Genomic DNA, 56357 nt, shown 5'->3' with positions numbered 1-56357 from the left:
TGCGCCGCTACGGCTTCGGGCAAGCCGAACTCGATCGCGCCAGGAAGAACATGCTGCGCAGTTACGAGCGCCTGTACAACGAGCGCGAGAAAACCGATTCGGGTGCCTATGTCGCCGAGTACCTGCGCAACTTCCTGCAGCAGGAGCCGATTCCCGGCATCGCCGCCGAGTACCGCTACGCCACCGAGATGCTGCCGGGGGTGACGCAAGAGGAAATGAATGCCTACGCGCGGCGCACGATTCCGGCCAACTCCGGCAAGCTGGTGGTCTATACCGGCATCGAGCGTGCGGATAGCCCGCCCCCGCAAGGCGAAGCGCTGCTCGCCGCCCTGGCCGCGGCGGAAAAAGCCGAGGTCGCGCCCTACGAAGAAAAAACGCTCGGCACGCAGTTGCTGGCGCAGCCGCCGAAAGGGGGCAGCATCATCCTTGAAACCCAGGACAAGGCGCTGGGCCTGACGCACCTGACGCTCTCGAACGGCGTCAAGGTGATCATGAAGCCGACCGACTTTCGCAACGACCAGGTCGTGATGAGCGCGGCGCGCTTCGGCGGCCAGAGCCTGTACGGCGACGCCGACATCCTCAATGCCCGCTTTGCCAATTCGATCGTCGCCAGCATGGGCCTGAAGGAGTATTCGCCGCTCGACCTGTCGAAAGTCCTGGCGGGTAAAGCGGCCGCCGTGACGATGGGCCTGGCGGGCTACAGCGAGGTGCTGGGCGCCTCCTCGGGCGCGACCGACATCGAGACCATGCTGCAGCTGCTATGGCTGCGCTTCGACGCGGTGCGGCGCGACGAGGACCTGTTCAAGTCCTTCATCGGCAAGCAGGTCGAAGCCGCGCGCAACCGCCTGGCCCAGCCGGGCGCGCGCTTCAGCGACACCGTGGTCGCCGCGCTGTACGGCAACCACCCGCGCGCGCCGCGCCCGCTGCGTCCCGAGGAATTCGACCAGATCAGCCTGGACCGCAGCATCGCCATCTACCGCGAGCGCTTTTCGAGCGCCAAGGACCTCACCTTTGTCATGGTCGGCAGTTTCGATGCGGACAAGGTCAAGCCGCTGCTGGCCACCTATCTCGGCAGCCTGCCGACGCCCGACCTGCCGACCACCTGGCGCGACGTCGGCCTGCGTCCGGCGAAGGGCGTGGTCAAGCGGGCCGTGTACAGCGGCACCGAACAGAAAAGCACGATTTCGCTCACCTTCACCGGCGAAGCGGCGTTCTCGGAGCTCGAGCAGATGCGCCTGCAGGCGCTGGTCGAAGTGCTCAACATCCGCCTCATCGAGGTGCTGCGCGAGCAGCTCTCGCTGATCTATGGCGGCAGCGCCGGCGCTTCGCTCGGCCGCATCCCGTATGGGAACTACACGCTGGCGGTGACGCTGCCGACCGGCCCCGAGAACGTCGACAAGGTGCTGGCCGCGACCTTCGCCGAGTTCGAACGCCTCAAGCGCGAGGGGCCGACGGCGGCCGACCTGGCCAAGGTCAAGCAGAACTGGATCCAGAATCACCGCAAGGCGCTGCGCGAAAACGGCTACTGGCTCGGACGCATCCAGTCGGCGCTGTTGGACGGGACCGACCCGGCGGCCATCCTGACGCATGACGAGCGTGTGAATGCGCTCGCCGCGGTCGACGTGCAGGAGGCGGCGCGGCGCTATCTGAATACGGAGAATTACGTGCAGGTGGTCCTGTATCCGGAGAAGAAGCCGGAAGCTGTCCAGCAAGCGGCGGCGCCCGCCAAACTGGTGCATTAAGCCTGAGTCCGGAGCGCAACAATTTGCATGCAGGAGGCATAATCTTGCTTGCACTTAATAAAATCGATGGCGGATCGTTGACGCAGAGCTAGAGTGGAAGTTCGACCTCAGCAGGAGTTGACAATGATCTACAAGGATAGCGACAACAAGATGCCGGTCGTCGCGATTTTGCAGCGCATGCTGGCGCTGGCAGGTCCCGACAAGCGGCCGCTGATCGAGCGTGAGCTGCGCATGATGCGGGCGGGGATCGCCGCCGAGCGCGAGGCGGCCGGCCTGATCGACGTCTACCTGAAGGATTCCACGCGCACGGCCGTCGTGCACGACCTGCGGCTGGTGTCGAACGATGGCGAGGCGGCGCAGATCGATCACCTGTTGATCCACCGCTCGCGCCGCTTCTACCTGCTGGGCACCAGGCATTTCGCGCATGGCCTGAGGATCACCGAGGACGGCGACTTCCTGCGCTGGAACGAGGCCACCAAAAGCTTCGAGCCCATGCCGTCTCCGCTGGACGAACTGGCGCGCCAGGTCTCGGTGCTGCGCGACGCGCTCGAGCCTTTCGGGCTGGACGATGCGCCGGTCGATACGCTGGTGCTGCTGGCGCCGAACGCGCGCATCGAGCGCCCCCGCCGCTTCGACAGCGGGCGCGTGATGAAGGCCGACCAGTTCATGGAAAAGCTGAACAACGGGGCGGACAATGCGCCGGCTCTGGCGGCGCTGGGAAATTTGAACCGGACAAGGATGTCCGATTCGATCGGCGACATCGCGCACAAGCTCATTGCGCTGCACCGGCCGTCGACGGCGGACACGATGTCCCGCTTCGGCCTGCGGCGCGAGGCGCCGTTGCCGCAGGCATGTGCGGGCGCGGCGGTCGGCAGCGCGCAATAGCGATTATTGAAGTTTTCCGCGGATGACCGTCGCGGCCAGCATCAGGAGTTGCGAGCTCAGTCGCAGGCCGGCTTTTTCGGCAGACTCGAGCGAAATGTCGAAGCGCATCCGTTCGTCTACCACACGAAAATTGACGACACTGCCACGCGCCAGTGCATCGTCCGATTCCGAGACGATCAGGATCGAACGCGCGGCTGCCCCGTCAATCATGGCACCGGCCCGGGCAACATAGCCCTTGCCCAGATACAGGATATGAATGTGCTCGAGTGAATCGCCGTTGCGCAGACGCCGCACCGCCAGCGTACCCTTGACCGGGTCGCGCACGGCCGCCATCTGGGCCAGGCTGTTCGCCACCTCCTCGGCACCCACGATGCCGATCACAGTGCGCCCATTGGCGGGCGGCGCGGCGTGCGCCGGCCAATGGACATAATGACCGAGCTTCGACAGGTAAGCCGCCTTGACGACGTCTTCGGTCGGCGCACCCACTTGCGCATACGCGTTGAGCGCGAACAGGCCTGCCAGCACCATCGCGCATGAACGGAGCATGGTTACAAGCGCCACACCAGGTTCACCCCGATATTGCGTTCATAGACACTGCGATTTGGCCCGCCGCCGTATTCCGGATGCGCCGCGTCCAACAGGTTACTCCCCCTGACCGAGAGGTCGACATCAGGCGTCACGCGCCATGTGTAGTTGATATCGAGCGCTTCATAGCTTGGCACCGCTGGACGGCTCAGCTTTCCCTGGTGGCGGAGCAGCACGTCGAGCGTCTGGCCGCGCGCGATATCGTACGAAGCGCGCAGGGACCAGTAGTTGCTCGGGTCGCTCGTTGCCAGGCCGGTTGCCGCGCTGGCGTCGCGGCTCTCCGGCTCGGGCGTGGTACGGATGCGCTGCGCCACCAGGCCCGCCGACAGCCGCAGCGCCTCGCTCGCTTCCCAGGTCGACCACATCTCGACGCCCTTCGTGCGGCCATTCGCCAGGTTGCTGAACACCGATCCGGATCCGCGCGGGTTCGGCTCGAGCGTGCGCAGGCGGTCGTAGTCGCTGGCGAAAGCGGTGACCGAATACGACAGGCTTGGGGTGGCCTGGATGCGGTAACCCAATTCCAGCACAGCGGCCACTTCCGAGCGGAATTGGGGGCCGCCGGCAAACCCGTAGCGCGGCACGCCGCCCACGATCGGGGGATTCGAGGGGCTATAAAAATCCCGGTCGATGCGCGAAGGCGCCCGTACCGTGCGCGATGCCGATGTCCAGACCAGGCTGGTGCCGGTCGGCTTCCATGCCAGGCGCAGGGTGGGCAGGAATTCCAGGCCGGTGTAATTGTTATGTTCGAGCTTGGCGCCGGCGATCAGGCGCACGGTATCGGTGACGTCGATTTCGTCCTGCACGAATACATTCCCCCAGTGCAGGTTCAGGTCGCCCGGCAGGAATGCAAACCCGGCGCCGTTGTCGAGGCGGTCGAAGGCTTTGCGGTAGCCCGCGCCCCACACGATACGGTGGCGCTCGGCCAGCGTGACCGAACTCTGGAGCTGAAGGTCGATGGTATTGAGGTGCTCGATGAAAGCGCCAGGCTGGTTGCGCTCGGTGAAATCCCAGTAGGCCTGCGCCGTGAGCTCCGAGCCCCCTGGCAGGCGAATCGCCTTACGGCCAAGCAGGTTGGCGCCCGCGATGCGGATGTCGCGCGTGCCTTGCTGGTGCAGGGCGCCGACGTAGGCATCGCCCTGGACGGTCGCCGTGTCGGCGCCCTGCCCCCAGTCGGCCCGGAACCCGGCCTGCGAGCGCTTCCACCCGGTCAGGTTGTCCATGCCGTTTTCGCGTTCGATATCCTCGTGCTCGGACGACTTGAGGTACATCCGGTAGCGGGCGCCGCCGGCAAGCGCGCCGCCATGCCGCACCGAGCCCGTGATCAGGTCGCGGTCGTAGCTCGCGCTCACTTGCGTGCCCTGGGTGGCGCCGGCCGCCTTGGTGATGATGTTGATGACGCCGTTGACGGCGTTGGCGCCCCACATGGTGGCGCCGGGACCGCTGATGACTTCGATGCGCTCGACATCTTCCAGTACGACATCCTGCGCGTCCCAGTAAACGCCGGAAAACAAGGGCGTGTACACGCTGCGGCCATCGATCAGCACCAGCAGCTTGTTTTCGAAAGCGCTGTTGAAGCCGCGTGCAGTGACTGCGTAATTGCGTGCGTCGACACGCGCAACCTGCAAGTTCGGCGCGAGCCGCAGCGCTTCAGGCAGCGTCGACACGCCTGCGCGCTTGATGCTGTCGCCGGAGATGACGAAAATCGACGCGGCTGCGTCGGCCACAGGTTCGGAGCGCCGCGATACCGAGGTGACGCGGATATTCGACAAATCCTCCAGGCTCAGGCTGGCAATATCTTCCGGATCCGTCGCCATGGCGTGGGATGGCAATGCGAGAACACTGGCTGCTATACAGACTGCTCGGTAAAAATTGGCCATGGGGACGTAACGATTCTTTATGATGAGGACACAGATTCCTGATTGTATCATTATGTATAACGAGCTTAACACTAGGGGAAACACCAGACGCAGCCTCGCCCGAAACCCGTTGCGGGAATGCGTATGGAAAGTGGTAATCAGCTATTATTCCGAGCAGGTGCGGAACCTGTCACATCACCGTTATTCAACATATTGATCGGAGCAATTCAATGAGCAAAAGCCAGGACGCGAAGAAGTCGACCAAGAAAGAACCGGCGAAGACCGACAAGGAAAAGAAGGAAGCCAAGAAGGTGAAGAAGGAAGAGAAAAAGCGACAGCAGTAAGCGAATTGACCCTTTCGCACTGCAGGATGTGATCAGGGCCCTCTCGTTCGAGGGCCCTGTCGCATGCGTCTTCAGCTGCGGATGAGATCAGGCGAAACCGACAGCATGCGCTCGACGTAGCGCGCAATCAGGTCGATCTCCAGGTTCACTTTCGACCCCGCGCGCAGGTGCTTGAGCGTGGTGACGTCGATCGTGTGCGGAATCAGGTTGATCGAGAAGCGGCAGAGTTTGACGCCATCGACCGACAGGTCCTCGACACGGTTCACCGTCAGCGACACGCCGTTGACCACGACCGAGCCTTTATAGGCAAGGAACCTGGCCAGTTCCTGGGGCGCATCGACGATCAGCTCGCGCGACTCGCCCACCGGCTCGAAGCTGTGCACCTGGCCCAGTCCATCGACGTGGCCCGACACCAGGTGTCCGCCGAGGCGCTCGGCCAGGGTCAGCGCTTTCTCCAGGTTGACTTCGCCCAGCCCATCGAGACCGGCAGTCTTGCTCAGGCTTTCGCGCGAGACGTCCACCGAGAAGGCAGTATCGGTTTTTTCGACGACCGTCATGCAGGCGCCGTTGATCGCGATCGAGTCGCCCAGCGCGACATCGAGCAGCGGCAAGCCGCCGGCGTCGATCTGCAGACGCACGCCGGCGTCAGGGCCGCCCGCCAGCGGCGAGACCGAATTGATATTGCCGACGGCGGCGACGATTCCAGTAAACATGCTTCTTTTTCCTCAGGTTAGTTCGTATTCAATCTTGCCAGGATGCGCAGGTCGGCGCCGACCTGCCTCACTTCGTGAAAGCGCAGGGCGATCTTGTCGGCCAGGCGATCGAGAGGCGGTAGCGCGAACATGCCCTGCCCCGCGCCGATCAGGCTTGGGGCCAGGTAGACCAGCAGCTCATCGACGCAGCCCTCGCGCACCAATGAGGCGTTCAGCTTCGAGCCGGCCTCGACATGCACTTCGTTGATCTCGCGCCGGCCCAGTTCCAGCATCAGTGCCGGCAGATCGACTTTGCCGGCACTGTTCGCCAGCAGGATGACTTCGTGCCCCGCGGCGCGCAGCAGCGCCGCTTTTTCAGGGTCAGGCACGGCCGCGACGATCCAGCACGGCGCTCCTTGCAGGATGCGGGCGTCAAGCGCGATGTCGAGCCGGCTGTCGACGATCACGCGGCGCGGTTGCCTTGGCGTGGCAATGCCGGGCGTCGCCACGCCGGGCGTCGCTACGCCGCGCACGGTCAGTTGCGGATCGTCCGCCTTCACGGTGCCGATTCCGGTCAGGATCACGCAGGCGCGTGCACGCCATCCGTGGCCGTCCTGGCGTGCCTCGGGCCCGGTGATCCACTGGCTCTCGCCATTTTCCAGGGCCGTCATGCCGTCCAGGCTGGCCGCCGTTTTCAGGCGCACCCAGGGACGGCCACGGCGCATGCGCGAGAAGAAGCCGATGTTCAGTTCATAGGCTTCATCGGCCATCACGCCTGACGCGATCGCAATGCCGGCCGCTTCCAGCTGCGCCATCCCGCGCCCGGCCACGAGCGGATTCGGGTCGCCCATCGCTGCCACCACGCGGCCAAGGCCCGCTTCGATCAGCGCGTTCGAACATGGCGGGGTGCGGCCATAATGGCTGCAGGGCTCGAGCGTGACATACGCGGTCGCGCCGCGCACATCGTTACCGCGCGCGGCGGCGTCGCGCAGGGCCTGGATCTCGGCATGGGCCTGGCCGGCCGGCTGGGTGTGGCCGGCGCCGATGACGCTACCCTCGCGCACGATCACGCAGCCCACGCGCGGGTTCGGGGCAGTGATGGTCATGCCTTTGGCGGCCCACTCCAGGGCCAGCGCCATGGCGTCGATGTCGGTGTCTACCTTGGTCACAATATTCTTCAGGTGGTCTAAGACGGCGCGGCGGCGCCGTCGCAGTTGTCGTCGCGCGCCGGATTGCAGGCGCGTGCCCGGCCCAGCATGTTGATTTTAATACGGCGGGTCGACCCGCCATGAAACAGCGACAGCGTGCCCCAGCGCGCCGCGCCGCTATTCGTGGCGGTGCAGCTGCGCCCGGCGCCATTGTAGGCGATGTAATACGGGGCTGCAGGACTCGTGAAGGCAAAAGCGGCCTGGAAGCCGGCCGGGAGCGCCTCGTGCACGGCGAGGATGGCGTCGCCCGGCCCCGGCACAGCGTCGCCGTCGCGGTCGACGAACACGGTCCAGCCCTGCGTCCAGTCGACCCCGAGCGCGTCGCGCGGCATCACGCTGACGCGCTCGTTGCGCGCAATCGCCTGCGCCCTTGCCAGGCCGATTGCGCCGAACAGGTCGTTCGTCGCCGTGCGCAGTTGCTGGGCGCGCAGCAGCGCAGCCAGGTCCGGCAGCGCGACGCCCAGCAGGATCGCGGCGATGGCTGTGACGACGAGCAGTTCGGGTAGCGAAAAACCCCGCGTTGCGTTCATGGCCAGCAGCGCGCCGACGGTCCGCTGGCACCCTGCTCGCCGGTGCTGCGCAGGGTGAGCGCGCCGCATTCGGCGTCAAGGAAGCGGACGTCGACATGTGCCGTACCGGGACGCGCGCGCAGCTGCACGCAGTCGCGCAGGTCCTGGTCCGGGCAGGCTTGGGCATCGAGTTCGTAGGCGCTGCCGGCGGCCGCATTCCCGGACCACCAGCGCAGGGACTCCACCGGCGCCTCCCGTGAAAAAGCGACATAGGTGTGGGCAATTGCATGGTGCTGTTCCTGCTGCTGCATGGCGGTGATCAGCGCGACCTTGCCTTCCATGCGCCGCGTTTTGGTGATGTAGCCGGCATAGCTGGGCCAGGCCAGGCTGGCCAGTAGCGACATGATGAGCAGCACGACCATCACTTCGACCAGGGTAAAACCGCGCGCGCGCGACATCGTTGTCTCCTCGGATACCTTGAATCAGGATGCAGCCTTGTGCAGTTCAGGCCAGTTGGCGATTTCGCGCCAGCCCATGCGCTTTCCCGGCCCGCTGGCGCTGGCACGTCGATAATGGCTCTGCAGGACGACCATCGTGGCCCGGTCGGCGCCGACGCCGAGCGCCGTGATGCGAAACATGGGCTGGGGGCCCGCCAGCAGTTCGACCAGATAGCGCGGGGCGGCGGCCGGCAGCGTGCCCGCGCCCGTCGGCAGCGAGCGGCTTGTAAAGCGGCCGTATTCGACGCCGGCCTCGCCCGCCAGGTCGGCCGTCTGCCAGGCCGGCGGCGCAGTCCCGGTGCTGGCCTGGCACAAGCCGGTCTTCTCGGCCTGCCCAAGGCAACGTTCGTCGAATGCGCTCGCGTCCATGGCCGCGAAGATGGCCGTGCGCGGCGAAGCTGGACCGGCCGCGCCCTCGATGTCGCGCTCGGCGTCGAGCAGCGCCGCTTCGGCCGCCGCATGAGCCACCTGGCGGTCGCGTTCATGGCGCGCCGATGTCGCATGTGCGAGCGCGGCGCGCGCGGCCGACAGCGACATCATCAGAAGCGCGAGCATCAGGAACAGCATGGTGACGAGCGCCGCGCCGCGCTCGGAGTGACGTGCCCGCATGGCCGCCTCAAGGCTGGGCTGCGCCGACTGCGAACACGGCCGTGAACAGCCTGCGCGACGGCGTCTGGACGCGGCCGTGCAGGTCCGCAGCTGCCAACTGTACGCCCTCGTCGCCCGCCGCCTGGGCCGCACCATAGGCCGCGCCGAACAGCGAATACGCGCCCGGCTGGACCGGCGCGGCCGAGGGACGTTCGCCATGCAGCAGCAAGGCCACCTGCACGCTGGCGACGCGCTTCCACCAGGTCTTCTCGTTCAGCTCGGCCTGCCCACCGCCCGCCAACGGCAGCGCGGCATCGAGCGCGGCCAGCGCGCTGGCGCTCACGTAGCGGTTCGGGACACCATCGGGCGCGGTGTCGGTATCGACCCCATACAGCACCTGGAAGCCGTCGACCCCGGCGACGATTGCGTCCGCGCTCCAGTTGCTCGTGCCGCGGTACTTGCAGCGCAGCTCGGCCAGGCCGTCGCCATTGCGCGCGACATAGAAGATGCTCCAGCCCTCCTTTGCCTCGTGCACCGGGAAGCCCGCGCAGTTGATGACGCTGCCGTCGCCATCGGGCGCAGCACCCGCGCCTGAATAGCGTACGGCCAGCACGTCGCTGCCGTTGACGGCAGTGCTCACCGGATTGTCGATGCCGGCACTCGTCTTGACGAGCGAGCGGCTGTCGAGACCTGCGAGCGGCGCCGGCAGGTCCCTGGCGGGTGCCGCGCCGGCCAGGCGCTCCCAGTCGACAAAGGCGCCCTGCCTCACGGCGCGCCCGATCAGGGCCAGCGCAAAGCGCCCGCCATCGTCGATGCTTGCCGCGTCTTCATGGGCCACATACGACCTGTTCGCGCCGATCATCAAGACGCCGCCGGCCAGCAGCACGCCCAGGCCCAGCGCCAGCGCAACGAGCAGCTCGGCCAGGGTCATGCCACCTTGCCGCGCCAGGGGGCGGGGCGCGTTCATGTCGCGACCACCATCGTGATGAACGGCGTTTCCTGCGACCTTGCCTCCCCTGGCCGCGCCGGCAGGCGCCAGCCCAGCTTGACGACGACCGGTGCATTCGCGCCGCCGGTGCAGGCCCATTCGAAGGCAAGCAGCGCGGCGTTCCAGCCGCCGGCGTCGCGGCAGACCGTGATGCGCCCGCCGGGAAAGGCGGCACGCACGATGCGCGCCGTGTCGTACAGGTCGTGGGCCGCCATCCGGGCCGGGTCGCAATCGGCCGTGCCGAAGCAGTGCATCGGCGGCGGCGCAGGCGCGCCGTCACGCGCGTCGTACGCGAACTGGAGGTATGGATTGGAGGCGTCGGGCAGCGCCATCTGCGCGGCGTTGACCCGCATGCGTGCGCCGAGCGAGGCTGCCAGTTGCACGGCTTCCGATTCGAGCGCGGCCTGCTGGCGCAAGCGCGCGCTTGCCACTTGCGTGGCCGCCGCACCGACGACTCCGAGCGCCAGCACGAACATGGCGACCAGCACTTCGACCAGCGTGAAGCCGTTTAACCGAGACCATTGCAAGGAACACCTCCGCAGTTCAGGCGCGACAATTCGCGCGAGCTGAGAAGTTATCAGTGCAAGCCGGTGCGCCCCTGCGCTGGGTCAACCGTGCGCGGGCTGCCTGAAAAGGCTTGATTTACTTGCGCGAGTGGCCGACTTCCACCAAGGCCTGCTGGAACTCGGCGAGGTCCTTGAAGTCTTTATAGACGGAGGCAAAGCGGATATAGGCGATCTCATCGAGACGCTTGAGTTCCTGCATCACGAGTTCGCCGACATGGCCGGTATCGACTTCACGCCGCCCGCTGATCAGCAGCTTTTCCTCGATCGAGGCGACGGCGGCGTCGATGGCCTCGGCCGACACCGGGCGCTTGCGCAGCGCCAGCATCAGGCTGCCGCGCAGTTTATGGCTGGCGAATTCGGTGCGGCTGCCGTTCTTCTTGACGATGATCGGCATCGACAGTTCGATGCGTTCGTAGGTGGTGAAGCGCTTGTCGCATTGCACGCAGCGGCGCCGGCGCCGGATGGCGTCGCCCTCCTCGGATACGCGCGTATCGAGGACCTGGGTGTCTTCATGCTGGCAGAACGGACATTTCATGGGGCGCTCGATGGTGATGCGCAGGAAGGGCATCCGGGCGGACGCCGTTCCTGGACTCTACTACGTTTGAAGCTCGATGACGATTAGGCCGCGTACACCGGATACTTGTCGGTCAGCAGCTTCACTTGCGCCTTCACACGCTCGATCGTCGCAGCGTCGTGCGGGTTGTCGAGCACGTCGGCGATCAGGTGGCCGACTTTCGTCGCATCTTCTTCCTTGAAGCCGCGCGTCGTGAAGGCCGGGCTGCCCAGGCGAATGCCCGAGGTCACGAACGGCTTTTGCGGGTCGTTCGGGATGCCGTTTTTATTGCAGGTCATGTGCGCCTGGCCGAGGATGGCTTCCGCTTCCTTGCCGGTCAGGCCCTTGGCGCGCAGGTCGACCAGCATCACGTGCGACTCGGTACGGCCCGACACGATGCGCAGGCCGCGTGCGATCAGCGCTTCGGCCAGGGCCTTGGCGTTCTTCACGACTTGCTGCTGGTAGGTCTTGAATTCGGGCGTCAACGCTTCCTTGAAGGCCACCGCCTTGCCGGCGATGACATGCATCAGCGGACCGCCCTGGATGCCGGGGAAGATCGCCGAATTGATCTGCTTTTCGAACTCGGCCTTCATCAGGATGATGCCGCCGCGCGGGCCGCGCAGCGACTTGTGCGTGGTCGAGGTGACGAAGTCGGCGTGCGGCACCGGGTTCGGGTATTCGCCCGCGGCGATCAGGCCGGCGTAGTGGGCCATGTCGACCATGAAATAGGCTCCGACTTCCTTGGCGATTTTCGCAAAGCGCTCGAAGTCGATGCGCAGGGCAAACGCCGAGGCGCCGGCGATGATCATCTTCGGCTTGTGTTCGCGGGCCAAAGCTTCCATGGCGTCGTAGTCGATGTCTTCTTCCGGGGTCAGGCCGTACGACACGACGTTGAACCATTTACCGGACATGTTCAGTGCCATGCCGTGGGTCAGGTGGCCGCCTTCGGCCAGCGACATGCCCATGATGGTGTCGCCAGGCTTGAGCATGGCGAAGAACACGCCCTGGTTCGCCTGCGAACCGGAGTTCGGCTGGACGTTTGCGCTTTCCGCGCCGAACAGTTCCTTGACGCGGTCGATCGCCAGCTGCTCGGCGACGTCGACGTATTCGCAGCCGCCGTAATAGCGCTTGCCCGGATAGCCTTCGGCATATTTATTCGTGAGCTGGGAGCCCTGCGCTTCCATCACGGCCGGCGAGGTGTAGTTCTCGGAAGCGATCAGCTCGATGTGATCTTGCTGACGGGTGTTTTCCTTCTGGATGGCGTCCCACAGTTCCGGGTCAACCTTGGCCAGCGTGTGATCTTTTGCAAACATGAACAAAACTCCAATCGATAAGAGAACCGGACAACGGCGGTGTTGGATCGGCATGAGGCCGGCAAACGACAGGCGCGCTGCAATCAAGATGCGCGCGAACCCATTGTCGGTTGCCCAGGCGAACGGCGGGTGAAATCTCACGCTCCCCGGTGGGTGCCCACCTTGCCGCAACGCCAGGAAGACGTTGTGGATTTCGCCAGTCACGTGAGACATAAATGGACTGAGGATTGTATGTGAACTGCCCGCTTAGGGCAAGGAATGCACTGCCAGCCTGGCAACGATGGCAATGGCCCGGACAAGATGGTCATTTCGGCTACAATCGGGGGACGCCACTGCAACCCGAGGAATTCCATCATGATCGTTTTCATCACCGGCGCGTCCGCCGGATTCGGCGCCGAAATGGCGCGCACCTTCGTTCGCAATGGCCACCAGGTCGTGATGGCGGCGCGCCGCATGGATCGCCTCGACGCGCTGGCGGCGGAATTGGGCGAATCGGCGCTGCCGGTCGAGATGGATGTCACCAGCAAGGCCTCGATCGAGGAAGCGCTGGCCATGCTGCCGCAATCCTGGCGCCAGATCGATGTGCTCATCAACAACGCCGGCCTTGCGCTCGGCACCGCGCCGGCCCACGAGGCGCCGCTGGAAGACTGGGAAACCATGATCGCCACCAATTGCAAGGGCCTGGTGACGATGACGCGCGCCCTGCTGCCGGCGATGGTCGAGCGTGGCAGCGGGCTGGTGATCAACCTCGGTTCGGTCGCCGGTCACTACCCCTACCCCGGGGGCAATGTGTACGGCGCGACCAAGGCGTTTGTGGAACAGTTCACCCTGAACCTGCGCGCGGATCTCGTCGGCACCGGCGTGCGCGCGACCAACCTGGCGCCGGGCCTGTGCGGCGGGACCGAGTTTTCGAACGTGCGTTTCAAGGGCAATGACGAAGCGGCGGCGAAGGTGTATGAAGGTACGACGCCCTTGAGCCCCAAGGATATCGCCGAGACGGCGTACTGGATCGCGACGCTGCCGGCGCATATCAATGTCAACAGCATCGAGATGATGCCGACCTGCCAGGGGTTTTCTCCGTTTACCATCAAGCGCGTGTAATACTCGGCGTTTGCAAGATGCCCATGGGGCGGGCAGGCGTCTCCGGTTCGATAATTGTGAGAAAGTGTTACAGTCATTGTCCTGACAACGCCATCTCGGTCTACTACGCCGCGCCTGACACGTTTTCAGGCACATCCACTGGCCGCACTGCCGCGGCCCGTGTGTTCGCTATCGCACATAGACGCGAATCGCGTAAAATGGCTCCTTTTATTATTTATGGCAGAACAGATGCCTTCGCTTTTCACCTGGACAGTCCGGGTCTACTACGAAGATACGGATGCGGGCGGTATCGTGTTCTACGCGAACTACCTGAAGTTTTTCGAGCGCGCGCGTACCGAATGGCTGCGCGCCGCCGGCGTCGACCAGCAAGGCCTGATCGACCGTGAAGGCGCTGCCTTCGTCGTGAAAAGCGCCAGCATCGATTATCATGCGCCATCCAGGCTCGACGATGAAATCACCCTGACGCTGACCATCGAAAAGCTGGGGCGCGCGTCGATCCAGTTCGCCCAGAAAGCGTACAAAGGCGACCTCCTGCTGGTCGAGGCAATCGTCAAAGTCGGCTGCGTCGATATCGCCACCGTACGCCCGCGCGCCCTACCCGTCGACGTGGCTGATAAAATGCGGACCGCCTGATCCATTCAACACTACTGCATACCCGATGACACCAACCCACGACCTTTCCTTCCTAGCCCTCATCAGCAACGCGCACCTGATCGTGCAGCTCATCATGCTGCTTTTGTTGGTGCTGTCCGTGGTCAGCTGGTTCTACATCTTCCGCAAACTGTTCGCCATCCGCGCCGCCCGCCGCCAGACCGAGCAGTTCGAGCGCAGCTTCTGGGCCGGCGGCAACCTGCATACCCTGCACCAGAGCGCCAGCGCGCAGCGCGACCAGAGCGGTCCGCTGGCACGCATCTTCGAAGCAGGCATGGGTGAATTCATCAAGGGCAAGCAGGCCTCGCGCGACGCGCTCGACATGGGCGCCGTGCTCGACGGTTCGCGCCGCGCCATGCGCGCCGGTTTCCAGCGCGAACTCGACGGCCTGGACCTGCACCTGAACTTCCTGGCCTCCGTCGGTTCCGTGTCGCCCTACATCGGCCTGCTCGGTACCGTGTGGGGCATCATGAACGCCTTCCGCGGCCTGGCCAGCGTGCAGCAAGCCACCCTTGCCGTCGTCGCGCCCGGCATCGCCGAAGCGCTGATCGCCACCGCGATCGGCCTGTTCGCGGCGATTCCGGCGGTCGTTGCCTACAACCGCTTCACGCACGACATCGACCGCCTCGCGACCCGTTTCGAGAGCTTCGTCGAGGAATTCTCGAACATCCTGCAGCGCCAGTCGCGCTGATTCGAGAGGATCCATCATGGCATTTTCCAGCAGCATGCGCGGCGGTCGCCGCAGCAAACTGAAAGCCGAAATCAACGTCGTGCCCTACATCGACGTGATGCTGGTACTGCTCATCATCTTCATGGCGGTGCCGGCCAATGTGACGCCGAACGTGGTCAACCTGCCGAGCGCCGAGAAATCGGCCCTGCCGCCGGACACCTATATCCACGTCACGGTAAAACCGGACGCCACGCTGTCGATCGGCGTCAGTGGCAAGGAAACGGTCGCCGCCGAATCAATGCCCGACCGCGCCGCCTTGCTCGAACGCCTGCGCGAACTACATGAGAGCAACCCGGATTACCCGGTGATGATCTCCGGCGACCGCGAAAGCAAGTATGCCGACGTGATCGAACTGATTTCCGCATCGAAGAAGCTGGGGATTACCCGCGTCGGTCTCGCAACCCAGTAAGCAATGTCGCCAATGAAGCCAGCCACCCACGGCGCCCCCTACACCCTGCCGCCGGAACCGAACAAAGTGCCCGCCATCGTGCTGGCGCTGGCGGTGCACGCCCTGCTGCTGGCTTTCCTGTGGGTTGGCATCAGCTGGCAGAAAGCCGAGCCGCCCGCGGTCGAGGCCGAAGTCTGGGACATGAAGGTCGAGTCGGCCGCCGCGCCGGCATTGCCCCCGCCGCCCATGGAAGTAAGCGCACCCGAGCCGACACCGAAGCCCGCACCGCCACCACCGCCGCCGCGGCCAAAAGTGGCCGAGCCGGAACCGGTGAAGCCGGCCGCACCGGACATCAATCTCGAGCGCGAGAAAAAACTGGCCGAGCAGAAGAAGCAGCGCGAACGCGATGTGCTGGAAAAGAAGGAACGTGAGCGCGAGCTGGCCGAGACAAAGGAACGCGAAGAACTGAAGGCCAAGGAACTGGCTGACAAGAAAGCGGCTGACCAAAAACTCGCCGATAAAAAAGCGGCCGAGAAAAAAGAACACGACAAGAAAGAAGCCGAAAAGAAGCTCGCTGCCGACGCCGAAAAGAAAAAACTCGCCGCCGAAAAGACCGCGAAGGCCAAGGCGGAAGCGGCCGACCAGGCCAGGCTCGACAAGCAGCGCGCCGACGAACTTAAACGCATGATGGGCGCGGCCGGCAGCGGTGGCGAGGCGCAGAAGTCGAGCGCACCGAAGATCGACGCCGGTTACGTGGGTAAAATCACGGCGCTCATCAAGAGCAACACGACGTTCGCCGGCAGTCTCGACGTGCCGGGCAATCCAAAGGCCGTGTTCAAAGTCGAGCAATTACCGACCGGCGAGATCCTGTCGGTTCGCCTGAGCAAGAGCAGCGGCGTGCCGCAATTCGACGACGCAGTGGAGCGCGGCATTAACAAATCGTCACCGCTTCCAAAGAAAAAAGATGGTACGGTGGAGCGCACTATCGTGGTCAATTTCTCCATGAAAGACCTGGACTGATCGCACTGAATAATCTTTGCCGAGAAAAGAACGCATGAAAAAACTTCATTATTTATTATTTTCCGCCACCCTCATGATCGGGTCGGCGGCCAATGCCCAACTGCAGGTGGAAATCGCCGGCGTCGGCAGTAACCAGATTCCGGTGGCCGTCGCCGCCTTCGCCGACGAATCGATCGCGCCCGACCAGGTCTCGGCCATCGTGCGCGCCGACCTCGAGCGCAGCGGCGTGTTCAAGGTCATCAACGCCGGCCAGGTCATCAGCGACAGCGCCAGCATCGATGCCGCCGCGTGGAAGGCCAGGGGCGCCGATGCGCTGGTGGTCGGCAGCGTGCAGAAGCAGCCGGACGGCCGCTTCGCCGTGCGTTATAAACTCTACGACACCGTCAAGGGCAGCCAGCTGTCGCAGCTGGGCGGCGAAGTGCAGCCGAAGTACACGCGCCTGCAGGCGCACCGCATCGCCGACGACGTGTACGAAAAGCTGACCGGCACGCGCGGCATCTTCTCGACCCGCATCGCGTATGTGAAGGAAAACCGGGCCGGGCGCAGCTATGCGCTGGCCGTGGCCGACGCCGACGGCGAGAACGAGATCGTTGCCGTGCGCGGCAAGGAGCCGATCATCTCGCCCGCCTGGTCGCCGGACGGCGGACGCGTTGCCTATGTGTCGTTCGAAGACCGCAAGCCGGTCATCTACATGCAGGACCTGGTCACCGGTAAGCGCCGCGTGATCGCCAACGAAAAAGGCAGCAACTCGGCGCCGTCGTGGTCTCCCGACGGCAGCAAGCTGGCGATCGCCCTGTCGAAATCGGGCAGCTACCAGGCGTATGTCGTCAATGCCGACGGTTCCGGCCTGCGCCGCGTATCGAACAGCAACGGCATCGACACCGAACCGCAATTCTCGGCCGACGGCCAGAGCCTGTATTTCACGAGCGACCGCAGCGGCGGCCCGCAGATCTACAAGATGAGCGTCTCGGGCGGCAACGCCACCCGCGTCACCTTCAACGGCAACTACAACATCAGCCCGCGCGTTTCTCCGGACGGCAAGACCCTGGCCTGGATTTCGCAGCGCGACGGCGGCTATTCCCTGTTCGCGAAGGACCTGGCCAGCGGCCAGGAACTGCGCCTGGCCGATGGCGCCACCGAACCCAGTTTTTCGCCGAACGGCAAATACATCATGTATGCAGCCAAAGGCAACGGGCGTGCCGCGCTGGCCGTCGTATCGACCGATGGCCGGGTCAAGCAGCGCTTGACCACCAACGCGGGAAATATTCGGGAGCCCAGCTGGGGTCCCTTCATGAAGTAAAGAACTTCCTTACTCATCAATTACTAACCAAGACCAGGAGAAAAACCCATGCGCAACGTTAAGAGTGTGTCCTTCATCATCGCCACTGCAGCCCTGCTCGCAGCCTGCAAAACGCCAACGCCAGCCGTCGAGCCGACCGTTGTCGAGCGTACTCCACAAGGACCAGTCGCCAGCGACACCCGCGACATCCGTCCTGTGGAAACCGCCACCGTCGATCCGCTGAATGACCCGAAAGGCGTGCTGGCCAACCGCAGCGTCTACTTCGACTTCGACAGCTATGTCGTGCGTGAAGATGGCAAGCCGGTCGTCTCGAACCACTCGAACTACCTGAACCAGAACAAGAGCCGCAAGGTCCTGATCCAGGGTAACACCGATGATCGCGGCGGCAGCGAGTACAACCTGGCCCTGGGCCAGAAGCGCGCCGAAGCCGTGCGTCGCTCGATGTCGACCCTGGGCGTGGCCGAGAGCCAGATGGAAGCCGTGTCGCTGGGCGAAGAAAAGCCGAAGGCAACCGGTTCGGGCGAAGCCGCCTGGGCTGAAAACCGCCGCGCAGACGTCGTCTATCAGTAATCCTTAAGTTTCGGCGAATTGACAGCGGGGCGGGTGCGGTGCAGACTGCACCCGCCCCGTTTTTCATCGCAACACCCGATAGAAAGAGCTACGACATGAGTAAATGGTCCCCGTCCCGTCTTGCCTGCCTGGTCCTGGCCGCCTGGTTGCCGCTGCAGGCCTCCGCCGGCATCCTGGACGACGATGAAGCGCGCCGCGCCATCCTCGACCTGCGTTCGAAAGTCGACGCCATCACGCGCGACCTGACCACCCGTCTCGACGCCAAATCGGACAAGACCGCAACGCTCGACATCCTGAACCAGCACGAGCAGACCCTGGCCGAGATCGCCAAGCTGCGCGGCCAGATCGAAGTGCTGGCCAACGAAGTCACGAAGGCACAAAACAACCAGCGCACGCTGTACGCCGACCTCGACGCGCGCATCAAGAAGATCGAGCCGCGCGCCGAAACCATCGACGGCGAAACGGCGCAAGTGCTGCCATCCGAAAAGCAGGCCTACGACGGCGCGATGGAAGTCTTCAAGAGCGGCGACTACAAGCGGGCAGCGGCCGCCCTGCAGGACTTCGTGAAGCGCTTCCCGGAATCGCCTTACGCGTCGAACGCCCAGTACTGGCTCGGCAACGCCTACTACGCCCAGCGCGACTACAAGAATGCCATCGCCGCCCAGGAAGTCGTGGCCAGCACCTACGCCAGCAGCGCCAAGGCGCCGGACGCGCTGCTCAACATCGCGACCAGCTACGCCGAGCTGAAGGACAAGGTCAAGGCGAAGAAGACCCTGCAAACCCTGGTCTCGAAGTTCCCGGATTCGCAGGCAGCGCAGTCCGCCAAGGACCGCCTGGCGGCCCTGAAGTAAGGCCGCATAGAAACATTCGGGCGCCGCATGTTCGACTGCGGTTTGACAGCAGGACGCCAGCGCCCTATAATCTTGCTTCTTCGGGTCGTTAGCTCAGCTGGTAGAGCAGCGGACTTTTAATCCGTTGGTCGCAGGTTCGAATCCCGCACGGCCTACCACGAATACCCAAAAAGCCCACGAATTCACGTTCGTGGGCTTTTTGCTTTTCAGGCGCTCTGGAGTCGCTTCGGAACGGTCTGGTGCGAGCATCTACGGATGCTCGTTCGACTGGTCAGCTCTGAACTGGGCCTTGGACGTGAAAAACAGATTCTTTGAGAAACTTAGCAACTGTCTTGAACGAGGTCCGATGCTCTTTACGGTCATCTTCCCAGTCTGCACTGTTCAGTTCCGGCGTACCGTAAACGCGCGTGTTGTTGCATAATGTTCTTAAGCAGATGCGATGAGGCCAGCGTGCCATCGCATCTGCCACGGCTGCCTCACCATACGCCATAGCCTGGTTTCTACCGCCCATGAGGCTGAACGATGCGTCGGACATGACATCACGCGGTCCATCCTCCCTGCCCGCCACGCCGCCACTGCGGCTTGGCCCCTATTCGCTGGCCAGCCTCGGTGCGCTGACCGCGCTCCTGATCCTGGCACTGGTGCTCGGCACCGCCGCAATGCTCAACGTAAGTTACCAGGATACCCTGCGCCAGCAGAAGACAACGCTGCGCAATCTGGCGATTGCGTTTGCCGCGCAGACGGAAATCGTCGCCCGGGCCGTCGACCAGGCGCTGCGCCAGGTCGAGCGCAGCTACAAGCCGGGCCAGGGCGCGGCGCCCGCACGGCTCGACTATTTCGACGAAGGGGGCGCGGCCGAGGAGTACCTGCTGGGCCTGTATGTGTTCGACCTCGACGGGCGCTTGCTGGCGGCCGGCACGCCGGCCGGCGCCGGCCCGGCGCCACGCCTGCCCGCGCCGTCCGCGGGCGCGGTGCTGCGCAACGGGGCGCTGCACATCAGCATCAAGGCTGTGGACCCGCATACCGGGCGCGGCATCATCCATGTCGTGCGTCCCCTGAACGATAGCGCCGGACGGCGCGTCGGCTCGCTGCTGGCACAGGTCGATTCCGAGCGCTTCGAGCGCATCTACAGCCTGGTCGAACTGGACGAAGGCGGTTCGGTGACCCTGTTCCATCGCGACGGGACCATGCTCGTGCGCGGCCCGAATTTCCCGTCCGGGATCGGGCGCTCCTTCCACCAGACCCCGCTGTTCCAGGCGCACCTGCCGGTCAGCGAACGCGGCGCCTTCGAGACCACCAGCCCGATCGATGGCCAGGAGCGGCTGTACGGGTATGACGCCGTCAGCGATTATCCGCTCGTCATCATTACCGGCATGAACAAGTCGGTGGCCTTGGCGTCCTGGTACGGCCGGCTGTGGACGGCCGTGTCGCTGCTGGTCCTGGTCTGCGTGGTCGTCATGTTCATGGGCTGGCGTGTGGCACGCGATACGAGGCGCCAGCGGGCACTGATCGCCCGTCTGGAGACGAGCGAGGCGCGTGCCGGCAGGAGCGCCGATTACCTGGCGGCCATCCTGAACGCGGTGCGCACCCCGATCTGGGTGCACGACAGTGCGCACCGGCTGGTGATGTGCAACGACGCCTTCGCGCGCTTCGTCGGACGCCCCGCGCCAAGCATCGCCGGGCGCGCGGAAGCGCAGCTGCTCGACCCCAGCAGCGCCTTCGAGCGCGAACGGCGTTACGCCCTGGTGCTCGGCAGTGGCCATGCGGAAGAGACACTCGCCATTGTAAAAGACAGCAGCGGCGACGCGCGCACCGTGATCCAGCAGACCTCTCAGCTGCTGGACGCGTCTGGCCAGGTTCAGCTCGTCAGTTTGCTGACCGACGTCACCGAGCGCGAACGGGCCGAAGCGCACTTGGCCTACCTGGCCAATTTCGATGCGCTGACCGGGCTGCCGAACCATGACCACTTCCGCCACCTGCTCGGCGCGGAGCTGGCCGATGCCGCCGCCAAGGGCACGCAGCTCGGCACCCTGGTGGTATCGCTGGCGCGCCTGCACGAAATCAGCGACCTGCTCGGCCACGAAGCGGGCAACGCGGCCCTGCGCGACATCGGCGCCCTGTTCCAGTCGCAGCTGCCGCGCGCCGCCGGGGTGGCGCGGATCAAGGACAACGAGTTCGCCATGGTCGTACACGCCCACCATGGACGGGGCGAGCTGGAGGAATTCGCCATCGCGCTGCACCGGCGGCTCTCGAACGCGCTGATCGTGAATGGCCGCGAGTTTTTCCTCGATGCCATGGTCGGGGTCTCGATCTTCCCTGAAGATGGGCAGGGTGCGGACGACCTGTTCCGGCGTGCCGACAGCGCCCGCAACCGCTTCGCCGGCGGCGACACGATCCATTTCTTTTCGGAGAGCGCGCAGACCGACCTCGACGAGCGCCTCACGGTCGAGGCGCAACTGCGGCGCGCGCTCGAGCGCGGCGAGTTACGCATGGTGTACCAGCCGAAGGTGGCGATCGGGTCGGGACGCATCGTCGGCCTGGAAGCGCTGCTGCGCTGGAACAACGGCAAGCTGGGAGAAGTATCGCCGGTGCGCTTCATTCCGCTGGCCGAACGCACCGGGCTGATCGTTCCGATCGGCGCCTGGGTGTTCGAGGAAACCTGCCGCCAGATGGCGCGCTGGAATGCCATTGGGGTAAAGCTGCATGTATCGGTGAACCTGTCGCCACGCCAGTTCGACCAGAAGGACCTGATTCCGATGGTGGAGCGCTGCCTGCGCGAAACCGGCATCGATCCCGGCTGCCTCGAACTGGAAATCACGGAAACGGCCCTGATGCGCCAGGAGGGCGAAGTCGACGCCCTGATGCACGCGATCCGCGCGCTCGGGGTCGAACTCTCGGTCGACGATTTCGGCACCGGTTACTCGAGCCTGGCAGCCCTGAAACGCTTCCCGGTGCAGCGCCTGAAAATCGACCGCGCCTTCATCCGCGACCTCGGCCGTGACGACGACAGCGCCGCCATCGTGCGCTCGATCGTCAATCTGGCGCGCAACCTGAAGCTGGCGGTGGTGGCCGAAGGCGTCGAGACCGAGGAGCAACTGGCCATCCTGCGCACGCTCGCTTGCGACGATTACCAGGGCTTCCTGTTCAGCCGCCCGCTCGAGGCCGATGCCGTGCCCGCACTGGTGGAGCAGAACCGGGCGGCGTTTGCCTGAACGCCGCCTTCACATCCGTAGCGCGTGTGAAAAAAACTCCAGGGCAAGGCGCATCGTCGAAGACAGTACGCTAGTACGGCGAGACGAATGCAACGCCGCCATGGAGGATTTTTTCACACGCGCTCAGAACTCTTCCCAGCCGTCGCTCGCTGTCGTGGCCGCAGTCTTGTTGTCCGCAACACGCGGCTGAGCGGCACCGGTCTGGACGGCGGGCTTGGCGAGCTGCTTGCGTGGCGGCGTCTTCGGTGCCGGTACCGATGCTTTCGGCGCCGGCGCTGGTGCTGCCGCCTGTACAGCGCCAGCGCCCGCGATACGGAAGGCGCCCACCGTACGCGCCAGCGTCGCCGCTTCGTGCTGCAGCGACTGCGCCGCGGCCGAGGCCTGCTCGACCAGGGCAGCGTTCTGCTGCGTGGTCTGGTCCATCTGGACGATCGCCACGTTGACCTGCTCGATGCCGGCGTTCTGCTCCTGGCTGGCGGCGCTGATCTCGGCCATGATATCGGTGACGCGGCTGACGCTCTCGACGATCTCCTTCATCGTCGCGCCGGCCTGGTCGACCAGCGCCGTGCCGTGCCGCACCTTGCCGACCGAATCGTCGATCAGGCCCTTGATTTCCTTCGCGGCGGCTGCGCTGCGCTGGGCCAGGTTGCGCACTTCGCCCGCCACGACCGCAAAGCCGCGGCCCTGCTCGCCGGCACGCGCCGCTTCCACGGCCGCGTTCAGCGCCAGGATGTTGGTCTGGAAGGCAATGCCGTCGATGACGGCGATGATCTCGACGATCTTGCCGGCCGAAGTATTGATGGCGCCCATCGTCTCGACCACCTGGGCCACCACCGCGCCGCCCTTGCCGGCGATCTGCGAGGCCGAACCTGCCAGCACATTCGCCTGGCGCGCATTGTCGGCATTCTGGCGCACGGTCGAGGTCAGCTCTTCCATCGAGGATGCGGTCTCCTCGAGCGAAGCGGCCTGCTGTTCGGTACGCGAGGACAGGTCGAGGTTGCCGTCGGCGATCTCGCCCGAGGCGGTGGCCATCGTATCGGTACCGGCACGCACCCGGGAAACGATCTCGACCAGCGAAGCGTTCATGTCGCGCAGGGCGCCCATCAGGCGGCCGGTCTCGTCGTTCGAACGCACGTCAATGCGCTGGGTCAGGTCGCCCTGGGCTACGGCGCCGGCGATCTGGATCGCCTCTTCCAGCGGACGCACGATGGCGCGCACCAGCAGCCAGCCCAGTACCGCCGCAAACGCCAGGCCGATCACGAGACCGATGAAGCAGACGATGCGCACGATCTCGACGGTCTCCTGCGAGCGCTTGAAGTCCTTCGCGGCGACATCGGTCTGGATCGCGATCAGGCCGGCGAGTTCCTTGCCCATCGGAACGGCCAGCTTGTGCATCGGCCCGTTCATCCGTGCGCCAGCGCGATCGGTGTCGCCTTCGCGCAGGGCCGCCATGATCGGCTTCATGGCCATCTCATGGAAGCGCGCGCGCGAGGCCGCGAACTGCTCGCTCAGGCGCTTTTCGTCAGCGTCCATCTTGGTCGCCGCATAGGCCTGCCACGCTTTATCGGCCACGGCCGTGTTCGCGGCTACCTGCTCCAGGATGGGCTCGGCAGGGACACCGGTCTGGACCACCTTCCCGACCAGGATCTGGTTCAGCATGACGGCACGCTCGACGTCGGCCAGTTGCGACAGCGCCACCAGGCGGTCGTCGTACATGCTCTTCATGGTGTCGTTGGACTTCTCCAGGTTCAGGATGCCGATGGCAAAACCGGCAATGAGTTCGATCCCGAGAAAGCCGATGACAAAGATCAGACGCGTCTTGATGGTGATGTTCTTGAACATGATTCGTCCGCAAAGCGGTGGTAAATGGAATCGGAGGCGCCGGGCCTTGTGCTTGATTTATTGAAATTTATGAGTCCACAAGGAAATACTATCGAATATTCACGCTTCCCATCCGGTTTTCCTCCTCTTCGTGGCCTCCCAACAACGAAACGATGCCACCGAGGCAAGCCAGCGAATCGTATCGACAAGATTGCTTTTATGCAGCGCAAGCGCTTTCTCTATAAAATGCGCGGACGAACTCCGCCATGCCTTTGTCAACAGAAAACCTACCATGACCCTGCCCCTGATCCTGAACCTGGCCGTCGCCTTGCTCATGTGCGCCCTTCTGTACCGCATGCAGGCCAGCCACGCCTCGTTCACGAAACGCGTCTTCACTGGCCTCGGGCTCGGCGTGCTGCTGGGCGCGGCGCTGCAGGCGATCTACGGCGCGGGCTCGCCCGTCGTCGCAGCCACGAATGCCTGGCTCGACGTGTTGGGGACCGGCTACGTCAAGCTGCTGCAGATGATCGTCATTCCCCTGATCATGGTGTCGATCATCGGTGCCATCCTCAAATTGCGCGACGCCGCCTCGCTGGGCAAGATCAGCGCGCTGACGATCGGCATCCTGATCGCCACCACCGCGGTGGCGGCGATGATCGGCATCCTGATGGCCAAGCTGTTCGGCCTGACAGCCGTCGGCCTCACAGCCTCGGCTGCGGAAGTGGCGCGCGGGGAGTACCTGCAAGGTTCGCTGGCGACGGCCAAGGACATCTCGCTGCCGTCGATGCTGCTCTCCTTTATTCCTGCCAACCCTTTCCTCGACATGACGGGCGCGCGCAAGACCTCGACCATCGCGGTCGTGTTCTTCTCGGTGTTTGTCGGCATCGCCGCGGTCGGCATCGCGCTCAAGAAGCCGAACGAGTTCGCCTCCTTCAGCCATTTCGTGCACGTCGCCCACACCATCGTGATGCGCATGGTGACGCTGGTGCTGCGCCTGACGCCCTACGGCGTGTTCGCTCTGATGGCCAAGGTCGTGGCGGGCTCGAGCCTGCAGGACATCCTGAACCTGCTCGGCTTCGTGCTGGCCTCGTACAGCGCGATCATCCTCATGTTCTGCGTGCACCTGCTGCTGGTCACCCTGGCCGGGTTCAACCCGGCGCGCTACCTGAAGAAAATCTTCCCGGTGCTGGCCTTCGCGTTCACCTCGCGCACCAGCGCCGGCGCGATTCCGATGAGCGTGGCGACCCAGACCACGCGCCTGGGCACGCCCGAAGGCATTGCCAACTTCGCCGCCTCGTTCGGCGCGACCATCGGCCAGAATGGCTGCGCCGGCATCTACCCGGCAATGCTGGCCGTGATGATCGCCCCGACGGTCGGGATCGACCCGTGGACGGCCAGCTTCCTGCTGCCGCTGCTGGCGATCGTCGTGTTCGGCTCGATCGGCGTGGCCGGGGTCGGCGGTGGCGCCACCTTCGCCGCCCTGATCGTGCTCTCCGCGCTCGACCTGCCGGTGGCGCTGGCCGGTTTGCTGATCTCGATCGAACCGCTGATCGACATGGGCCGTACGGCGCTTAACGTGAGCGGCTCGATCACGGCCGGGACCCTGACCGCGCGCGCACTCGGCAGCACCGATATGCGCGTATTTAATAGCGACGCGGAAACCAATCTGGACGGGGAAGAACAAGCCGCCTGACCTGCGAAAAAAGTTAATAGTTTGCGCACGGAATCGTGCGCGGACCCCTTGTCGAATCCGTCTATGATGATGTCATGTCAACATCAACGACGGGCAAGTAATGGATCAAAAGTGGCCACAGGAAATCTGGCTCATCAGGCACGGTCAAAGCGCGGGAAATGTTGCACGTGACATCGCCGAGGCTGCAGCCGGTCACGTGATCGACATCGCCGAGCGCGATGTCGACGTCCCCCTGTCCGAACTGGGCATCCGCCAGTCCGAAGCCCTGGCTTCCTGGTTCGCCAGCCTGCCGCAAAACGAGCGCCCGAACGTCGTCCTGCATTCGCCGTATGTGCGCGCGGCCGAAACCGCGAAGATCCTGATCCGTCGCCTGGAGCGCGATACGCTGCTGGCCATCAATGCCGACGAGCGCCTGCGCGAAAAGGAATTCGGCATCCTCGACCGCCTCACCACGCACGGCATCGCCCATAAATATCCCGACCTGTACGCCCAGCGCCAGCACGTCGGCAAATTCTATTTCCGCCCGCCCGGCGGCGAGAGCTGGGCCGACGTCATCCTGCGCCTGCGCAGCGTACTCGATACCCTCAGCCGCGACTATCGCAACGAACGCGTCGTCATCGTGGCCCACCAGGTGATCGTCAACTGCTTCCGCTACCTGATCGAGCGCCTCGACGAAGCAACCATCCTGGCCTTCGACCGCGCCGGCGACGTGCCGAACTGCTCGGTCACCTCATATGCCTTCGACTCGATTCAAGGCAAGCACGGTCGCCTGGTGGTTCGCCTCGTCAATTTCGTCGCCCCGCTGGAAGACACCGGCGTCCCGGTCACGGTCGGCAAAGACGTGCCGAGCGCACCGAAAGCCTGAGGACGCCGCCCGCCATGAACCCCATTCACGCCATCCACGCCGCGCCTGCGGTGCACGACGTCAGCACGCAACTGCTGCGCGACTGGCCGCTGCCCATGCCGGGGGCAGAAGGCGACAAGGAAACACGCGGCCATGTGCTGGTGCTGGGCGGCTCGCGCGAAATGCCGGGCGCCGTCATCCTTGCCGCCACGGCCGCACTGCGCGCGGGCGCCGGCAAGCTCACGATCGCGACCGGTGCCAGTGTCGCACAGCTGGTCGCGCTGGCCATGCCCGAGGCGCGCGTGATCGGCCTGGCCGAGACCGAGGCCGGCGGCTTCCTGCCCGACGCGATCGCCGTCCTCGACCCGCTGGCCGACCGCGTCAATGCCGTGCTCATCGGACCGGGCATGCAGGACGAAGCGGCCGCCGCCGAACTGGTGCATGGACTGCTCGAACGCCTGCACGGCAGCGACACGGCCGTCGTGCTCGACGCCTGCGCGATGGGCACGCTGCTGCACGCGCCAAAGGGCGGCGCGCCGGGCCTAGCCTTCCGTTTCCAGCAACCGGTCATCCTCACGCCGCATTGCGGCGAAATGGCGCACCTCACCGGCAACGACAAAACCGATATCGTCGCCGGACCCGATGCGCTCGCCCGCGCCTCGGCGGCGGCATGGAATGCCATCGTCGCGCTGAAGGGCGCGCGCACCGTGATCGCCTCGCCCCAGGGAACAATGTGGCAGCACGAGGGCGGCAATGTCGGGCTGGCCATTTCCGGCTCGGGCGACACGCTGGCCGGCATCATCGCCGGTCTGGCGGCGCGCGGCGCGACGCTCGAACAGGCCGCCTGCTGGGGTGTGGCACTGCATGCGCGCGCCGGCGAACGCCTGGCCGAGCGCATGGGCGTACTGGGCTATCTGGCGCGCGAGATCCCGAACGAGATCCCGGCGCTACTCGAATTCATTGCCGGCGGCGAAGCCGGCAAGCAAAAGGAGCCTGGACAGACCGCGTTCCTGTAACGACCATCCGGCACACGCCGGGGGACTGGTTGAAATGCAAGCCGTTTGACCGGTATCAAACTCCGCAATCAGCATCGCGGAACAAAGCAAGAAGTGCACGATTTGACGAACTGACGGACATCACGGCAGTCTAATTTTCACAGTCGAATTCGTGCACTGAATGGGGCCGCGTGTTGCGTCGGTTCCCTAAGGGTTTTTTCTAATGAACACAGGGGGCCTTGCTCCTGACAAGAGGTTCATAGGAAAACCGACATGGCGCTGTTATTCTCCACCGCCTCACCTGGAGAGAACGGCACAAGATAGACGTGAACGAGGAGTGAACACAATGAACGCAATGACCAAAGCACCAAAAATCCTGCTGACCGCAGCCCTGCTGGCAACCATGCTCGGCGCATGCAAGAAGGACGATACGGCTGGCACCATGGGCACCGCTGGCGACACCTCGGCCACTTCGCCGAGCTCGACTTCCGGCACAAGCGGCACCACCGGCACCACCGGCACCACGGGTGATACCGGCGCAGGCGCGACCGGCACCGGTACCACCGGCACCGGCGCAATGGGCACCACCGGCGACACCACCGGCACCACCGGCACCACCGGCACCACCGGCGCCGCCGGTACTGGCGCCATGGGCACGACCGGCACCATGGGCGAATCGAGCGGCACCGGTGCTTCGGGCACTGGCGCTACGGGCACCACCGGTACCAGCGGCATGTCGGGCACCACCGGCACCACCGGCCCTGGCGGCACCACCGGCAATACCGACTCGACCGGCACCGGCAGCGCCGGCACCGGGACCACGGGTACCGGCACCACGGGCACTGGCCGCTAATCGGCTTTTGTCTGCGCACAGCGCGGAGCCCCACAACGCGGGCTCCGCGCTTGCATCTGGCCGGCAGCTTCACGCCGGCGTTTGCCGCAGCTAGTTGCCCCGTTGCGCCCACTGCCCCGTTCGACCTGCCATCCCCCATCTGCCCGTCCTTGCGCTTGTCCGTCCCGCCGCCGTCCGCAGGTTCTCCCCCCCTGATCGATCCGCCGCCTCCTGCAGAGGAGCTTCCTTTCCGCTCGTTGTTTCGCTTTGTCAAACAGCGCACAGTGGCCTCCAGCGGTCCATGCCACAATGCACGTCATCGAATAAGGAGTTCCACCATGAACACAATGAAAAAAGCACCGAAAATCGTCCTGACCGCCGCCCTCCTCGCCGCCATGCTCGGCGCCTGCACCAAGAAGGATTCCGGTGTCGGCGGCGCCGGCGACGCCGCCGAGGTGACCAGCAGGACCGAAGGCTCGGGCGCCGGTGCGGCCGCCGGCGTCAGCGGCGCGACCGGCAACGCAGGCAACGCGGGCCTGTCCGCGACCGAGTACAACACCAACAATACGCCACGCACCGTGGGCGACAGCGAAAGCACGAAGAAAGACAGCCTGGGCGCCTCGGGCGGCGCCAGCGGGTTCGACGGCGTCAAGCCGGTCGACAGCAGCGGCGCCACCACCGGCGGTCCCAACCCCGCCGGCGCGCCGATGCAGGCCGCCCCGGCATCGGGCACCCAGACCACTGGCCACACCGGCAACACCAGCGGCACCGGTCCGGCGTCGACCAAGCCAGGCGCCGGCGGCGCGGGCAGCATCCATTAAATCGGCAAGACCACGAACGAAAAAAACCCGCTTGCGCGGGTTTTTTTACATCGTTTTCCTGATCACACCCCTTCGCTGACCTTGGCCACCGGCGCCTTGGCCAGCGGCACCGTCTTCACAGGGGCGCGGCCGGTCGCGAAACGGAAACCACGCACGATCAGGCGATATACCAAACGCACGAAGGTCAGCGTCAGGATCGCTTCCACGAAGGTGACCAGGAAGGCCAGCAGCGCGGGATAGCGCTCGGCGCGGCGACCGAACTTGGCCACCATGCGGTCACGGGCGATCTCGATGCTGTCGTAGAAGGTCGGCACGACCAGCAGCGTCAGGAAGGTCGAGGTGATCGTGCCGCCAATGATGGCGACGGCCAGCGGCTGGTAGAACTTGCCGTCCGGACCAAGGGCCAGGGCGACGGGTAACATGCCGGCGATCAACGCGAAGGTCGTCATCAGGATCGGGCGCAGGCGCATGCGGCCGGCCTTCATCAGCGCGTCTTCGCGCCCGTAACCTTCCGCTTCCAGGCCACGCGCCGCGTCCAGCAGGAGGATCGCGTTCTTTGCCACCAGACCCATCAGCATGATGATGCCGATAAAGCTCATCAGGTTCAGCGTCCCGCCCGTCAGGAGCAGCGCCACCACCACGCCGATCAGCGACAGCGGCAGCGACAACATCACGCCCAGCGGTGCCGTGAAGGAACCGAACTGCATCACCAGGATCAGGTACATCAGGCCGATGCCGGAAAACAGTGCAATCGTCATTTCCCGGAACAGGTCGGCCTGGTCCTTGCCGGCGCCGCCCAGCGCCAGGCCATAACCCGGCGGGAAGTCGAAGGTCTTGGCCAGCTTCATCGCATCGTCGGTCACTTCGCCGCTCGAGCGGCCCTGGGCGTTGGCCGAGACCGTGATCACGCGCTTGCCATCCTTGTGCTTGATTTCCGACGGGCCTTTGCCCATGCTGATGCGAGCAATCTGCTCGAGCGGCACCAGCATGTTGGTCCCGGCGATCGCGATCGGCAGGCGCTCGATGTTTTCGATGTTGACGCGGTCCTCGGGATGCAGGCGCACCGCGACGTCGCGCGTCTCCCCGGTTGGATCGACCCAATCGCCCACTTCGATGCCGGCAAAGGCCACGCGCAGCGCGGTCGCCGCGTCGCCGACGGACACGCCCATCGAATTCGCCAGACCCCGGTCGAGCTCGATCTGCAGCTCGTTCTTCGGGTCCTGCTGCGACAGCGTGACGTCGACTGCACCTGGTACCTGGCGCAGTTTATCCATGTAGGCCGAGGTCAACTCCATGAGTTTGCGCGAATCGGCGCCGGTGAACTCGATCTGTACCGGCTTGCCGTTGCCGTTCAGGTCGTCGAGTACCGTGTATTCGGCCCCGACCAGGCTGGCCACCTTGGTACGCAGTTCGGTGGCGATGTCGGCGGCGCTGCGATCGCGCGTATTGCGCTTGCCGATCTCGACATACACCTGCCCGCCATTCGGGCGCACCACGCTGTCGGTGGAACGCGTCTCGGCGAGCGAGCGCGCCATCGTTGCAGCCTGCTCCATCTTGATGCGCGCATACTGCAGGCTCGACGATGCCGGGGTGCGCACCTCGATCATGATCTTGTTGCCGTCGCCCTTGGGCAAGAAGGCGGTGCCGCCGAAGGTCGACTGCAGCGCGATGGCGCCGATGAAGCTGGCCAGCGCAATGAAGCCCATCCAGCGGCGGTGGTGCAGCGCCCAGGCAATCACATTGCCGTAGCGGCCAGCCTGATGGTCGAACCAGTCATTGAAGCGGGCCAGTACCTTCGAGATACCCTTTTTCGGTGCGTGGTGATGGCCTGGAGGGTCGCCCCAGTAGGCAGACAACATCGGGTCGAGCGTAAAGGAAATGAACAGCGACACCAGCACCGAGCAGGTCACGGTCAGCGCGAAGGGACCGAACCATTCGCCCGACACGCCCGGCATGAAGGCCACCGGGATGAACACGGCCATGATCGAGAAGGTCGTCGACGCGACCGCCATCCCGATCTCGGACGTGCCGACCAGCGCGGCGGTACGGCGGTCTGCTCCGTTTTCCATGTGGCGCACGATATTTTCGCGCACCACGATGGCGTCGTCGATCAGCACGCCGATCGCCAGCGACAGGCCGAGCAGGGTCATGAAATTGAGCGTGAAGCCGCACAGCCAGACCGCGATGAAGGCCGCCAGTACCGAGGTCGGCAGCGACAGCGCCGTGATCAGGGTCGAGCGCCACGAATTGAGGAAGGCATAGACCACGAACACGGTCAGCACGGCGCCGAATACCAGCGATTCGATCACGTTGTTCAGGCTGCTTTGAGCTTCCGCGCCGCCGTCGCGCGTAATCGTCAGTTCGGTGCCCTTCGCCAGCTCCTTGTTGATCGCGGCCACTTCTTCGCGCACCTTTTTGGCGATCGACACGGTCGAGGCCTCGCGCGAGCGGATGATCGAAATGCCGACGTTCGGGTTGCCGCTGTGGAGCGAGGCGCTGTCGATGTCGGCAAAGCCGTCGGCGATCTCGGCGACCTGGTTCAGGCGCACGATGGTCTCGCCGCTGCGCTTGACGACGATCTGTGAAAAGTCTTCCGGACGCTCGATGCGGCCGATCAGGCGGATGCCCTTCTCGTCCATCTCGCCGCGTACCTTGCCTACCGGGGCATTCGTGTTCTGGTTGCGCAAGGCATTCGCCACTTCGCTCACCGAGACATTGTATTCACGCAGCTTTTCGGCACGCAGCAGCACCGACAGTTCGCGCCGCAGCGCGCCGTTGACGTTCACCGTGGCGACGCCGTCGATCGCGCGGAAGCGGTCGGCCAGCTCGTCCTCGGCCATGCGCGACAGTTCCGAATGGGTCTGCGCTTTTGACGACAGCGCCAGGCTCATGATCGGCTGCGCGGACGGGTCGACGCGGCGCAGGATCGGCTCGCGCATTTCGATCGGCAGCTTGTAGCGCACCGCCGAGATGGCGTTGCGCACGTCGTCGGACGCCTCGATCAGGTTGCGGTCGAAGTCGAACTGCAACACCAGCGTGGCGCTGCCTTCGTTCGCATAGGACTCGACCTCGGTCACACCCTGCACGCTTTGCAGCTGCTTTTCCAGGCGGTCGACGATCTCGCGCTCGCTCGTTTCGGGCGACGCCCCAGGGTAGGGAATGTTCACCACGATCACCGGGATATCGATGTCCGGGTTCTGGTTGACGCGCAGCTTCGACAGGGCCAGCAGGCCCATGCACATCATGCCGAGGATCAGCACGATCGTCGCGATCGGCTTCTTGACAGCGAAGTTGGAAAGGAACATGGCTTAGTTTCCTTTGGCGGGCGCGGTGGCGCTGGCGACACGGGCAGGCGCGCCGGTCGCGGGAGCGACGCCCGTCAATTCAACTTTTTGGCCATCCTTCAAGTTCGAGCTCGGGTTGCGCAGCACGGTGTCGCCGGCGGCCAGGCCCGACTTGATCTCGATATTGCCGGTGCGCTGGTCGCGCATGCCGGTCTGCAGGTCGACCTTCGACAACAGGGCGCCCTTGACGCGCCAGGTATAGGTCTTGTCGCCGGCTTTCACCATGGCGCTCTCGGGCAGCATCAGTGCGCTCGAGGTCTCGGCATCGATCCGCCCTTCCGCGTACAGGCCGGCCACGCGCGGCTGCTCGCCGGTCAGGCCGACGAGCACCTCGACCTGGCGCGTGATGTCGTTGGCCGAGGCGTCGATGCGTTTCACGACGCCCGTGAACTGCTGGGTGCCGTAGCCGTTGATGTGGTACTTGACCAGCTGGCCGACCTTGATCGTGCCGATCTTGTCGGTCGAGACGCGCCCTTCGAAGCGCATGCTGGTCGGATCGATGACTTTCACCAGTTCCTTGCCGATGGTGGCGGTGTCGCCGCTGGAGACCTTGCGCTCGCTGACGATACCGTCGAACGGCGCGCGCACCAGCGTGCGGGCGATCTGCTGGCGCGCCAGTGCGGCGCGGCTCTTGGCAGACGACAATTCGCTCTGCGCACTGTTGCGCCGCACTTCGGCTTCGTCCTGGGCCGCGGCCGAGGTCATGCCCGAGGCGCGCAGGGTTTTCAGGCGTTCGAGCTGGCGGTTGGCCTGGTCGAGTGCCTGGCCCGCCGCGCGTACGCCGGCGTCGGCCGAGACCAGGGTGTCGCGGATCGCGGTTTCATCGAGTTTTACCAGCAGGTCGCCGCGCTTGACCGTTTCGCCATTTTCCTTGAGTACCTGGAGTACCACGCTGGACACCTCGGCGCGCAGGTCGGCGCGGCGTTCAGGCTGGATCGAGCCGGTGATCACAGGACCGGAGGCAAGCGAATCATTTGATACCGTCAGCAAGTCCTGCGGGGCGACCAGCAGCTGGCTCGGCCTGGTGTCCTTCAGGTCGGCCGAGGCTGAAGCTTTGCCTTCGGCCTTGGCAGGGTCCTTGGCCTCCTTGTTGCAGGCGCCCAGGGCGGACGCGATGGCAAGGACAAGTAAAGTGTTGCGCAGCATTGGAGAATCTCCCGGTTGGACGTTGACGCGTATTTATTTAAATTAGATGGAACCTGTCAGCGCGCAGTATCTAGGAGGCGGCCCGACCCGTCAATTGACGATCCCGCCCGTTGTTATTTTGGAGGGATGAACTGCGAAATGCTGCGATGAACTGCATACGACGATGACGCGATGCGGCGCGAAGGCCGCACGGATGGGGAGCCCGGGGCATTGCCCCGGGAAAAATATGATCAGCCCTCGAACAGGTAATACACCACGAACCCCATTCCGATACCGGTGACGATGCCGCCACAGATTTCAACGAGGGTGTGTCCCATGCGCTCGCGCAGCGTGATGTGGTCACTATTCTTGCCGGCCAGGCGGTTGATCGCCGCCGCCTGGCGTCCCACGTGCTGGCGCAGGCTGTTGGCGTCGATCATGACGATGAAGGCGAGCGTGACGGCCACGCCGAAGGCCGGGTGATCGATCCCCTCGCGCAGGGCGATCAGGGTCGCCATGCTCGTGACGACCGAGCTATGGTTGCTGGGAAAGCCGCCATTCCCGACGAGGTTGAAGGTCCAGCGCCGCTGGCGCGCACTGCTGATCAGGAATTTGATCGGTCCGACGATTGCCCAAGTCAGGAAGGGCGTGATGAGGTAAGCGAAGTCCATGGAATCCTTGTCCGGGTAGATGCATATGCCGGGCAGAATTATCGCAGAAGCAATGCTCCACGGCGACCTGCGCTGCGCCGCCCTGCCCCGTCACCGGTTAAGATTCCGGAAACTGTGGCATTTCAACCAAGATGGGACCGAGGTCCCGGCGATGAGGAGTCGACATGCGGCACTTCAGGATATCCATTGCTGTTACTGTCGTGCTGATGATGTTGGCCGGCTGGTGGGGGTACGAGCGCGGCGGCATGGCCGGCCTGGCCAGCGCCCTGTGGATTACCGCGGTGCTCGGGGTGCTCGAAGTCTCGCTCTCGTTCGACAATGCAGTCGTCAACGCATCGGTGCTGCGCCACTGGAACGAATTCTGGCGCAAGCTGTTTCTCACCGTCGGTATCCTGGTGGCGGTGTTCGGCATGCGCCTGCTGTTTCCGCTGGTGATCGTCTCGGTTGCCACCGGCCTCGGCCTGACGGATGTGTGGAGCATGGCCATCGAGACCCCTGACGAATATTCGCGCCACCTGACCGAGCATCACGCCGAAGTGTCGGCCTTTGGCGGCGCCTTCCTGATGCTGGTATTCCTGAATTTCCTGTTCGATGACCAGAAGGAGTTGCACTGGCTCGGCTGGATCGAAGAGAAGGTCGGCAAGTATGGTTCCGAAGGCCTGGCCACCCTGTTAACCTTGCTGGCCGTGTTCTTTGCAATGCGCCTGATGCCTGAGACGCGCAAGCTTCCCGTGCTCATTGCGGGCCTGGTCGGTGTGCTGGTGTATATCGGCGTCAACTGGATCAGCGGCCTGCTGGAAGAAGAGGAAGAGGACCCGACCATTGGCAAGATGATATCCCAGGGTAGCATCGGCGGATTCCTGTACCTCGAAGTGCTCGATGCGTCCTTCTCTTTCGATGGCGTGATCGGTGCTTTTGCCATCACCAACGACGTCGTCATCATCATGCTGGGCCTGGCGATCGGTGCCATGTTCGTGCGGTCGATGACGGTGTTCCTGGTCTACAAGGGTACGCTGCAGGAATTCGTCTATCTCGAGCATGGCGCCCACTATGCAATCGGCATCCTGGCGCTGATCATGTTTGCCAATGTCCACTACCACATCCCCGAGTGGTTCACGGGCCTGTCAGGACTGGCATTCATTGTCGTGTCGCTGTGGTCCTCGATTCGCCACCGCAAGCGCAGCGAGCTGGAAAACACGCGCGACAAGGCCGAGATCGCTTGACCCCCGTGACGGCATTCGCCCTGCCGTTTTGACAATCGGGCGGCGCGTGGCAGAATGAGGCCCACCGCGCCGCCGAGCGCCCTTTTCTACTCTACTACTGACTGCACCGACCAATCATGCCGAAAGCACTGCCGCAACGCGCCCCCGCCATCCTGCTGTCCCTCGTCGCCGCTCTGGTGGTCATCCTTGGCATCTACACCTGGTTCACGCTGACCTGGTCCTACTCTGAAGGAACCCGTGCCGGCTACTTGCAGAAGTTCTCGAAAAAGGGCTGGCTGTGCAAGACCTGGGAAGGCGAAATCCTGCTGTCGAGCATGCCAGGCGCCATTCCCGAGCGCTTCACCTTTACCGTGCGCGACGACAGCCTGGTGCAAAAGCTGCAGTCGACCATGGGCCAGCGCGTCGAGATCAGCTATGAACAGCACAAGGGCGTGCCGACCAGCTGCTTCGGCGAGACCGAGTATTTCGTCAGCAGCGTGAATACCGGGCCGGTGTCGCCGCTGTCGCCAAGCGAGGCGCCGAAAGTAGCGCAGTGATAGGAAAGGCGAATCACCGATATCGGGTGATTCGTCCGACGTATTAACTACTCGCTTCCCGAGCGCCGCTGGTTCATGATCACCTCCGCCAGCCTTGCCGCCGCCTGCTGCGCCGACGGCTGCTTCTTCAAGCGCCCCAGCACTTCGCGGGTGATGTTTTCCGAGGCGGCGCGCTGATTGGCTTCGGCCTTGCGTTCGTCGATGGCGTCCTCGGTCGCCGACAGCTCGGCCGCCTGCTCCTCCAGGCGCTTCGTTTCCAGTGCCAGCAGCTCGCGCCGGGCGTCGGCCATCTGATACGTGGTCGCGGCCGTGCGGCGCTGCATCTCGGCATGGGCCTGGGCGTGCGCGAGCAGCGCGCGCTGGGCGTCGCGTTTGTCGAGCGCCGCCTGGGCGGCGGCGCTGTCGGCCAGTTCCTGTTCACGCGCCAGGCGCGCCGTTTCTTCTTCGGCGTCCAGGCGTACGCGCGCGGCCAGTGCCGCTTCCTGTTCGGATGCCAGGCGCGCCGCTGCCGCGGCATTCGCCCGGGTGTCGAAGTCGAGCTGCTGCTGTTGCGCCACCAGTTGCTGCTCGGCCAGCGCCAGCGCTTCGCGCCCTGCCTCGACGGCCTGGCGTTCAGCCGCCAAGGCCGCTCCCGTGGCAAGCAGGCGCGCCTGCTCGACAGCAGCATGTTCGGCCTGCACACGCGCCAGTTCGTCCGCCGCCTCGGCCTGGGCTCCCGCCGCCGCCGCCGCTGCCTCTTCCTGCGCCGCCGCTTCGATCAGCTGCGCCGCTGCCAGCTGCTGGGCCTCGATCGCCCCCTGGCGGGCGTCGGCCATGCGCCGTTCAGCGTCAAGCTGCTCGCGCAGGGAGGCGGCTTGGGCCGCGTCGGCCTCGGCGCGCGCGGCGGCAGCCCCGGTCAAGGCATGTTCGGCCTGCAGGCGTTCCTGCAGCTCGGCCAGCGCGGCGCTTTCCGCCTCATGCCGGGCGCGCTCGGCGCTGGCCAGGGCGTCGGCCTCGCGCGCGCGCAGCTCGGCCATCTGCGCCGCCTGCTGTCCCTGTTCGAGTGCTTCGGCGGCCAGGGCCAGTTCGGATTCCTGCGCTGCGTTGGTGCGGGCACGGGCGTCGGCTGCCGCCTCGGCTTGCAACGCGCGTTCCTGGGCCAAGGCACGCTCGCGCTCCTGTTCACGCGCGTCGACTTCGGCCGCCAGTGCAGCCAGGCGATCGGCCTCGGCGCGCGCTCTTGCGTGTTCGAACGCAGCCGCTTCGGCCTGCAGGCGCACTTCCACCTGCTGGCCGGCTTCGTGTTCGGCTTCGGCGCGCGCCAGGGCGATCTCGCGCAGCCTGCGGTCGGCGTCGATGCGCGCTTCGGTGGCAACGGCAATCCTCGCCTCGGCTTCGCGCCGGGCTTCGGCGGTAGCGGCGGCGGTTTGTTCGAGGCGCTCGCGGTGCAGTGCGGCGTCGCGCAATTCCTTTTCCAGCTGCAGGCGCGTGCGCAAGGTGTCGGCCGCGTTTTTTGACGAGTCGGCCTCGGATTGGGCGATCGATTCGCGCTCGTGTTCGACGTGGGCCAGCGCGCGCGCCTCTTCCAGCGCGCGCGCTTCGGCAATCGCCCGGGCAAAGGCCGCGCTGAGCGCAACCTGGTCGGCGCGCTCGCGCTGCACGGCCAGGTCGAGCGCTTCGGATTCGACCTGGGCCAGCTTTTCAGCGGTCTGGCGCGCGGCCTTTTCGGCCCGCTCGCGCTCGCGCGCCAGCACGGTGACGCGCGCATCGGCGCTGGCGCTATGCAGCACCTCTTCCCGGGCTGCCTGCACGGCGGCGACGCGTTCGGCGGCCTGGCGCCGCGCTTCCTCGGTCTGCACCAGCAACTCGTCGGCGGCGCGCGCTGCGACCAGGGCCATCGCCGCTTCGGCTTCCATCTGTTCGGCCGCGCGGCGGCGGGCTTCGTCGGCCGCGCGTGAACGCGCTTCGACCGCGAAGCGCCCTTCGGTGTCGGCCTGGACGCGGGCGCGCAGCTCGGCGGTCTCGATGCGCATCGCTTCCAGGCGCTCGCTCGAGGCATGGGCCGCGGCGCGCAGGGTTTCCAGGCGGTCGCGGTTGAGCTCGATGACTTCTTCCGACGCCTGGGCGTTGGCCAGGGCTGCGGCGGAGGCGGCCGCATCCAGGGCTGCACGCTCATCGGCGAGCGATCGGGCGCGTGCCTCGGCGTGGGCGCGTGTTTCGGCGGCCACATTGGCTTTGGCCTCGGCTTCCACGCGCGCGATGGCTTCCATGATCGCGGCCTTCTCGAGCGGGCCGCGCTCGAGCGCGGGCGCTGGGACGTGCTGGGCCTTCGAGGCCGGCATGTCGATCGTAAAGTCGGTATCGTCGTGTGGAGCTTGTTCCATGATTATTCTCGTTGTGATATCTCGATCAACCTGCTGCGCGTCGCGCAATTGCGCAAATTCATTATCAACCAAACCCGACAATCATGGCACCCGGAACTGCGTGCTGAAATCCCCGCAATTCAAGGCTTCAAACGGGCCACAGCGGCGGTTCGTCCATCAGCGCGACCTGTTCGCGCAGCTCGAGAATCCGGTCTTGCCAGTAGCGCTGGGTGTTAAACCAGGGAAACGCCGCCGGGAAGGCCGGATCGTCCCAGCGCATCGCCAGCCAGCCGGCGTAATGGATCAGGCGCAGGGTGCGCAGGGCTTCGACGAGATACAGCTGGCGCGGATCGAAATCGCAGAAATCCTCGTAGCCGGCCAGCACGTCGGCCATCTGGCGCACCATGTCATGGCGCTCGCCCGAGAGCATCATCCACAGGTCCTGCACCGCCAGGCCCATGCGGCTGTCGTCGAAGTCCACGAAATGCGGGCCGTCACCAGTCCACAGCACGTTGCCGCCATGGCAGTCGCCGTGCAGGCGCAGGAGCGGCAGGCTGCCGGCGCGCTCGTAGCAGCGGGTAACCCCGGCAAGCGCCTGTTCGACCACGCTGGCGTAGGTCGTGCGCAGTTCGATCGGAATGAAGTCGTGCTTGACAAGAAAGTCGAACGGCTCGCGCCCGAAGGTCTGGGGATTGAGTTCGGGACGCAGCAGATAAGGTTTGACCGCGCCCACGGCATGGATGCGGCCGATGAAGCGCCCCATCCATTCCAGCGTGTCGGGGTCGCCCAGTTCCGGGGCCCGTCCGCCGCGGCGCGCGAAGACGGCAAACCGAAAGCCCTCGAATTCGTGCAGCGTACGCCCGTCGATGGTCATCGCCGGCACCACCGGGATTTCGTGCTCGACCAGCTCGGCCACGAAGGCGTGCTCTTCGAGGATGGCCGCATCGCTCCAGCGGTTCGGCCGGTAAAACTTGACCACCACCGGCTCGCCCTCGTCGCGCCCCACCTGGTAGACCCGGTTTTCATAACTGTTCAGGGCCAGCAGGCGGCCATCGCCATGCAGGCCGACGCTGTCGACCGCATCGAGCACGCGCGCCGGATCGAGACTGGAAAACGGGTGCGCCGGGGATTGCCCTGCTGAAGTAGACTCTTTATCCATGCTGTCATTGTACGGCGCGGCGCGCTATTTCGTACGCATGGCGGCCTGCACGCGTTAAACTGGCATATTCACCGCACCAAGAGCCCAAAAAAATGCAACTCGAACAGCCCCTGACCGAAAAAGAATTCGACGAACTCGACCAGTTCCTCCTCTCCGAGCGCAGCCCGGAAGACGCGATGACGATGGACACCCTGCATGGCTACCTGACCGCGATCGCGATCGGCCCGGACACCATCATGCCCGCCGAGTGGCTGCCGCGCGTCTGGGGCCAGGAAGACAGCGCCGTCCCGAAGTGGAAGAACGCCAAGGAAGAAGAACGCATCCTGAACCTGATCATGCGCTTCATGAACGAAGTCTTGATCACCTTCGAAGTGGCCCCGAAAGAGTTCGAGCCGCTGTACTGCGAGCACGAGCATAACGGCCAGACCCTGATCGACGCCGAAGCCTGGTGCTGGGGCTTCTGGGAAGGCATGGAACTGCGCCCGGGTTCGTGGGAGCCGATCTGGACATCCGAGATCGCCGAACTGATGCGCCCGCTCTACCTGCTCGGCGCGGACGAGATCGAGGAAGCCGAATTGTCGCTGGTTGAAGACCCGGTCAAGGCGCACGGTCTCGCGCTCGAGATCGAAGCGAACCTGCCGGCGATCTACCGCTACTGGCTGCCGCTGCGCAAGGCTGCAGTGGAAACCGTGCGCCACGACACGCCGAAACCCGGCCGCAACGACGACTGCCCTTGCGGAAGCGGCAAGAAGTTCAAGAAGTGCTGCGGCGCCGAATCGGCGTAAGGACTTTAGGCTTCAAGGCACACCACAAAACCGGGCACAGCCCGGTTTTATTTTGCCCTGCATCTTTTCTTATCCATCCATCTCGTTTTCCTTACCATCGCGTCTCCATTTCTGCCCGTCGCCGCGCGCACGCGGGCTGAACGCGTATCATCCCTGCACCTTTCCTTACGACCGAACACAGCCCGATGAACGCGCCCTACCCTGCCCGCACCGAACGCGAAGGCGAACGCCTTGCGGCGCTGGATGCCTACGGCATCCTCGATACGCCGCCGGAGCGCGCCTTCGACGACATCGTCGCACTGGTCGGCCAGTTGCTGGACGCGCCGATCGTCGCGGTCAACCTGCTGGCCGAGGGGCGCCAGTGGTTCAAGTCCGAAATCGGTCTCGGCACGCGCGAAATGCCGCTCGACGATTCGATCTGCAAATATGCCCTGCTCCAGCAGGATCGGATGGTAGTGCCCGACACCACCCTCGATGCGCGTTTCGATTGCAATCCGCTGGTCACGGGTGCGCCGGGCCTGCGCTTCTACGCCGGCGAACTCTTGACGACGCCAGGCGGCATGGTGCTGGGCACCCTGTGCGTGCTCGACCTCGCACCGCGGCCGCAGGGATTGACCCAGCAGCAGGCGACCGTGCTCGCCACCATGGCGCGCCAAGTGATGAGCCTGATCGAACTGCACAAGGCATTCAGGGACCAGCAGCTCATCCAGGAAGCATTGCGGCGCGAGCGCGACCATTGCCAGCGCCTGTTCGAAGGCATGGGCGAAGGCTACATCCTGCTCGACGAGCATTTTTACGTCCGCCAGATCAACACCGGCGCGCTGCACTTCGAGCTGCGCGGGGCCGACGAGATCCTGGGACGCTGCCAGTGGGAAGTCTGGCCCGGTTCCGAAGAGCTGGAGGTCGGGCGCCAGTACAAGCGTGCCATGCGCGAGCGCATCGAGGTCAACTTCGAGCAGCGCTACGTTTTCCCGGACGGCCGGCGCTACTGGATCGAGATCCGCGTCATCCCTCCGGCCGACGGGGGTCTCGCCGTGTTTTACCGCGACATCACCGAACGCAAGGAAGCGGACGGAGCCTTGCGCGAGAGCCAGCGCCACGCGCTCGAGGTCGCCGGCCAGGCCGAGAGCGAACGGCGCCGCCTCGACGCCCTGCTCGAAGCGGTGCCGGTCGGGATCATCGTCGCCGACGCCGGCGGTGCGCTGGTGCATGTGAATGCCGAGAACCGCAAGATCTGGGGCCAGCATCCCATGTCGTCCGCTGTGGATGAATACGTCGAATGGAAAGGCTGGTGGGCCGACGGCAGCAAACGACACGGCCAGCCGCTCGGTAAAGGAGACTGGGCGATGGCGCAGGCGTTGGCGGGGGCGCCCGCGCCGCGCCAGGTGATCGAGGTCGAATCCTTCGACCGCCCGGGCGAGCGCCGCATCGTGCTGAACTCGGGCGCATCGATCCGTAACGAGGCCGGCGACATTACCGGCGCGGTGGTGGCGCAGATGGACATCACCGACCGGGTCAAGGCCGAGGAAGCGCTGCGCCAGGCCGACCAGAAGAAGGATGAATTCCTCGCCATGCTGGCGCACGAATTGCGCAACCCGCTCGCGCCGATCACCGCGGCGGCGGCCATCCTCTCGCACCCTGGGCTCGACGCGGCGACGGTAGGCCGCACCAGCGCCATCATCGCGCGCCAGGCGAAACACATGACCGGCCTGATCGACGACCTGCTCGACGTGTCGCGCGTGACGCGCGGCCGGGTCGACCTGGCAGCGAGCGAACTCGATATGAAGGAGATCATCGCGGATGCCGTCGAACAGGTGCGCCCGCTGGTCGAGAAGCACCAGCACCGGCTGCTGGTGCAGTTGGCGCCGCTGCCGGCGATCGTGCAGGGCGACCGCAAGCGCCTGGTGCAGGTGATGACGAACCTGCTCAGCAACGCCGCGAAATACACGCCGAACGGCGGCGCGATCGAGGTACTGCTCGAAGCCGATGGCGATGAGCACGTCATTACGGTGTGTGACAACGGCATCGGCATGACGCCCGAGCTGATGGCCGACGCGTTCGAGCTGTTCTCGCAAGGAAAACGCGGGCTCGACCGCAGCCAGGGCGGCCTCGGCATCGGTTTGGCCCTGGTCAAAAGCCTGTTGCAGCTGCATGGCGGCACAGTCAGCGTGCACAGCGACGGGCTCGATCTGGGGACCCGTTTCACCGTGCGCCTGCCGGCGGCGGCGCGCGGCGCGGCCGACACGGCCGGCGCCCTGCCTGCCGGGAACGACACGGCGCCGGCGCGGCTGCGCATCGGCATTGTCGACGACAACGAGGACGCGGCGGCGATGCTGTCGATGTTCCTGCAATCCTTCGGGCATGAGGTGAGCATCGCCCATTCGGCCAGGGATGCCATGCGCGCCTTGCCATCGTTCGGCCCGGATGTCTGCCTGCTCGATATCGGCCTGCCCGGCATGGACGGTTTCGAGCTGGCGCGGGCCTTGCGCGCGGCGCCGGCAACGGGTGCGGCGGTGCTGATCGCCATTACCGGCTACGCCCAGGAAAAGGACCGCCAGGACGCCCGCGACGCCGGTTTCGACGACCTGTTTGCCAAGCCGGTCGACCTGGCCGCGCTGAACACCCTGCTGGCGCAGGTGGCGCAGGGCCGGCTGTGCGATGCAAGCCGGGCAGTTGTGAAGTAAGCCTGCGATCCAGGCCCTATGCTGCTGTCTCGAGCCGCTCTTCGCACAGCGCCGCCAGCAAATCCGACTGGCTGACCAGCCCGACCATCGCGCCGCCCTTGCCGGTGATCGCCACCTGGTGGTAGCCGCCGTCCTGCAGCAGCGGCACCAGCTGCGCCAGCGGTGCGCCGGCGTCGAGGGTGACCACGCGTTGCCGCATCGCGTCCTGCACGCGCAGCGCGGCGCCCGGCACCAGCTGGCGCAGGCGCGCGCTCCAGCCGAACTGGCGCAGCACATCTTCCTGGGCCAGCACGCCGCGCAGTTGGCGCGCTTTGTCCAGCACCGGCAGCGACTGCAGGCCGTAGCGCAGCAGCAGTTCCCGGGCATGCGCGAGCGTGTCGCGCGGGGACAAGAAGACGATCCTGGTCGACATCAGTTCGCCGCAGGTACGCTCCGTGAAATGGCGGTGCAGCGCCAGCTGGCGCGCGTCGTCGACGATCGCCAGCAAGTCGTCCCGGCTGACGTCGAGCACTTCGCCATAGCGGCCAAGCGCCGCTTCCAGGTCTTCCTCGGTAATGCCCAGACGTGCGCCTGGCGCCGGGTCGCCGGTGCCAAGCACGTTCCTGTCGGCCGCGTGATGGGCGTGCGGATAGCGGCGCCCGGTCAGGTTGTTGTAGAGGATGGCGGCGAGGACGATCAGGAGCGAATTGACGGCCACCGGAGTGAACGCAAACGTCCAGCCCGCGTCCAGCACCGCATGCCCGCCAAGTACGGTCGTGAGCGCCACCGCGCCGCCCGGCGGATGCAGGCAGCGCAGCGCGAACATGGTGCCGATCGCCAGGCAGCCGGCCAGCGGCGCGGCCAGCAGCGCGTCGGGCACGAAGGCGGCACAGGCCACGCCCACCAAAGCCGACACGGTATTGCCGCCCACGACAGACCAGGGCTGGGCGAGCGGGCTGGCCGGCACGCAGAACAGCAACACGGCCGAGGCGCCCATCGGCGCGATCAGCCAGGACGCCAGATCCGGCGCCAGCATGTGGGTGAGGAGCGCGGTCACGAACAGGCCGACACCGGCGCCGATGGCCGCGCGTACGCGTTCGACCTTGCTGGTGGAAAGCGGCTCCGGCAGGAAGCCATGCAGCCATTGGGTGAATATTGCGCGCATAAACCTAAACGAAACAAAGAGCGCAATTACACCACAAACAGCCCCGTGTCCGCAGCCGCTGCCTGACTCGTCAAATTCGTCAAATGCGCGTTCGCGCACTGACGCACGAGCAGGCTTCTGTGACGCTGTCGGTGTGATCACGGGCGGCGCCCCGCGCTGCGTGATGCCAAATTCAATATAAAGGAGTCATCCCATGAAGAAAGCAATTCCATTGACGCTGCTCGCCGGCGCTGCCCTGCTGGCCACCAGCGCCTGGGCCCAATCCTCCTCCAAACCACCAAAAGCCGAACCGCACATGCAGAAGGTGCTCGACGCCCATGCGGCGCTGGGTCCGAAGCCGCTCGAAACCCTGACCCCGGCAGAAGCGCGCAAACAGCCGACCCCGGCCGACGCCGTCAAGAAGGTATTGACCGACATGGGCAAATCGACCGCGCCTGAAGCCGGCGTGACCGTCAAGACGATGACCATCGGCAGCGGCGACGCCAGCTTCCCGGTCCACATCTATACCCCCGAGGGCAAGGGCCCGTTCCCGGTGATGGTGTACTACCACGGCGGCGGCTTCGTGATCGCCGATACGCAGGTGTACGACGCCAGCCCGCGCGCATTGGCGAAGATGGCGAACGCGATCATGGTGGCGGTCGACTACCGCCAGGCGCCGGAGCACCCCTTCCCGGCTGCGCCGAACGACGCATTTACCGCTTACCAGTGGACGATCGACCATGCACGCGAATTCAATGGCGATCCGATGCGCGTTGCGGTCGGCGGCGAAAGCGCCGGCGGCAACCTGGCGACCGTGGTGTCGATGATGGCACGCGACAAGAAGGTGGCCCTGCCGGTGCACCAGCTGCTGGTGTATCCGGTGGTGAACGACGACATGAATACGCCTTCGTACAAGCGCAATGCGAACGCCAAGCCGCTCAACAAGGCGATGATGGCCTGGTTCTTCAAGCATTACGGCGGCGACCCGAAGAACCCGTATGCGTTGCCGATGAAGGCTGCCAGCTTGCGCGGCCTGCCGCCGGCGACCATCATCGCGGCCGAGATCGACCCGCTGCTGTCCGAAGGGAAGGCGTACGCGGACCGTTTGCAGAAGGATGGCGTCGCGGTCAGCTACCAGGAATACAAGGGCGTGACGCACGAATTCTTCGGCATGGGCGCGGTGGTGCCGAAGGCGAAGGAAGCGCAGCAGTTCGCGGCCGATGCGTTGAAGAAGGCGTTTGCGGCGAAGTGATGGTGCAAGCCCCGGGGAGCTGGGACTCCACGGGGCCTGGTTTAATGTACGATATGTCACCCTGTCTTTTCGACCATCACATCACCCCCGGAGTCCACATGAAATACATCGCCCTGCACCTCATGGCCGCCGCCTGCGCCGCCGCTTTCATCGCCGCGCCTTCCTTCGCCGCCGCGCCGATGGCGAAAACCCCGGCCCCCGGCTATTTCCGCGTCATGCTGGGCGACTTCGAAATCACGCCGCTGTCAGACGGCACCGTCGACCTGCCGGTCGACAAGCTGCTCTCGCAAAAGGCCGACAAGACCAATGCCACGCTGGCGAAGGCGCAACTGAAAGCGCCGCTGGAAACCTCGGACAATGCCTTCCTGATCAACACCGGAAGCAAACTGATCCTCATCGACACCGGCGCCGGCGTCCTGTTCGGGCCGACCCTGGGCAAAATTCAGGCGAGCATGAAGGCGGCCGGCTACAGCCCGGAACAAGTCGACGAGGTCTACCTGACCCACATGCACAGCGACCACCTGGGCGGCCTGACGACGCAGTCGACAGCGGCCTTCCCGAATGCGCTCGTGCGGGCGTCGAAAGCGGAAGCCGAGCACTGGCTGAATCAAGCGAACATGGATAAGGCCCCTGCCGATGGCAAGGGCAACTTCAAGAATGCGATGGCCGCGCTCGACCCGTATGTGAAAGCCGGCAAATTCAAGACCTTCGAGGGCGATATCGAGGTCTCTCCCGGCATTCGCGCCCAGGGCGGGCACGGCCACACGCCGGGACACACGACCTACGTGATTGAGAGCGGCGGCAAGAAGATGGTCGCGATTGGCGACCTGATCCACGTGGCGGCGGTGCAGTTCGATAACCCGGCGGTGACTGTCGGCTTCGACGGCGACCAGAAGGCTGCGGCCGCTGCCCGCAAGAAGCTGTTCGACGCGGCGGCGAAGGACGGTTCATTGATCGGCGGCGCCCACCTGCAATTCCCGGGATTGGGTTACCTGCGCACCGAAGGCAAGGGTTACCGCTGGATTCCGGTGAACTACACGCAGATGCGTTAAAGCGGCAGGCGACTCAGGCGTCGACCCGCGGGCGCAGGGTCGCCAGCAAGCCCAATATCCGGTCGATATCGACAGGTTTCACCAGGTGATGCGCAAACCCCGCCGCGAGGGCGGTGTTGCGGTCGCGCTCCTGGCCCTAGCCCGACAGGGCGACCAGCACGCTGTGCGCGGTTTCCGGCTGCGCGCCCAGGCGCCGCGCCAATTCGTTGCTGTCGATATCAGGCAGGCCGATGTCGAGCAGGCAGACGTCGGGCCGGGCGCTGCGGGCGAGCTCCAGCGCGGGTAGTGATCGGCACCAGCTTGGTCCAGAGCTCGGCCCAGGCGTGTTCGAAAGGCTGGCCCAGCGCTTGCGGGTGCTTGGCGCCCATCTTGAGCGCGTAGGCGTCGTTGTAGAAGCATCATCAAGCAGTGGTTACAGTGCCGGCTACAACTTAAGCCTTATAACTGAATAAAATGCTCGCGGTAATACTTCAGCTCTTCGACCGATTCGATGATGTCGGCCAGCGCGGTGTGCTTCTGGTGTTTCTTGAAACCCGACGCCAGTTCCGGCTTCCAGCGGCGGCACAGTTCCTTCAGCGTCGACACGTCGAGGTTACGGTAGTGGAAGAAGGCTTCCAGCTTCGGCATGCCGCGCGCCATGAAGCGGCGGTCCTGGCAGATGGTGTTGCCGCACATTGGCGATTTGTTCGCCGGTACGAAATTTTTCAGGAAGGCGATCAGCGCCGCCTCGGCATCGGCTTCGGTGACGGTCGAGGCTTTCACGCGCTCGATCAGGCCCGACTTGCCGTGGGTGCCCTTGTTCCAGTTGTCCATCTTGCCGAGTGTTTCATCCGACTGGTGGATGGCGAACACCGGGCCTTCGGCCAGCACGTTCAGGTGCATGTCGGTGACGACGACGGCGACCTCGATGATGCGGTCATTGTCCGGATCGAGGCCGGTCATTTCCATGTCGACCCAGACCAGGTTCATGTCGTTGGGCCGCTGGGCCGTGACGGCAGGGGTTGCAGGTGCGGCGGAATGGGTGGGGTGTGACATAATTCTCTCTTTGCCAAATCAATCCTGCATTTTCTCACAGGCACGGAATGTCTTCACTCGCGTTTTCGGTTTTGTTCGTCGTTTTCTTCGTGCTCACGCTCGCCCTGCGCTTCTGGCTGGCCAATCGCCAGATCCGCCATGTGCTGCGTCACCGCGGCCAGGTGCCGACCGAGTTCGCGCCCAAAGTCTCGCTGGAAACTCACCAGAAGGCGGCCGACTACACGGTGGCGAAAACCCGCTTCGGGATCGCGGCGCTGCTGTGGGGCGGACTGGTGCTGGTCGGTTTTACCTTGCTCGGCGGCCTGCAGGCGGTATCGGCGGCGCTGCTGCAGGTGAGCGGTCCGGGAATGGGGCATCAACTCCTGTTGATCGCCGCGTTCGCCGCACTCTCCGGCGTACTCGATCTGCCATTCGAATATTACCGCCAGTTCGTGCTCGAGGAGCGCTTCGGATTCAACAAGATGAACGTCAAGCTGTGGCTCTTCGATGGGGTCAAGGGCACGCTGCTGGGCGCCCTCATCGGCCTGCCGCTGTTATGGGTTGTGCTCACACTGATGGCATCGACCGGCTCCCTGTGGTGGTTCTGGACCTGGCTGGTATGGAGCGGTTTTCAATTGCTGATGATGGTGCTCTACCCGAGCGTGATCGCGCCGCTGTTCAACAAGTTCACGCCGCTTGCCGACGAGAGTTTGAAAAGCCGCATCGAAGGCCTGATGGCGCGCGTCGGCTTCGCCTCCAAAGGCTTGTTCGTGATGGATGGCAGCCGCCGCAGCGCGCATGGCAACGCGTATTTTTCGGGCTTCGGCGCGGCCAAGCGCATTGTCTTTTTCGATACCCTCATCGCGCGCCTGGCGCCGCACGAGATCGAAGCAGTGCTGGCGCACGAACTGGGCCACTTCAAGTTGCGCCACATCGTCAAGCGCCTCGTTGTCATGTTCGCCCTCTCGCTGGCCTTCCTCGCGCTGCTCGGCTACCTGAAGGAACAAAGCTGGTTTTATACGGGTCTGGGCGTGACGCCGATGCTGGGTGCCCCGAACGACGCCATGGCCCTGCTGCTGTTCGCGCTGGTGCTGCCGATCTTCACCTTCGTGTTCGGCCCCTTAAGCGCCATCACTTCACGCAAGCACGAGTTCGAAGCCGATGCCTTTGCGGCGCAGCACAGCGATGCCAGCCACCTGGTCTCGGCGCTGGTCAAAATGTACGAGGACAATGCGTCGACGCTGACGCCCGATCCGCTGTACTCGGCCTTTTATGACTCGCATCCGCCGGCCTCGGTGCGCATCGCTCATCTCAACGGGGCGCCAGCATGAGCCTGCGCGAACGGCATTGCACGCACGGCGCACCGGCCTTGGGCGCCACGGAACTGAGGGCGCTGCTGGCGCAGATGCCGCAGTGGCGACTGGAAGGGGAGCACATCCTGCGTTCGTATGAATTCAGGGATTACCGCGAGACGATCGCTTTTGTGAACGCGCTGGCGGACATGGTGCATATCGAGAACCACCATCCCGACCTGACTGTGCGCTATCGCCACTGCATCGTCGCCTACACTACCCACTCGGCGGGCCATGCGGTCTCGCTGAACGACATCATCTGCGCTGCGAAAGCCGACGCAATTTACACAGAACGGACAGGCGCGTGAGCACAAAGTCAAACAGCAACGCCAGCATGAGCGGCACCATCATTGCGGCGCACGGGCGCCATTACCTGGCCGATGTGAACTGCGAAAAATTCCAGTGCGTCACGCGCGGCAAGAAGACGAATGTCGCCGTCGGGGACGTGGTGCACCTGGTGCAAACCTCGGAAAACCAGGCCGTGATCGAAAAGATCGCCGAGCGCACCACCCTGCTGTACCGCTCGGACCAGTACAAGTCGAAGCTGCTGGCGGCGAACCTCTCGCGCCTGTTCATCGTGGTCGCCACCGAACCGGGTTTTGCCGACGACCTGGTCTCGCGCTCGCTGGTGGCGGCCGAAGCGGCCGGCATCGAGGCCCACCTGATCCTGAATAAGACCGACGTCGCGGACCTGCTGCCGCGCGCACGCGAACGGGCCGGCGTGTATGGCGCGCTCGGCTATCCGGTGCACGAGGTGTCGGCCACGGCGAACCCGGAGCACGCGCTCGCTGTGCTGCAGCCACTGCTCGCCGGCCAGTCGTCGATCTTCATCGGCCAGTCCGGCATGGGCAAGTCATCGCTGATCAATCTGCTGGTGCCGGACGCCGACATCGCCGTGCGCGAAATCTCGGCCGCGCTCGACACCGGCAAGCACACCACCACCTTTACGCGACTCTACTGGCTGCCTGACGGCGCCTCGATCATCGATTCGCCGGGCTTTCAGGAGTTCGGCCTGTATCACCTCTCCGAAGGCATGCTCGAGCGCGCCTTCGTGGAGTTCAAGCCGTATCTCGGCGGCTGCAAATACTACAACTGCCGCCACCTGGCCGAGCCGCAATGCGCGGTCCTGACGGCGCTCGCGGAGGGCAAGATCGCGCGCCATCGCCATGAGCTGTACGGCCAGCTGCTGCACGAATCGGCGCAGACGCTGTACTAACCGTCACCGCTGACCCCAGCCGTGAAAACCCCTTATAATCAGAGGGATAACATGGACCCCGAGACCGATATGCCAGGCACCGAACCGATCAAGCACTTCCTGCAGTTCTCCGACTTCTCGCTCGATGAATTCGAATACGTGATCGAGCGCGCGAAGGTCATCAAGCGCAAGTTCAAGGCCTACGAGGTGTACCACCCGCTGGTCGACCGCACGCTGGTGATGGTGTTCGAGAAGAGCTCCACCCGCACGCGCCTCAGTTTTGAAGCCGGCATGCACCAGCTGGGCGGCGCCGCGATCTACCTGAATACGCGCGACAGCCAGCTTGGACGCGGCGAGCCGGTCGAGGACGCGGGCCAGGTGATGAGCCGCATGTGCGACATCATCATGGTGCGCACCTTCGGCCAGGACATCATCGAGCGCTTCGCGGCGCACTCGCGCGTCCCGGTGATCAACGGCCTGACCAACGAACACCACCCTTGCCAGGTGCTGGCCGATATCTTTACCTTCTACGAGCACCGCGGCCCGATCGCCGGCAAGACGGTGGCCTGGATCGGCGACGCCAACAACATGCTGTACTCGTGGCTGCAGGCGGCCGAAGTGTTCGGCTTCCACCTGAACATCTCGACGCCGCCAGGTTACGACCTCGACCCGGCGCTGGTGTCGACCACGCGCTTTACCCGTTTCGACAACCCGCTTGATGCCTGCGAAGGCGCACACCTGGTCAGCACCGATGTTTGGACCAGCATGGGCTATGAGAAGGAAAACGCGCAGCGCCTGCAGGACTTCGACGGCTTCATCGTCGACGCCGCCAAGATGGCGCGCGCCACGCCCGACGCGATCTTCATGCACTGCCTGCCCGCGCACCGCGGCGAGGAAGTCTCGGCCGAGGTCATCGACGGCCCGCAGTCGGTGGTCTGGGACGAGGCCGAGAACCGCCTGCATGTGCAGAAAGCGCTCATCGAATACCTGCTGCTCGGGCGCATCGAAGCCGATTAACGATTTTTTTGTACCACCCTTTGTTTGATCGTCGGCCCCTCCGGGCCGGCTGACCATCCCCACCCCACCTCCTCCTCCACACTGGAACCTCCATGAGCGACATCAAAAAAGTAGTTCTCGCCTACTCCGGCGGCCTCGACACCTCCGTCATCCTGAAATGGCTGCAAGACAATTACGGCTGCGAGATCGTCACCTTCACCGCCGACCTCGGCCAGGGCGAAGAACTCGAGCCGGCCCGCGCGAAAGCCATCAAATTCGGCATCAAACCGGAAAACATCTATATCGACGACGTCCGCGAGGAATTCACGCGCGACTTCGTGTTCCCGATGTTCCGCGCGAATACGGTGTATGAAGGCGAATACCTGCTCGGCACCTCGATCGCGCGTCCCCTGATCGCCAAGCGCCTGATCGAAATCGCCAACGAAACCGGCGCCGATGCCGTCTCGCACGGCGCGACCGGCAAGGGCAACGACCAGGTGCGCTTCGAGCTGGGCGCGTATGCGCTCAAACCCGACGTGAAAATCATCGCGCCATGGCGCGAGTGGGACCTGCTGTCGCGCGAGAAGCTGCTCGCCTATGCGGAAGAAGCCGGCATCGCGGTCGACATGAAGCACAAGAACGGCGGCGCACCCTACTCGATGGACGCCAACCTGCTGCACATCAGTTTCGAGGGCCGGCATCTGGAAAACCCGAGCGCCGAAGCCGAGGAATCGATGTGGCGCTGGACCGTCAGCCCGGAAGCGGCACCGGACGAAGCCGAATACCTCGACATCGAATACGAGCGCGGCGACATCGTCGCTCTGAACGGCAAGCGCATGTCGCCCGCCGAAGTGCTGACGGAACTGAACCGTTTAGGGGGCAAGCACGGCATCGGCCGGCTCGACCTGGTGGAAAACCGCTACGTCGGCATGAAGTCGCGCGGCTGCTACGAGACCCCGGGCGGCACCATCATGCTGCGCGCGCACCGCGCGATCGAATCGATCACGCTCGACCGCGAAGTGGCGCACCTGAAGGACGACCTGATGCCGCGTTACGCGTCGCTGATCTATAACGGCTACTGGTGGGCGCCGGAACGCGTCGCGCTGCAGACGCTGATCGACCACACCCAGGCCACCGTGAACGGCTGGGTCCGCATCAAGCTGTACAAGGGCAATGTGATCGTGGTCTCGCGCGACTCGAAGACCGACTCGCTGTTCGACATGAACATTGCGACGTTCGACGAAGACGGCGGCGCCTACAACCAGGCCGACGCCGGCGGCTTCATCAAGCTCAACGCGCTGCGCATGCGCATTGCGGCCAAGGCACGGGCCAAGCGCGGGCAGTAAAACCGCTGCTGGCCACGCAAAGCCGCCTTCGGGCGGCTTTTTTGTTACGTGCGGGGGTTACACCGCAGCTGACCCAACAATGCCAACTTGACTTTTGAGTTCAACAGGTTAGCGCAACTCGCGGATGCAATTTTAGAAAAATTACGCTTCTTTCGTTTGCAGCCGAGATTGCGTATCGGAGCCACGAACCGTGATTTGCAATAGAGAAACGTACACTCTATATCCAGCATTGGCAACGAAGCGTCATAGGCGATCGTTGTCAGCGGATGCGAATCGTTGACTGTAGAGCGCACGCAGAGGCAGGATTCTGAACAACTCCTGCCAGAAGACGCTTGCAACGTAATGGACGCGCGCTGTTTTTTCTGGAATCAGATAGGACTATTGCTTTGGGGCGATGTCAATTCATTTGGTGACGCCTAACTACGATGGAAGCCGGCCGGCCCGTTTTCGCCGGTTGCACTCGCTCGAAGCCCAAGCGGGCAAGGTCTAGCTCTTCGACAAATACATCGACTACACGAACCGGGTTATCTTCGGCAACGTAATCATCCAGAAGCTCAGGCAGTAGCGTGCCCTGTCCGCGGTCCTCGCCCTCGATAAAGCGCTTCATTTGGCACCTGTATTGATGAGATACTGGCTTAACGTTTACCGGACTGGCTTCGTTTACACGGCCCTACGTTTTTACACAGCCTGGGCCCAAAGCAGACCTCCGACCTGAACAAAATGAAGGATCACTGCTCATCTTTAACCAGCGTCGGAACGTCTGTACCGGGAGCAAACCTAACGAGTCGAACGCTGTCGTCAACCCCGCATCGTGATAGTTCCTGTTCAAAAATCGGTCGACCGTTCTTCCATATGCTCGCTTTTGCGGTAACGGCCGCGCCACACATCCACATAGCGTTCATTGCGCCGGGAAGTCCGTCGAGGCGAACTCGATAACGGTCACTCCCAAGGACGCAACCCCGCTCTACATGACGAATACTGGTCACCATGTACGTTTTCGCGTCGTAAGAGACCAGATCAGATGTCTTCCAGAGATCCATCCGCTTTGTTGGAGGATTTCCAGCATAAAAGATACCAATCTCCAGCGACTGGCTTTTGTGGTTGCACTCCATCCCGACCAGAATCACGCCATCTCTTACGGGCTGTCTAAAGTCATAGAGAGGCACATCAGCAAGGCTAGCATTGGAGGCCAAGATGCAAACCGCAGTCAAAACTGCGCGGATATGTTGAGATGGCGATTTCATACTGGCTTTTGCCCGTTGGTGGCGATAGAACCCATTGTGAGGTCAGGTGTCCGCTCATGGCGGATTGCAGACGTTCGTACAGCGGTCAGTGTACCGGATTAGTTGTCTGAAAGAAAATTTTTCGTGATTACGCTGCATGTGTTGAACGTCCGCTACCGACTCGAAGCAGACAGCAGTTATGTCACTGTGGTTTCCAGTCGTACTGAACAGGAACCCAAGCGTCGACGAGCTTTCCGTTAGCCACCGGAGGGTTAAAACTACATTTCGAGATCGCAACCAGAGCTGCATCGTCGAGAGCTGGATATCCCGAGGATTTCATTACCTTCGATTCCTTTACGTTGCCATCTGACCCTACCAGAAAGCGCAGCGTTACCTTACCTTGATGATTTTGTTTCGCTTCCTGCTCCGGGTAGACCGGACGGGCGCAGGTGTCGAACCTGATCATGCCGGGAGCATCAGCCGCTAGCTCGACCGGTACCAGCTTGTCAGTCCCAGCGGCGCTCGCCCATACTGGTGCACCCAAAACAACCACAGTAGCGACGGATAAGCACGCCTCCCGAAGACTGGATTGCACTGCAAAGGTATCGAATTTCTTGATATCTAACACGCGATCTCCTGTTTGCTGAGCGACACCGTCGCCGAGTTTTTATAAGTATGTGATGTCCGCTTCTGGCCGATTGCGGACCTATTGTAGCGTCCGCTTACGACCCGTAGCGGCCGTTCAATCCTTCGATGATTTTTCAACATACCATCGAATTTCGCTTGGCCCGGCGTAAGTGGAAAAGTGGTTCCTGGCGGCTTCAAACGAAGGAAAGTGAGGACTAGTTGTTCGACTGCCTCGCGCCCTAAATTCCCAGAAGAACACGTCCCCAGTGTCTGAAATCGAATAGTCGATGTAATCATCATTAATAGTGCCAGCAACCGCGATCTCGATAGCCTCGATGTCAGCGGAACTATAGTCCCATGTTCGTTTCAATAGTCGAACGCTGTGGTGGTCTACGCCTTGGTACGACCATGTTCCCTCGGCTAACACGCGCTCTGCGAGAACTGTCGGTTCCCAATCCGTGCTAAACCTGCGCTGAAAGTTCATGTTCACGCCTCAATATGATCGGTGGAAACAAGATCAAGACATCCTGAGAATAGTTCTCCACTATGTCTGCTTTTGGCCGTTTCCGGCCGTTCAGTGTACGGCAGCTTCCGACCCCAAGCGGACCTTCCTGGCGAACAATGGTAGCCCGGTTAGTGACGCCAGACAGGAAAGGCCATCGCAAAACCGAGTTCCTGAAGCATGTCCATCATAGTATTGACCGCGTGACGATCGACCGCTGCAGGAACGTCGATTGCATGATGTTTAAATTCCGGAAAAACTTCGATAGTGAGTCCTAGACGAATGAGCTCATCTTTGTATGGCTTCAGATCGAGCCCGTCTTGCTCCAAAATCCAGACCAATGAATGTCCTGATGTTTCCACAATAGTATATTCAAAAATGGACCCATTGACCGCATCAGGAACAGCAGAGAATTTATCGTCGAGCGCGAGACCCTTAATGAAGAAAGGAGCATTTCTTAGTTGGTAAATCCCGTCGGTCCGATCACACCAAACGTGTTCGACTCCCACGGGTGGCCATCCGTCATTGACATTTAGCGCAAAAGCTACCTCTTCCATTCAATCTCCTGATTGCCATATGCCGACCGTTGACGAAGGTCTGCCCTTGGCCGGAAGCAGTCTACCAGCGAAGGACCGCAACCGACCCGTTGCGGACATTGCTAACAGCTGGATGGGTCAACTATCCCAGAGCGCTGTAGGGCGTCTCAAATCTCGGTAAAAAGTATCCCTAGCTAATCCGTATCAGTGGAAACAAGCACCGTAACGATCTGAAGACGTTTGTCTATCAGTACCGTCGTGCCGTCCCAAGCAACGTCACAAAACCACGATGACCACGGCTTCCTGCATCGAAATACTAAAACATCGTCGAATCGATCGCCGAACAAGGATTCAGCGACGCATTCACCTAATGCTTTCGCTTCCCTAGGCGTACCCTCAAATTTTTCATATGCACCGCCCACAACTAGGGTGCGAGCGAGTTCTCCATCAAGGGTAAGTGAGCTACTCCATTCAAACTCTGCAAGCTCAGCGGTTTTCACATCGGTAGCCACCTCGGGAAGTGCGCTCGCAAATGCTGGGTGAGACAAAAGCCTGGAAAAGAATTCGATTTCGTCCCAACGATTACGTGTCGCAAACCAATTGAAATCTTCGTTGCCATTGACATGAAACCTTGCAATGAATGCGCCGCCATTTGTTTTGATACGACGAAGCTCGGCTAGATACTGGTCTAATGCCGGAAAAGTCTTTGGTTCCACTGTTATATTTACGGCACCCCATAACCGCTCAATTAACTTATTGCTCGGTTTGTTCTGCTCCCAATTGATATCAATCCAGTTCAATTTTTGTTCCTCATGCGATGAAAATTCCTGATCAGCGGCACCGTTAACTTGGTAATTTGGCCGCGGCACATGCGTCTGCTGGAATCGATGGCCGGCGTCAATTTACACCATATCGAAAGCGTCTTGTATGGTAATCGTCGTAGTATAAGGTCGCTTCTGGCCGGTCGCGGACGATTGGAGAAGTCCGCTTACGACCCGGAGCGGACAATCGCGGCTTCGCAGACGGTTGCCGTTAGATGCGTTTCTGCTTGCGCAGTTAGTTTAGAGTGTTGCGCTCACCGGTTGAATTCGCAGTCGTAAGCGGACGTCCCGGTA

Annotated in this window: 51 protein-coding genes, 1 tRNA gene, 1 pseudogene and 1 riboswitch (1 of these 54 running past the window's edge); of the genes and pseudogenes, 28 read left to right on the top strand and 25 right to left on the bottom strand. The window is 63.8% G+C overall.

Translation table 11 applies throughout. The features are described from left to right. Both ACHAC9_RS12850 and ACHAC9_RS12845 read left to right on the top strand, forming a co-directional pair. Positions 1-1742, top strand: partial view of a M16 family metallopeptidase gene (locus tag ACHAC9_RS12850; protein WP_435760393.1) — the 3' portion only. Its footprint begins 1123 nt before the window's first position; the window shows 1742 of its 2865 coding nt (coding positions 1124-2865); its start codon lies off the left edge, out of view; it ends in the stop codon at positions 1740-1742. A gap of 123 nt (positions 1743-1865) precedes the next feature. Further along, complete coding sequence (locus ACHAC9_RS12845) at positions 1866-2627, top strand: nuclease-related domain-containing protein (protein WP_435760392.1); 762 nt, start codon at positions 1866-1868, stop codon at positions 2625-2627. A gap of 3 nt (positions 2628-2630) precedes the next feature. Here the strand turns inward: ACHAC9_RS12845 and ACHAC9_RS12840 are convergent, their stop codons facing one another. The 11 genes from ACHAC9_RS12840 to glyA all read right to left on the bottom strand — a co-directional run bounded on the left by ACHAC9_RS12840 (position 2631) and on the right by glyA (position 12326). After that, on the bottom strand, positions 2631-3173 hold the full coding sequence (locus ACHAC9_RS12840) for a YfiR family protein (RefSeq protein ID WP_435760391.1): 543 nt from the start codon (positions 3171-3173) through the stop codon (positions 2631-2633). A gap of 2 nt (positions 3174-3175) precedes the next feature. Next, positions 3176-5026 (bottom strand): TonB-dependent receptor plug domain-containing protein, encoded by a 1851-nt coding sequence (locus ACHAC9_RS12835; protein WP_435760390.1) that lies wholly within the window; start codon positions 5024-5026, stop codon positions 3176-3178. Between the two features lie 457 nt (positions 5027-5483). After that, positions 5484-6125: a riboflavin synthase gene (locus ACHAC9_RS12830; RefSeq protein ID WP_435760389.1), complete on the bottom strand. Its 642-nt coding sequence runs from the start codon at positions 6123-6125 to the stop codon at positions 5484-5486. 17 nt (positions 6126-6142) lie between these two features. Further along, positions 6143-7243, bottom strand: a complete 1101-nt coding sequence (ribD, locus tag ACHAC9_RS12825) for a bifunctional diaminohydroxyphosphoribosylaminopyrimidine deaminase/5-amino-6-(5-phosphoribosylamino)uracil reductase RibD (protein ID WP_435760613.1) — start codon at positions 7241-7243, stop codon at positions 6143-6145. Between the two features lie 47 nt (positions 7244-7290). Beyond that, entirely contained in the window at positions 7291-7842 is a 552-nt protein-coding gene (locus ACHAC9_RS12820; protein WP_435760388.1) for a GspH/FimT family pseudopilin, read from the bottom strand. Further along, on the bottom strand, positions 7839-8279 hold the full coding sequence (locus ACHAC9_RS12815; protein WP_435760387.1) for a type IV pilin protein: 441 nt from the start codon (positions 8277-8279) through the stop codon (positions 7839-7841). The genes ACHAC9_RS12820 and ACHAC9_RS12815 overlap by 4 nt, the downstream gene beginning before the upstream one ends. A gap of 24 nt (positions 8280-8303) precedes the next feature. Further along, a complete protein-coding gene (locus ACHAC9_RS12810; protein WP_435760386.1) occupies positions 8304-8927 on the bottom strand; it encodes a pilus assembly protein in 624 nt (207 codons plus the stop codon). Between the two features lie 7 nt (positions 8928-8934). Further along, on the bottom strand, positions 8935-9873 hold the full coding sequence (locus tag ACHAC9_RS12805) for a PilW family protein (RefSeq protein WP_435760385.1): 939 nt from the start codon (positions 9871-9873) through the stop codon (positions 8935-8937). After that, positions 9870-10421: a type IV pilus modification protein PilV gene (pilV, locus tag ACHAC9_RS12800; protein ID WP_435760384.1), complete on the bottom strand. Its 552-nt coding sequence runs from the start codon at positions 10419-10421 to the stop codon at positions 9870-9872. Before pilV ends, ACHAC9_RS12805 begins: the two co-directional genes overlap by 4 nt. 115 nt (positions 10422-10536) lie before the next feature. Next, complete coding sequence (gene nrdR, locus ACHAC9_RS12795) at positions 10537-10995, bottom strand: transcriptional regulator NrdR (RefSeq protein WP_435760383.1); 459 nt, start codon at positions 10993-10995, stop codon at positions 10537-10539. A gap of 83 nt (positions 10996-11078) precedes the next feature. Further along, positions 11079-12326 (bottom strand): serine hydroxymethyltransferase, encoded by a 1248-nt coding sequence (gene glyA / locus ACHAC9_RS12790; RefSeq protein WP_435760382.1) that lies wholly within the window; start codon positions 12324-12326, stop codon positions 11079-11081. A gap of 105 nt (positions 12327-12431) precedes the next feature. Next, positions 12432-12540, bottom strand: a riboswitch (ZMP/ZTP riboswitch). A gap of 140 nt (positions 12541-12680) precedes the next feature. Here glyA and ACHAC9_RS12785 point away from each other — a divergent pair. The 9 genes from ACHAC9_RS12785 to ACHAC9_RS12745 all read left to right on the top strand — a co-directional run bounded on the left by ACHAC9_RS12785 (position 12681) and on the right by ACHAC9_RS12745 (position 19095). Next, positions 12681-13427 (top strand): SDR family oxidoreductase, encoded by a 747-nt coding sequence (locus ACHAC9_RS12785; protein WP_435760381.1) that lies wholly within the window; start codon positions 12681-12683, stop codon positions 13425-13427. Between the two features lie 228 nt (positions 13428-13655). Then, positions 13656-14060 carry a tol-pal system-associated acyl-CoA thioesterase gene (gene ybgC / locus ACHAC9_RS12780; protein ID WP_435760380.1) on the top strand — a complete coding sequence of 135 codons (405 nt, stop codon included), beginning with the start codon at positions 13656-13658 and terminating at the stop codon, positions 14058-14060. A gap of 25 nt (positions 14061-14085) precedes the next feature. After that, positions 14086-14769, top strand: coding sequence for a protein TolQ (gene tolQ / locus ACHAC9_RS12775; RefSeq protein WP_435760379.1), 684 nt, complete (start codon positions 14086-14088; stop codon positions 14767-14769). Between the two features lie 16 nt (positions 14770-14785). Continuing rightward, positions 14786-15217 carry a biopolymer transporter ExbD gene (locus ACHAC9_RS12770; RefSeq protein ID WP_435760378.1) on the top strand — a complete coding sequence of 144 codons (432 nt, stop codon included), beginning with the start codon at positions 14786-14788 and terminating at the stop codon, positions 15215-15217. Between the two features lie 12 nt (positions 15218-15229). Beyond that, on the top strand, positions 15230-16216 hold the full coding sequence (gene tolA, locus ACHAC9_RS12765) for a cell envelope integrity protein TolA (RefSeq protein ID WP_435760377.1): 987 nt from the start codon (positions 15230-15232) through the stop codon (positions 16214-16216). A 34-nt stretch (positions 16217-16250) separates the two neighbouring features. Beyond that, positions 16251-17516, top strand: coding sequence for a Tol-Pal system beta propeller repeat protein TolB (tolB, locus tag ACHAC9_RS12760; protein WP_435760376.1), 1266 nt, complete (start codon positions 16251-16253; stop codon positions 17514-17516). A 48-nt stretch (positions 17517-17564) separates the two neighbouring features. Beyond that, a complete protein-coding gene (gene pal, locus ACHAC9_RS12755) occupies positions 17565-18086 on the top strand; it encodes a peptidoglycan-associated lipoprotein Pal (protein WP_435760375.1) in 522 nt (173 codons plus the stop codon). 95 nt (positions 18087-18181) lie between these two features. Continuing rightward, the gene (gene ybgF, locus ACHAC9_RS12750) at positions 18182-18937 is read left to right on the top strand and encodes a tol-pal system protein YbgF (RefSeq protein ID WP_435760374.1); all 756 of its coding nucleotides are present in this window, start codon (positions 18182-18184) and stop codon (positions 18935-18937) included. Positions 18938-19019: 82 nt separating this feature from the next. Next, positions 19020-19095 (top strand) — tRNA-Lys (locus ACHAC9_RS12745). 113 nt (positions 19096-19208) lie between these two features. On the opposite strand, the gene ACHAC9_RS12740 is transcribed toward ACHAC9_RS12745, so the two are convergent. Next, positions 19209-19472, bottom strand: a complete 264-nt coding sequence (locus tag ACHAC9_RS12740) for a hypothetical protein (RefSeq protein ID WP_435760373.1) — start codon at positions 19470-19472, stop codon at positions 19209-19211. Here ACHAC9_RS12740 and ACHAC9_RS12735 point away from each other — a divergent pair. After that, positions 19471-22149 (top strand): bifunctional diguanylate cyclase/phosphodiesterase, encoded by a 2679-nt coding sequence (locus ACHAC9_RS12735; protein WP_435760372.1) that lies wholly within the window; start codon positions 19471-19473, stop codon positions 22147-22149. The two genes, ACHAC9_RS12740 and ACHAC9_RS12735, sit on opposite strands and share 2 nt — an antisense overlap. A gap of 123 nt (positions 22150-22272) precedes the next feature. Here the strand turns inward: ACHAC9_RS12735 and ACHAC9_RS12730 are convergent, their stop codons facing one another. Beyond that, positions 22273-23991, bottom strand: coding sequence for a methyl-accepting chemotaxis protein (locus ACHAC9_RS12730; protein ID WP_435760371.1), 1719 nt, complete (start codon positions 23989-23991; stop codon positions 22273-22275). 271 nt (positions 23992-24262) lie between these two features. On the opposite strand from ACHAC9_RS12730, the gene ACHAC9_RS12725 reads away from it, so the two are divergent. The 5 genes from ACHAC9_RS12725 to ACHAC9_RS12705 all read left to right on the top strand — a co-directional run bounded on the left by ACHAC9_RS12725 (position 24263) and on the right by ACHAC9_RS12705 (position 29155). After that, positions 24263-25663 (top strand): L-cystine transporter, encoded by a 1401-nt coding sequence (locus ACHAC9_RS12725; protein WP_435760370.1) that lies wholly within the window; start codon positions 24263-24265, stop codon positions 25661-25663. Between the two features lie 100 nt (positions 25664-25763). Continuing rightward, positions 25764-26528, top strand: coding sequence for a histidine phosphatase family protein (locus tag ACHAC9_RS12720; RefSeq protein ID WP_435760369.1), 765 nt, complete (start codon positions 25764-25766; stop codon positions 26526-26528). Between the two features lie 14 nt (positions 26529-26542). Then, complete coding sequence (locus tag ACHAC9_RS12715) at positions 26543-27523, top strand: NAD(P)H-hydrate dehydratase (RefSeq protein WP_435760368.1); 981 nt, start codon at positions 26543-26545, stop codon at positions 27521-27523. Between the two features lie 325 nt (positions 27524-27848). Beyond that, entirely contained in the window at positions 27849-28355 is a 507-nt protein-coding gene (locus tag ACHAC9_RS12710; RefSeq protein WP_435760367.1) for a hypothetical protein, read from the top strand. Positions 28356-28672: 317 nt separating this feature from the next. Then, the gene (locus ACHAC9_RS12705; RefSeq protein WP_435760366.1) at positions 28673-29155 is read left to right on the top strand and encodes a hypothetical protein; all 483 of its coding nucleotides are present in this window, start codon (positions 28673-28675) and stop codon (positions 29153-29155) included. Between the two features lie 62 nt (positions 29156-29217). Here ACHAC9_RS12705 and ACHAC9_RS12700 read toward each other — a convergent pair whose 3' ends face one another. From ACHAC9_RS12700 to ACHAC9_RS12690, 3 genes are all read right to left on the bottom strand, one after another. Continuing rightward, a complete protein-coding gene (locus ACHAC9_RS12700; RefSeq protein WP_435760365.1) occupies positions 29218-32460 on the bottom strand; it encodes an efflux RND transporter permease subunit in 3243 nt (1080 codons plus the stop codon). Positions 32461-32463: 3 nt separating this feature from the next. Then, positions 32464-33645: an efflux RND transporter periplasmic adaptor subunit gene (locus ACHAC9_RS12695; RefSeq protein WP_435760364.1), complete on the bottom strand. Its 1182-nt coding sequence runs from the start codon at positions 33643-33645 to the stop codon at positions 32464-32466. Positions 33646-33875: 230 nt separating this feature from the next. Next, on the bottom strand, positions 33876-34295 hold the full coding sequence (locus ACHAC9_RS12690; protein WP_435760363.1) for a divergent PAP2 family protein: 420 nt from the start codon (positions 34293-34295) through the stop codon (positions 33876-33878). A 164-nt stretch (positions 34296-34459) separates the two neighbouring features. On the opposite strand from ACHAC9_RS12690, the gene ACHAC9_RS12685 reads away from it, so the two are divergent. Further along, positions 34460-35518, top strand: a complete 1059-nt coding sequence (locus ACHAC9_RS12685) for a DUF475 domain-containing protein (RefSeq protein WP_435760362.1) — start codon at positions 34460-34462, stop codon at positions 35516-35518. A 116-nt stretch (positions 35519-35634) separates the two neighbouring features. After that, positions 35635-36054, top strand: a complete 420-nt coding sequence (locus ACHAC9_RS12680) for a hypothetical protein (RefSeq protein ID WP_435760361.1) — start codon at positions 35635-35637, stop codon at positions 36052-36054. A gap of 47 nt (positions 36055-36101) precedes the next feature. Here ACHAC9_RS12680 and ACHAC9_RS12675 read toward each other — a convergent pair whose 3' ends face one another. Further along, on the bottom strand, positions 36102-38417 hold the full coding sequence (locus tag ACHAC9_RS12675; protein ID WP_435760360.1) for a hypothetical protein: 2316 nt from the start codon (positions 38415-38417) through the stop codon (positions 36102-36104). Positions 38418-38544: 127 nt separating this feature from the next. Next, positions 38545-39555, bottom strand: coding sequence for a serine/threonine protein kinase (locus tag ACHAC9_RS12670; RefSeq protein WP_435760359.1), 1011 nt, complete (start codon positions 39553-39555; stop codon positions 38545-38547). A gap of 92 nt (positions 39556-39647) precedes the next feature. Between ACHAC9_RS12670 and ACHAC9_RS12665 the strand changes: the two genes are divergently transcribed. Both ACHAC9_RS12665 and ACHAC9_RS12660 read left to right on the top strand, forming a co-directional pair. Next, positions 39648-40340, top strand: coding sequence for a UPF0149 family protein (locus ACHAC9_RS12665; RefSeq protein ID WP_435760358.1), 693 nt, complete (start codon positions 39648-39650; stop codon positions 40338-40340). Between the two features lie 185 nt (positions 40341-40525). Beyond that, complete coding sequence (locus tag ACHAC9_RS12660) at positions 40526-43024, top strand: ATP-binding protein (protein ID WP_435760357.1); 2499 nt, start codon at positions 40526-40528, stop codon at positions 43022-43024. Positions 43025-43040: 16 nt separating this feature from the next. Here the strand turns inward: ACHAC9_RS12660 and ACHAC9_RS12655 are convergent, their stop codons facing one another. Then, on the bottom strand, positions 43041-44168 hold the full coding sequence (locus tag ACHAC9_RS12655) for an HPP family protein (RefSeq protein ID WP_435760356.1): 1128 nt from the start codon (positions 44166-44168) through the stop codon (positions 43041-43043). A 193-nt stretch (positions 44169-44361) separates the two neighbouring features. Here ACHAC9_RS12655 and ACHAC9_RS12650 point away from each other — a divergent pair, with 193 nt between their 5' ends. Next, positions 44362-45399, top strand: a complete 1038-nt coding sequence (locus tag ACHAC9_RS12650) for an alpha/beta hydrolase (protein WP_435760355.1) — start codon at positions 44362-44364, stop codon at positions 45397-45399. Positions 45400-45497: 98 nt separating this feature from the next. After that, on the top strand, positions 45498-46451 hold the full coding sequence (locus ACHAC9_RS12645; RefSeq protein ID WP_435760354.1) for an MBL fold metallo-hydrolase: 954 nt from the start codon (positions 45498-45500) through the stop codon (positions 46449-46451). A 438-nt stretch (positions 46452-46889) separates the two neighbouring features. On the opposite strand, the gene orn is transcribed toward ACHAC9_RS12645, so the two are convergent. Then, positions 46890-47420 carry an oligoribonuclease gene (orn, locus tag ACHAC9_RS12640; RefSeq protein WP_435760612.1) on the bottom strand — a complete coding sequence of 177 codons (531 nt, stop codon included), beginning with the start codon at positions 47418-47420 and terminating at the stop codon, positions 46890-46892. A 113-nt stretch (positions 47421-47533) separates the two neighbouring features. Between orn and ACHAC9_RS12635 the strand changes: the two genes are divergently transcribed. From ACHAC9_RS12635 to ACHAC9_RS12615, 5 genes are all read left to right on the top strand, one after another. Further along, positions 47534-48796, top strand: coding sequence for a M48 family metallopeptidase (locus ACHAC9_RS12635; protein ID WP_435760353.1), 1263 nt, complete (start codon positions 47534-47536; stop codon positions 48794-48796). Continuing rightward, positions 48793-49125 carry a 4a-hydroxytetrahydrobiopterin dehydratase gene (locus tag ACHAC9_RS12630; RefSeq protein ID WP_435760352.1) on the top strand — a complete coding sequence of 111 codons (333 nt, stop codon included), beginning with the start codon at positions 48793-48795 and terminating at the stop codon, positions 49123-49125. Before ACHAC9_RS12635 ends, ACHAC9_RS12630 begins: the two co-directional genes overlap by 4 nt. Positions 49126-49151: 26 nt before the next feature. Next, positions 49152-50033, top strand: coding sequence for a ribosome small subunit-dependent GTPase A (gene rsgA, locus ACHAC9_RS12625; protein ID WP_435760611.1), 882 nt, complete (start codon positions 49152-49154; stop codon positions 50031-50033). A gap of 69 nt (positions 50034-50102) precedes the next feature. Further along, a complete protein-coding gene (argF, locus tag ACHAC9_RS12620) occupies positions 50103-51029 on the top strand; it encodes an ornithine carbamoyltransferase (protein WP_435760610.1) in 927 nt (308 codons plus the stop codon). A 92-nt stretch (positions 51030-51121) separates the two neighbouring features. After that, positions 51122-52354 carry an argininosuccinate synthase gene (locus ACHAC9_RS12615; RefSeq protein WP_435760351.1) on the top strand — a complete coding sequence of 411 codons (1233 nt, stop codon included), beginning with the start codon at positions 51122-51124 and terminating at the stop codon, positions 52352-52354. A 430-nt stretch (positions 52355-52784) separates the two neighbouring features. On the opposite strand, the pseudogene ACHAC9_RS12610 reads toward ACHAC9_RS12615, so the two are convergent. The 5 genes and pseudogenes from ACHAC9_RS12610 to ACHAC9_RS12590 form a co-directional block, all read right to left on the bottom strand. Then, a pseudogene (locus ACHAC9_RS12610) lies at positions 52785-52961 on the bottom strand (IS5/IS1182 family transposase); the annotation flags it as partial. A 121-nt stretch (positions 52962-53082) separates the two neighbouring features. Further along, positions 53083-53598, bottom strand: a complete 516-nt coding sequence (locus ACHAC9_RS12605) for a hypothetical protein (RefSeq protein WP_435760350.1) — start codon at positions 53596-53598, stop codon at positions 53083-53085. A 181-nt stretch (positions 53599-53779) separates the two neighbouring features. Then, positions 53780-54205, bottom strand: coding sequence for an energy transducer TonB (locus ACHAC9_RS12600; RefSeq protein ID WP_435760349.1), 426 nt, complete (start codon positions 54203-54205; stop codon positions 53780-53782). Positions 54206-54837: 632 nt separating this feature from the next. Next, positions 54838-55263: a DUF4265 domain-containing protein gene (locus tag ACHAC9_RS12595; RefSeq protein WP_435760348.1), complete on the bottom strand. Its 426-nt coding sequence runs from the start codon at positions 55261-55263 to the stop codon at positions 54838-54840. Between the two features lie 173 nt (positions 55264-55436). Then, complete coding sequence (locus tag ACHAC9_RS12590; RefSeq protein ID WP_435760347.1) at positions 55437-56042, bottom strand: hypothetical protein; 606 nt, start codon at positions 56040-56042, stop codon at positions 55437-55439. Positions 56043-56357: the final 315 nt, after the last annotated feature.

It is taken from the genome of Massilia sp. CMS3.1 (genome assembly GCF_051262535.1).
Taxonomy (GTDB): Bacteria; Pseudomonadota; Gammaproteobacteria; order Burkholderiales; family Burkholderiaceae_D; genus Telluria.
The sequence above is the reverse complement of the archived record's forward strand: the minus strand, read 5'-3'. Positions and strand labels throughout refer to the sequence as shown.

What these genes read in the sequence shown, in the direction of transcription:
- ACHAC9_RS12845 (WP_435760392.1), top strand. Translation starts at nt 1,866, where the DNA reads ATGATCTACAAGGATAGCGACAACAAGATGCCGGTCGTCGCGATTTTG.
- ACHAC9_RS12840 (WP_435760391.1), bottom strand. Translation starts at nt 3,173, where the DNA reads ATGCTCCGTTCATGCGCGATGGTGCTGGCAGGCCTGTTCGCGCTCAAC.
- ACHAC9_RS12835 (WP_435760390.1), bottom strand. Translation starts at nt 5,026, where the DNA reads ATGGCGACGGATCCGGAAGATATTGCCAGCCTGAGCCTGGAGGATTTG.
- ACHAC9_RS12830 (WP_435760389.1), bottom strand. Translation starts at nt 6,125, where the DNA reads ATGTTTACTGGAATCGTCGCCGCCGTCGGCAATATCAATTCGGTCTCG.
- ribD (WP_435760613.1), bottom strand. Translation starts at nt 7,243, where the DNA reads ATGGCGCTGGCCCTGGAGTGGGCCGCCAAAGGCATGACCATCACTGCC.
- ACHAC9_RS12820 (WP_435760388.1), bottom strand. Translation starts at nt 7,842, where the DNA reads ATGAACGCAACGCGGGGTTTTTCGCTACCCGAACTGCTCGTCGTCACA.
- ACHAC9_RS12815 (WP_435760387.1), bottom strand. Translation starts at nt 8,279, where the DNA reads ATGTCGCGCGCGCGCGGTTTTACCCTGGTCGAAGTGATGGTCGTGCTG.
- ACHAC9_RS12810 (WP_435760386.1), bottom strand. Translation starts at nt 8,927, where the DNA reads ATGCGGGCACGTCACTCCGAGCGCGGCGCGGCGCTCGTCACCATGCTG.
- ACHAC9_RS12805 (WP_435760385.1), bottom strand. Translation starts at nt 9,873, where the DNA reads ATGAACGCGCCCCGCCCCCTGGCGCGGCAAGGTGGCATGACCCTGGCC.
- nrdR (WP_435760383.1), bottom strand. Translation starts at nt 10,995, where the DNA reads ATGAAATGTCCGTTCTGCCAGCATGAAGACACCCAGGTCCTCGATACG.
- glyA (WP_435760382.1), bottom strand. Translation starts at nt 12,326, where the DNA reads ATGTTTGCAAAAGATCACACGCTGGCCAAGGTTGACCCGGAACTGTGG.
- ACHAC9_RS12785 (WP_435760381.1), top strand. Translation starts at nt 12,681, where the DNA reads ATGATCGTTTTCATCACCGGCGCGTCCGCCGGATTCGGCGCCGAAATG.
- ybgC (WP_435760380.1), top strand. Translation starts at nt 13,656, where the DNA reads ATGCCTTCGCTTTTCACCTGGACAGTCCGGGTCTACTACGAAGATACG.
- tolQ (WP_435760379.1), top strand. Translation starts at nt 14,086, where the DNA reads ATGACACCAACCCACGACCTTTCCTTCCTAGCCCTCATCAGCAACGCG.
- ACHAC9_RS12770 (WP_435760378.1), top strand. Translation starts at nt 14,786, where the DNA reads ATGGCATTTTCCAGCAGCATGCGCGGCGGTCGCCGCAGCAAACTGAAA.
- tolA (WP_435760377.1), top strand. Translation starts at nt 15,230, where the DNA reads ATGAAGCCAGCCACCCACGGCGCCCCCTACACCCTGCCGCCGGAACCG.
- tolB (WP_435760376.1), top strand. Translation starts at nt 16,251, where the DNA reads ATGAAAAAACTTCATTATTTATTATTTTCCGCCACCCTCATGATCGGG.
- pal (WP_435760375.1), top strand. Translation starts at nt 17,565, where the DNA reads ATGCGCAACGTTAAGAGTGTGTCCTTCATCATCGCCACTGCAGCCCTG.
- ybgF (WP_435760374.1), top strand. Translation starts at nt 18,182, where the DNA reads ATGAGTAAATGGTCCCCGTCCCGTCTTGCCTGCCTGGTCCTGGCCGCC.
- ACHAC9_RS12735 (WP_435760372.1), top strand. Translation starts at nt 19,471, where the DNA reads ATGACATCACGCGGTCCATCCTCCCTGCCCGCCACGCCGCCACTGCGG.
- ACHAC9_RS12740 (WP_435760373.1), bottom strand. Translation starts at nt 19,472, where the DNA reads ATGTCCGACGCATCGTTCAGCCTCATGGGCGGTAGAAACCAGGCTATG.
- ACHAC9_RS12730 (WP_435760371.1), bottom strand. Translation starts at nt 23,991, where the DNA reads ATGTTCAAGAACATCACCATCAAGACGCGTCTGATCTTTGTCATCGGC.
- ACHAC9_RS12725 (WP_435760370.1), top strand. Translation starts at nt 24,263, where the DNA reads ATGACCCTGCCCCTGATCCTGAACCTGGCCGTCGCCTTGCTCATGTGC.
- ACHAC9_RS12720 (WP_435760369.1), top strand. Translation starts at nt 25,764, where the DNA reads ATGGATCAAAAGTGGCCACAGGAAATCTGGCTCATCAGGCACGGTCAA.
- ACHAC9_RS12715 (WP_435760368.1), top strand. Translation starts at nt 26,543, where the DNA reads ATGAACCCCATTCACGCCATCCACGCCGCGCCTGCGGTGCACGACGTC.
- ACHAC9_RS12710 (WP_435760367.1), top strand. Translation starts at nt 27,849, where the DNA reads ATGAACGCAATGACCAAAGCACCAAAAATCCTGCTGACCGCAGCCCTG.
- ACHAC9_RS12705 (WP_435760366.1), top strand. Translation starts at nt 28,673, where the DNA reads ATGAACACAATGAAAAAAGCACCGAAAATCGTCCTGACCGCCGCCCTC.
- ACHAC9_RS12700 (WP_435760365.1), bottom strand. Translation starts at nt 32,460, where the DNA reads ATGTTCCTTTCCAACTTCGCTGTCAAGAAGCCGATCGCGACGATCGTG.
- ACHAC9_RS12695 (WP_435760364.1), bottom strand. Translation starts at nt 33,645, where the DNA reads ATGCTGCGCAACACTTTACTTGTCCTTGCCATCGCGTCCGCCCTGGGC.
- ACHAC9_RS12690 (WP_435760363.1), bottom strand. Translation starts at nt 34,295, where the DNA reads ATGGACTTCGCTTACCTCATCACGCCCTTCCTGACTTGGGCAATCGTC.
- ACHAC9_RS12685 (WP_435760362.1), top strand. Translation starts at nt 34,460, where the DNA reads ATGCGGCACTTCAGGATATCCATTGCTGTTACTGTCGTGCTGATGATG.
- ACHAC9_RS12680 (WP_435760361.1), top strand. Translation starts at nt 35,635, where the DNA reads ATGCCGAAAGCACTGCCGCAACGCGCCCCCGCCATCCTGCTGTCCCTC.
- ACHAC9_RS12675 (WP_435760360.1), bottom strand. Translation starts at nt 38,417, where the DNA reads ATGGAACAAGCTCCACACGACGATACCGACTTTACGATCGACATGCCG.
- ACHAC9_RS12670 (WP_435760359.1), bottom strand. Translation starts at nt 39,555, where the DNA reads ATGGATAAAGAGTCTACTTCAGCAGGGCAATCCCCGGCGCACCCGTTT.
- ACHAC9_RS12665 (WP_435760358.1), top strand. Translation starts at nt 39,648, where the DNA reads ATGCAACTCGAACAGCCCCTGACCGAAAAAGAATTCGACGAACTCGAC.
- ACHAC9_RS12660 (WP_435760357.1), top strand. Translation starts at nt 40,526, where the DNA reads ATGAACGCGCCCTACCCTGCCCGCACCGAACGCGAAGGCGAACGCCTT.
- ACHAC9_RS12655 (WP_435760356.1), bottom strand. Translation starts at nt 44,168, where the DNA reads ATGCGCGCAATATTCACCCAATGGCTGCATGGCTTCCTGCCGGAGCCG.
- ACHAC9_RS12650 (WP_435760355.1), top strand. Translation starts at nt 44,362, where the DNA reads ATGAAGAAAGCAATTCCATTGACGCTGCTCGCCGGCGCTGCCCTGCTG.
- ACHAC9_RS12645 (WP_435760354.1), top strand. Translation starts at nt 45,498, where the DNA reads ATGAAATACATCGCCCTGCACCTCATGGCCGCCGCCTGCGCCGCCGCT.
- orn (WP_435760612.1), bottom strand. Translation starts at nt 47,420, where the DNA reads ATGAACCTGGTCTGGGTCGACATGGAAATGACCGGCCTCGATCCGGAC.
- ACHAC9_RS12635 (WP_435760353.1), top strand. Translation starts at nt 47,534, where the DNA reads ATGTCTTCACTCGCGTTTTCGGTTTTGTTCGTCGTTTTCTTCGTGCTC.
- ACHAC9_RS12630 (WP_435760352.1), top strand. Translation starts at nt 48,793, where the DNA reads ATGAGCCTGCGCGAACGGCATTGCACGCACGGCGCACCGGCCTTGGGC.
- rsgA (WP_435760611.1), top strand. Translation starts at nt 49,152, where the DNA reads ATGAGCGGCACCATCATTGCGGCGCACGGGCGCCATTACCTGGCCGAT.
- argF (WP_435760610.1), top strand. Translation starts at nt 50,103, where the DNA reads ATGCCAGGCACCGAACCGATCAAGCACTTCCTGCAGTTCTCCGACTTC.
- ACHAC9_RS12615 (WP_435760351.1), top strand. Translation starts at nt 51,122, where the DNA reads ATGAGCGACATCAAAAAAGTAGTTCTCGCCTACTCCGGCGGCCTCGAC.
- ACHAC9_RS12605 (WP_435760350.1), bottom strand. Translation starts at nt 53,598, where the DNA reads ATGAAATCGCCATCTCAACATATCCGCGCAGTTTTGACTGCGGTTTGC.
- ACHAC9_RS12595 (WP_435760348.1), bottom strand. Translation starts at nt 55,263, where the DNA reads ATGGAAGAGGTAGCTTTTGCGCTAAATGTCAATGACGGATGGCCACCC.